This window comes from Bacillus crepusculi, from assembly GCF_014764715.1.
GTDB lineage: Bacteria > Bacillota > Bacilli > Bacillales > Bacillaceae > Bacillus.
This window is the reverse complement of sequence record NZ_JACXXE010000002.1, coordinates 173015-230685: the sequence shown is the minus strand read 5'-3', so window position 1 is coordinate 230685 and position 57671 is coordinate 173015. Positions and strand designations below refer to the sequence as shown.

General features: G+C 42.2%; 62 protein-coding genes (2 of these 62 running past the window's edge). 21 read left to right on the top strand and 41 right to left on the bottom strand.

The window, feature by feature from the left end; genetic code table 11:
* The 8 genes from IEE86_RS05130 to IEE86_RS05095 all read right to left on the bottom strand — a co-directional run.
* On the bottom strand, nt 1-521 hold the 5' portion of the coding sequence (locus IEE86_RS05130; protein WP_117732336.1) for a thymidine kinase. 82 nt of this gene lie to the left of the window's left edge; the window shows 521 of its 603 coding nt (coding positions 1-521); the start codon lies at nt 519-521; its stop codon lies off the left edge, out of view.
* 87 nt (nt 522-608) lie between these two features.
* Complete coding sequence (gene rpmE, locus IEE86_RS05125; protein ID WP_003215407.1) at nt 609-809, bottom strand: 50S ribosomal protein L31; 201 nt, start codon at nt 807-809, stop codon at nt 609-611.
* Nucleotides 810-939: 130 nt separating this feature from the next.
* Entirely contained in the window at nt 940-2223 is a 1284-nt protein-coding gene (gene rho, locus IEE86_RS05120; protein WP_191096250.1) for a transcription termination factor Rho, read from the bottom strand.
* 358 nt (nt 2224-2581) lie between these two features.
* Nucleotides 2582-3547 (bottom strand): class II fructose-bisphosphatase, encoded by a 966-nt coding sequence (gene glpX / locus IEE86_RS05115; protein ID WP_191096249.1) that lies wholly within the window; start codon nt 3545-3547, stop codon nt 2582-2584.
* A gap of 32 nt (nt 3548-3579) precedes the next feature.
* A complete protein-coding gene (locus IEE86_RS05110) occupies nt 3580-4869 on the bottom strand; it encodes a UDP-N-acetylglucosamine 1-carboxyvinyltransferase (protein WP_191096248.1) in 1290 nt (429 codons plus the stop codon).
* A gap of 247 nt (nt 4870-5116) precedes the next feature.
* Nucleotides 5117-5755 (bottom strand): fructose-6-phosphate aldolase, encoded by a 639-nt coding sequence (gene fsa / locus IEE86_RS05105; RefSeq protein WP_003215343.1) that lies wholly within the window; start codon nt 5753-5755, stop codon nt 5117-5119.
* 111 nt (nt 5756-5866) lie between these two features.
* Complete coding sequence (locus IEE86_RS05100; RefSeq protein ID WP_007497678.1) at nt 5867-6724, bottom strand: class II fructose-bisphosphate aldolase; 858 nt, start codon at nt 6722-6724, stop codon at nt 5867-5869.
* A 178-nt stretch (nt 6725-6902) separates the two neighbouring features.
* Nucleotides 6903-7277: a response regulator gene (locus IEE86_RS05095; RefSeq protein WP_003214681.1), complete on the bottom strand. Its 375-nt coding sequence runs from the start codon at nt 7275-7277 to the stop codon at nt 6903-6905.
* A 180-nt stretch (nt 7278-7457) separates the two neighbouring features.
* Here IEE86_RS05095 and IEE86_RS05090 point away from each other — a divergent pair, with 180 nt between their 5' ends.
* Nucleotides 7458-7988: a DUF2529 domain-containing protein gene (locus tag IEE86_RS05090; RefSeq protein ID WP_191096247.1), complete on the top strand. Its 531-nt coding sequence runs from the start codon at nt 7458-7460 to the stop codon at nt 7986-7988.
* 41 nt (nt 7989-8029) lie between these two features.
* Here the strand turns inward: IEE86_RS05090 and pyrG are convergent, their stop codons facing one another.
* Both pyrG and rpoE read right to left on the bottom strand, forming a co-directional pair.
* On the bottom strand, nt 8030-9637 hold the full coding sequence (gene pyrG, locus IEE86_RS05085; protein WP_191096246.1) for a glutamine hydrolyzing CTP synthase: 1608 nt from the start codon (nt 9635-9637) through the stop codon (nt 8030-8032).
* Nucleotides 9638-9876: 239 nt separating this feature from the next.
* On the bottom strand, nt 9877-10413 hold the full coding sequence (gene rpoE / locus IEE86_RS05080; RefSeq protein ID WP_191096245.1) for a DNA-directed RNA polymerase subunit delta: 537 nt from the start codon (nt 10411-10413) through the stop codon (nt 9877-9879).
* Nucleotides 10414-10786: 373 nt separating this feature from the next.
* On the opposite strand from rpoE, the gene IEE86_RS05075 reads away from it, so the two are divergent.
* Nucleotides 10787-11266, top strand: a complete 480-nt coding sequence (locus tag IEE86_RS05075; RefSeq protein ID WP_191096244.1) for a DUF2798 domain-containing protein — start codon at nt 10787-10789, stop codon at nt 11264-11266.
* A gap of 16 nt (nt 11267-11282) precedes the next feature.
* On the opposite strand, the gene IEE86_RS05070 is transcribed toward IEE86_RS05075, so the two are convergent.
* The 6 genes from IEE86_RS05070 to IEE86_RS05045 form a co-directional block, all read right to left on the bottom strand.
* Nucleotides 11283-11480: a hypothetical protein gene (locus IEE86_RS05070; RefSeq protein WP_191096243.1), complete on the bottom strand. Its 198-nt coding sequence runs from the start codon at nt 11478-11480 to the stop codon at nt 11283-11285.
* Between the two features lie 146 nt (nt 11481-11626).
* The gene (locus IEE86_RS05065) at nt 11627-12769 is read right to left on the bottom strand and encodes an acyl-CoA dehydrogenase (protein WP_191096242.1); all 1143 of its coding nucleotides are present in this window, start codon (nt 12767-12769) and stop codon (nt 11627-11629) included.
* A 16-nt stretch (nt 12770-12785) separates the two neighbouring features.
* On the bottom strand, nt 12786-13898 hold the full coding sequence (locus IEE86_RS05060) for an acyl-CoA dehydrogenase family protein (RefSeq protein WP_191096241.1): 1113 nt from the start codon (nt 13896-13898) through the stop codon (nt 12786-12788).
* A gap of 11 nt (nt 13899-13909) precedes the next feature.
* Nucleotides 13910-14773, bottom strand: coding sequence for a 3-hydroxybutyryl-CoA dehydrogenase (locus tag IEE86_RS05055; protein ID WP_191096240.1), 864 nt, complete (start codon nt 14771-14773; stop codon nt 13910-13912).
* 19 nt (nt 14774-14792) lie between these two features.
* Complete coding sequence (locus tag IEE86_RS05050) at nt 14793-15968, bottom strand: acetyl-CoA C-acetyltransferase (RefSeq protein ID WP_191096239.1); 1176 nt, start codon at nt 15966-15968, stop codon at nt 14793-14795.
* Between the two features lie 105 nt (nt 15969-16073).
* Complete coding sequence (locus IEE86_RS05045) at nt 16074-18185, bottom strand: (Fe-S)-binding protein (RefSeq protein ID WP_191096238.1); 2112 nt, start codon at nt 18183-18185, stop codon at nt 16074-16076.
* A 143-nt stretch (nt 18186-18328) separates the two neighbouring features.
* Between IEE86_RS05045 and cls (IEE86_RS05040) the strand changes: the two genes are divergently transcribed.
* The 3 genes from cls (IEE86_RS05040) to IEE86_RS05030 all read left to right on the top strand — a co-directional run bounded on the left by cls (IEE86_RS05040) (nt 18329) and on the right by IEE86_RS05030 (nt 20828).
* A complete protein-coding gene (gene cls, locus IEE86_RS05040; protein WP_191096237.1) occupies nt 18329-19525 on the top strand; it encodes a cardiolipin synthase in 1197 nt (398 codons plus the stop codon).
* A 12-nt stretch (nt 19526-19537) separates the two neighbouring features.
* Nucleotides 19538-20500, top strand: coding sequence for a UV DNA damage repair endonuclease UvsE (gene uvsE, locus IEE86_RS05035; protein ID WP_191096236.1), 963 nt, complete (start codon nt 19538-19540; stop codon nt 20498-20500).
* 73 nt (nt 20501-20573) lie between these two features.
* Complete coding sequence (locus tag IEE86_RS05030) at nt 20574-20828, top strand: general stress protein (protein WP_191096235.1); 255 nt, start codon at nt 20574-20576, stop codon at nt 20826-20828.
* A 30-nt stretch (nt 20829-20858) separates the two neighbouring features.
* Here the strand turns inward: IEE86_RS05030 and IEE86_RS05025 are convergent, their stop codons facing one another.
* The 3 genes from IEE86_RS05025 to cls (IEE86_RS05015) form a co-directional block, all read right to left on the bottom strand.
* Nucleotides 20859-21857, bottom strand: a complete 999-nt coding sequence (locus tag IEE86_RS05025; RefSeq protein ID WP_191096234.1) for a S66 family peptidase — start codon at nt 21855-21857, stop codon at nt 20859-20861.
* A gap of 72 nt (nt 21858-21929) precedes the next feature.
* Nucleotides 21930-23645: an ABC transporter ATP-binding protein gene (locus IEE86_RS05020; protein WP_191096233.1), complete on the bottom strand. Its 1716-nt coding sequence runs from the start codon at nt 23643-23645 to the stop codon at nt 21930-21932.
* A gap of 104 nt (nt 23646-23749) precedes the next feature.
* Nucleotides 23750-25252: a cardiolipin synthase gene (gene cls / locus IEE86_RS05015; RefSeq protein ID WP_318010251.1), complete on the bottom strand. Its 1503-nt coding sequence runs from the start codon at nt 25250-25252 to the stop codon at nt 23750-23752.
* A gap of 267 nt (nt 25253-25519) precedes the next feature.
* On the opposite strand from cls (IEE86_RS05015), the gene IEE86_RS05010 reads away from it, so the two are divergent.
* Together IEE86_RS05010 and IEE86_RS05005 are read left to right on the top strand one after the other, a co-directional pair.
* Nucleotides 25520-25804: a hypothetical protein gene (locus IEE86_RS05010; RefSeq protein ID WP_191096232.1), complete on the top strand. Its 285-nt coding sequence runs from the start codon at nt 25520-25522 to the stop codon at nt 25802-25804.
* A 184-nt stretch (nt 25805-25988) separates the two neighbouring features.
* Nucleotides 25989-27671 carry a hemopexin repeat-containing protein gene (locus tag IEE86_RS05005; protein WP_191096231.1) on the top strand — a complete coding sequence of 561 codons (1683 nt, stop codon included), beginning with the start codon at nt 25989-25991 and terminating at the stop codon, nt 27669-27671.
* A gap of 329 nt (nt 27672-28000) precedes the next feature.
* Here the strand turns inward: IEE86_RS05005 and argS are convergent, their stop codons facing one another.
* From argS to speE, 4 genes are all read right to left on the bottom strand, one after another.
* Nucleotides 28001-29674 (bottom strand): arginine--tRNA ligase, encoded by a 1674-nt coding sequence (argS, locus tag IEE86_RS05000; protein WP_191096230.1) that lies wholly within the window; start codon nt 29672-29674, stop codon nt 28001-28003.
* Nucleotides 29671-30093, bottom strand: a complete 423-nt coding sequence (locus IEE86_RS04995; protein WP_191096229.1) for a YwiB family protein — start codon at nt 30091-30093, stop codon at nt 29671-29673. Before IEE86_RS04995 ends, argS begins: the two co-directional genes overlap by 4 nt.
* Nucleotides 30094-30642: 549 nt before the next feature.
* Nucleotides 30643-31515: an agmatinase gene (gene speB / locus IEE86_RS04990; RefSeq protein WP_191096228.1), complete on the bottom strand. Its 873-nt coding sequence runs from the start codon at nt 31513-31515 to the stop codon at nt 30643-30645.
* A gap of 70 nt (nt 31516-31585) precedes the next feature.
* The gene (gene speE, locus IEE86_RS04985; protein WP_003214614.1) at nt 31586-32416 is read right to left on the bottom strand and encodes a spermidine synthase; all 831 of its coding nucleotides are present in this window, start codon (nt 32414-32416) and stop codon (nt 31586-31588) included.
* Nucleotides 32417-32641: 225 nt separating this feature from the next.
* On the opposite strand from speE, the gene IEE86_RS04980 reads away from it, so the two are divergent.
* Nucleotides 32642-34711, top strand: a complete 2070-nt coding sequence (locus tag IEE86_RS04980) for a transglycosylase domain-containing protein (RefSeq protein ID WP_191096227.1) — start codon at nt 32642-32644, stop codon at nt 34709-34711.
* Between the two features lie 125 nt (nt 34712-34836).
* Here the strand turns inward: IEE86_RS04980 and IEE86_RS04975 are convergent, their stop codons facing one another.
* Entirely contained in the window at nt 34837-35355 is a 519-nt protein-coding gene (locus IEE86_RS04975) for a YwhD family protein (protein WP_191096226.1), read from the bottom strand.
* Nucleotides 35356-35367: 12 nt separating this feature from the next.
* On the bottom strand, nt 35368-36024 hold the full coding sequence (locus IEE86_RS04970; RefSeq protein ID WP_224740833.1) for a site-2 protease family protein: 657 nt from the start codon (nt 36022-36024) through the stop codon (nt 35368-35370).
* Nucleotides 36025-36137: 113 nt separating this feature from the next.
* On the opposite strand from IEE86_RS04970, the gene IEE86_RS04965 reads away from it, so the two are divergent.
* Nucleotides 36138-36323, top strand: coding sequence for a 2-hydroxymuconate tautomerase (locus IEE86_RS04965; RefSeq protein WP_012011601.1), 186 nt, complete (start codon nt 36138-36140; stop codon nt 36321-36323).
* 59 nt (nt 36324-36382) lie between these two features.
* Here the strand turns inward: IEE86_RS04965 and IEE86_RS04960 are convergent, their stop codons facing one another.
* Nucleotides 36383-37195 (bottom strand): zinc-dependent metalloprotease, encoded by an 813-nt coding sequence (locus IEE86_RS04960; RefSeq protein WP_191096224.1) that lies wholly within the window; start codon nt 37193-37195, stop codon nt 36383-36385.
* 353 nt (nt 37196-37548) lie between these two features.
* Between IEE86_RS04960 and IEE86_RS04955 the strand changes: the two genes are divergently transcribed.
* The gene (locus tag IEE86_RS04955) at nt 37549-38877 is read left to right on the top strand and encodes an LLM class flavin-dependent oxidoreductase (protein ID WP_191096223.1); all 1329 of its coding nucleotides are present in this window, start codon (nt 37549-37551) and stop codon (nt 38875-38877) included.
* Between the two features lie 37 nt (nt 38878-38914).
* Here IEE86_RS04955 and IEE86_RS04950 read toward each other — a convergent pair whose 3' ends face one another.
* On the bottom strand, nt 38915-39799 hold the full coding sequence (locus IEE86_RS04950) for a LysR family transcriptional regulator (RefSeq protein ID WP_191096222.1): 885 nt from the start codon (nt 39797-39799) through the stop codon (nt 38915-38917).
* Between the two features lie 150 nt (nt 39800-39949).
* Between IEE86_RS04950 and ssuE the strand changes: the two genes are divergently transcribed.
* Genes ssuE through IEE86_RS04910 form a run of 8 tightly spaced genes read left to right on the top strand, consistent with a single transcriptional unit; the run spans nt 39950 to nt 45445 of the window.
* A complete protein-coding gene (gene ssuE / locus IEE86_RS04945; protein WP_191096221.1) occupies nt 39950-40501 on the top strand; it encodes an NADPH-dependent FMN reductase in 552 nt (183 codons plus the stop codon).
* Nucleotides 40485-41510 (top strand): LLM class flavin-dependent oxidoreductase, encoded by a 1026-nt coding sequence (locus tag IEE86_RS04940; protein WP_191096220.1) that lies wholly within the window; start codon nt 40485-40487, stop codon nt 41508-41510. Before ssuE ends, IEE86_RS04940 begins: the two co-directional genes overlap by 17 nt.
* Complete coding sequence (locus IEE86_RS04935) at nt 41510-41764, top strand: glutaredoxin family protein (protein WP_191096219.1); 255 nt, start codon at nt 41510-41512, stop codon at nt 41762-41764. Before IEE86_RS04940 ends, IEE86_RS04935 begins: the two co-directional genes overlap by 1 nt.
* A gap of 24 nt (nt 41765-41788) precedes the next feature.
* The gene (locus IEE86_RS04930) at nt 41789-42352 is read left to right on the top strand and encodes a GNAT family N-acetyltransferase (RefSeq protein ID WP_191096218.1); all 564 of its coding nucleotides are present in this window, start codon (nt 41789-41791) and stop codon (nt 42350-42352) included.
* Between the two features lie 13 nt (nt 42353-42365).
* Nucleotides 42366-43127, top strand: a complete 762-nt coding sequence (locus IEE86_RS04925; RefSeq protein WP_191096217.1) for an amino acid ABC transporter permease — start codon at nt 42366-42368, stop codon at nt 43125-43127.
* 17 nt (nt 43128-43144) lie between these two features.
* Nucleotides 43145-43978: a transporter substrate-binding domain-containing protein gene (locus IEE86_RS04920; RefSeq protein ID WP_191096216.1), complete on the top strand. Its 834-nt coding sequence runs from the start codon at nt 43145-43147 to the stop codon at nt 43976-43978.
* 16 nt (nt 43979-43994) lie between these two features.
* Nucleotides 43995-44705 (top strand): ABC transporter permease subunit, encoded by a 711-nt coding sequence (locus IEE86_RS04915; protein ID WP_191096215.1) that lies wholly within the window; start codon nt 43995-43997, stop codon nt 44703-44705.
* The gene (locus tag IEE86_RS04910) at nt 44702-45445 is read left to right on the top strand and encodes an amino acid ABC transporter ATP-binding protein (protein WP_191096214.1); all 744 of its coding nucleotides are present in this window, start codon (nt 44702-44704) and stop codon (nt 45443-45445) included. The genes IEE86_RS04915 and IEE86_RS04910 overlap by 4 nt, the downstream gene beginning before the upstream one ends.
* Before the next feature lie 93 nt (nt 45446-45538).
* Here the strand turns inward: IEE86_RS04910 and IEE86_RS04905 are convergent, their stop codons facing one another.
* The 3 genes from IEE86_RS04905 to IEE86_RS04895 all read right to left on the bottom strand — a co-directional run bounded on the left by IEE86_RS04905 (nt 45539) and on the right by IEE86_RS04895 (nt 47762).
* Nucleotides 45539-46039, bottom strand: a complete 501-nt coding sequence (locus tag IEE86_RS04905) for a YwgA family protein (RefSeq protein WP_191096213.1) — start codon at nt 46037-46039, stop codon at nt 45539-45541.
* A gap of 30 nt (nt 46040-46069) precedes the next feature.
* Nucleotides 46070-47371 (bottom strand): HD domain-containing protein, encoded by a 1302-nt coding sequence (locus IEE86_RS04900; protein WP_191096212.1) that lies wholly within the window; start codon nt 47369-47371, stop codon nt 46070-46072.
* A 169-nt stretch (nt 47372-47540) separates the two neighbouring features.
* Nucleotides 47541-47762: a YuzB family protein gene (locus IEE86_RS04895; protein WP_003215259.1), complete on the bottom strand. Its 222-nt coding sequence runs from the start codon at nt 47760-47762 to the stop codon at nt 47541-47543.
* Between the two features lie 240 nt (nt 47763-48002).
* On the opposite strand from IEE86_RS04895, the gene IEE86_RS04890 reads away from it, so the two are divergent.
* On the top strand, nt 48003-48803 hold the full coding sequence (locus IEE86_RS04890; protein WP_191096211.1) for an RsfA family transcriptional regulator: 801 nt from the start codon (nt 48003-48005) through the stop codon (nt 48801-48803).
* Between the two features lie 34 nt (nt 48804-48837).
* Here IEE86_RS04890 and IEE86_RS04885 read toward each other — a convergent pair whose 3' ends face one another.
* The gene (locus tag IEE86_RS04885) at nt 48838-49071 is read right to left on the bottom strand and encodes a DUF5970 family protein (protein ID WP_191096210.1); all 234 of its coding nucleotides are present in this window, start codon (nt 49069-49071) and stop codon (nt 48838-48840) included.
* Nucleotides 49072-49194: 123 nt separating this feature from the next.
* Here IEE86_RS04885 and IEE86_RS04880 point away from each other — a divergent pair, with 123 nt between their 5' ends.
* A complete protein-coding gene (locus IEE86_RS04880; RefSeq protein ID WP_191096209.1) occupies nt 49195-50019 on the top strand; it encodes a hypothetical protein in 825 nt (274 codons plus the stop codon).
* 155 nt (nt 50020-50174) lie between these two features.
* Here the strand turns inward: IEE86_RS04880 and IEE86_RS04875 are convergent, their stop codons facing one another.
* From IEE86_RS04875 to pta, 10 genes are all read right to left on the bottom strand, one after another.
* Nucleotides 50175-50660 (bottom strand): tetratricopeptide repeat protein, encoded by a 486-nt coding sequence (locus tag IEE86_RS04875; RefSeq protein ID WP_191096208.1) that lies wholly within the window; start codon nt 50658-50660, stop codon nt 50175-50177.
* A gap of 32 nt (nt 50661-50692) precedes the next feature.
* A complete protein-coding gene (gene lipL / locus IEE86_RS04870) occupies nt 50693-51538 on the bottom strand; it encodes an octanoyl-[GcvH]:protein N-octanoyltransferase (protein ID WP_191096207.1) in 846 nt (281 codons plus the stop codon).
* A gap of 236 nt (nt 51539-51774) precedes the next feature.
* A complete protein-coding gene (locus IEE86_RS04865) occupies nt 51775-52170 on the bottom strand; it encodes an SMI1/KNR4 family protein (RefSeq protein WP_191096206.1) in 396 nt (131 codons plus the stop codon).
* A 1-nt stretch (nt 52171) separates the two neighbouring features.
* Entirely contained in the window at nt 52172-52513 is a 342-nt protein-coding gene (locus tag IEE86_RS04860; protein WP_224740809.1) for a hypothetical protein, read from the bottom strand.
* 12 nt (nt 52514-52525) lie between these two features.
* Nucleotides 52526-52786, bottom strand: coding sequence for a hypothetical protein (locus tag IEE86_RS04855; RefSeq protein ID WP_191096205.1), 261 nt, complete (start codon nt 52784-52786; stop codon nt 52526-52528).
* Nucleotides 52787-53027: 241 nt separating this feature from the next.
* Entirely contained in the window at nt 53028-53360 is a 333-nt protein-coding gene (locus tag IEE86_RS04850; RefSeq protein ID WP_191096204.1) for a hypothetical protein, read from the bottom strand.
* Between the two features lie 22 nt (nt 53361-53382).
* Nucleotides 53383-55077: a T7SS effector LXG polymorphic toxin gene (locus IEE86_RS04845; RefSeq protein WP_191096203.1), complete on the bottom strand. Its 1695-nt coding sequence runs from the start codon at nt 55075-55077 to the stop codon at nt 53383-53385.
* 11 nt (nt 55078-55088) lie between these two features.
* Nucleotides 55089-55367, bottom strand: coding sequence for a YwqI/YxiC family protein (locus IEE86_RS04840; protein ID WP_191096202.1), 279 nt, complete (start codon nt 55365-55367; stop codon nt 55089-55091).
* Nucleotide 55368: 1 nt separating this feature from the next.
* On the bottom strand, nt 55369-55770 hold the full coding sequence (locus tag IEE86_RS04835) for a YwqH-like family protein (protein ID WP_191096527.1): 402 nt from the start codon (nt 55768-55770) through the stop codon (nt 55369-55371).
* A gap of 179 nt (nt 55771-55949) precedes the next feature.
* Nucleotides 55950-56921 (bottom strand): phosphate acetyltransferase, encoded by a 972-nt coding sequence (gene pta / locus IEE86_RS04830; RefSeq protein ID WP_191096201.1) that lies wholly within the window; start codon nt 56919-56921, stop codon nt 55950-55952.
* Nucleotides 56922-57160: 239 nt separating this feature from the next.
* On the opposite strand from pta, the gene hemQ reads away from it, so the two are divergent.
* Nucleotides 57161-57671 carry the 5' portion of a hydrogen peroxide-dependent heme synthase gene (gene hemQ, locus IEE86_RS04825; protein WP_191096200.1) on the top strand. 260 nt of this gene lie beyond the right edge of the window, so the window shows 511 of its 771 coding nt (coding positions 1-511); the start codon lies at nt 57161-57163; its stop codon lies off the right edge, out of view.

Here is a 57671-nt window from a genome sequence, read left to right as displayed (position 1 = left end):
CCTACTAGAATAATGGGATCATCATAGGATGCGGGTTTACCGTCGATCAAGCGTTGTGTTCTACTCGCTGGGGAGCCGCATACCGAACAAACGGCTTGAAGTTTTGTTACAAGCTCTGCACATGCCATTAAATGCGGAACAACACCAAATGGCTCTCCTCTGAAGTCTTGATCCAGGCCTGCAACAATGACTCGGTAGCCTTTATCAGCCAATTGAGTGACAATGTCAATGATTGTCTCATCAAAAAATTGCACCTCATCAATGCCAATGACATCGGTTCTTTCTGATATGTGCGTTATTATGTCTTTTGGTGAGGCTACTGCAATCCCATCTACTGATGAACCGTTATGTGACACAACTGAGCTTATGCTATATCGGTTATCAATTGCTGGTTTGAATATTTTTACTTCTTGTTTGGCAAAGGTGGCTCTTTTGGCTCTCCGAATCAATTCCTCCGACTTTCCAGAAAACATACTACCGCAGATGACTTCAAGCCAACCGCTTTGTTTCATCACATACATAAGGTCTTCTCCCCCGTTTTAAAGTTCCATCAATCCACGTAAAAAAACAGGCAAGAACGGATTCCTGCCTGTTTATTGTATCTATTATTACTTAAGACCGTATTTTTTGTTAAAGCGGTCAACACGTCCATCAGCAGAAGCGAATTTTTGACGGCCTGTATAGAAAGGATGGCACTCAGAGCAAATCTCGATGCGTACCTCTTCTTTTACTGATCCAGTTTCAAACTCATTTCCACAAGCGCATTTGACTGTAGCTTTTTTGTAGTTAGGATGAATTCCTGTTTTCATCTACTGTCATCTCCTTCCGCCCTGAATCCAATTCGGAAACAGAGTTAATATCTCAGAATAAATTCTGAAACGCACATGATAAAATTATAACAGTGTGAGTCTATGATTGCAAATGTATTTTTTCAGGAAGTTATCTTCTTGATGCAGACATATTTGCTTGTTTCCATTCTTGCGTTAAAATATCGAAAAATTCTTGGTTTGTCTTTGTTTTTTTCATTTTACGCATGAACTTCTCAACGAAGTCAGGTGTATCTGACATCGATTTTCTCATTGCCCATAGACGATCAAGATGCTCTTTTGGCACAAGCAGTTCTTCTTTTCTCGTACCAGAACGACGAATGTCGATTGCTGGGAAGATTCTTCTCTCTGCAAGAGAGCGGTCTAAATGGAGTTCCATGTTTCCAGTTCCTTTAAACTCCTCATAAATGACATCATCCATACGTGATCCAGTATCAACAAGCGCAGTAGCTAAAATCGTCAAGCTTCCGCCTTCTTCGATGTTACGCGCAGCACCAAAGAAGCGCTTTGGACGATGGAAAGCTGCTGGATCAATACCGCCTGAAAGCGTTCGGCCGCTTGGCGGAATCACAAGGTTGTATGCACGAGCAAGCCTTGTGATGCTGTCCATTAAGATGATGACATCTTTTTTATGTTCAACAAGACGCATGGCACGCTCTAATACTAGCTCTGCTACTTTAATGTGGTTTTCCGGTACTTCGTCAAAGGTAGAACTAACAACATCCCCTGCAACAGAACGTTCGATATCTGTTACTTCCTCTGGGCGTTCGTCAATCAACAGGACAATTAGCTCTGCCTCTGGATGATTTTCAGAAATGCTGTTGGCAATTTCTTTGAGCAGAATGGTTTTCCCTGCCTTAGGCGGCGCAACGATTAATCCACGCTGTCCAAACCCTACTGGCGCCATCATATCCATAATTCTAGTAGACAGATGATTAGGCTGTGTTTCAAGAATCATTTGGCGATCAGGAAATAGCGGTGTGAGTGCAGGAAAGTGAACACGTTCCTTAGCTGATTCTGGGTCGTCCCCATTTACCGCTTCTACATGAAGGAGGCCATAGTAGCGTTCATTCTCTTTAGGAGGTCGTACCTTTCCAGACACTTTATCTCCATTTCGTAAATCAAAGCGTCTGATTTGTGAAGCAGAAATGTAAATATCCTCAGAGCTAGGGGAGTAGTTAATCGGTCTTAAGAACCCAAATCCCTCAGACTGAATAATTTCAAGAACCCCTTCCATAAATAAGAGATCCTCTTGCTCAGCATTTGCCTTTAGAATGGCAAAGATTAATTCTTTTTTTGTTAGTTTGCTGTAATAAGAGATTTTGTAGCGTTTTGCTAACTCATACAGCTCTTTTAATTTCATATTTTCCAAAGATGAGATCGAAACATCTTTCAATATGGACACCACACTTTTCTAGTCAATGTATTTCATTGCATGACCATTGTATTTGATTAGCTTTTAATTCCTTTTTGTTGGAATGACCTCGCTCTCATGGTAACGCTCCCACTCGTTTTATCGTGAAAGATTGAAACAAAGTGGAATAGAGCTTTGTCAACATAGAGAAGGATAATGAGTATATCGTCATGATGCGGCAGTATTTAAACTTGTTGAAGCTTAAAAGAAGTAAATTCGCAGGAAATTTCGCAGCACTCTTTAGTTTTACCTCATTTGCAGGGAATATTCAACTTTAAAAAGAAAATGATATACATTTGACACCTATATGAAAAGCGGGTAATGAATACCCGCTTTCAGATTACGGACGAATGACAAGATTCGGTTTTTTCTTTAAGCTGTGTCTGCCATCAACGAATCGCACAGTACCCGATTTCGCACGCATGACAACACTATGTGTCGTTCCAACAGAGCCTTTGAATTGAACACCTTTTAATAGCTCGCCGTCTGTAACACCTGTCGCTGCAAAAATGGCGTCATCGCCTTTCACGAGGTCTTCCATTCTGAGGACTTTTCCAACATCCAATCCCATTTTCTCACAGCGTCTCAGCTCTTCTTCGCTTTGAGGAAGAAGCTTTCCATGGATTTCACCACCAAGTGCCTTTAACGCAACAGCAGAAAGAACACCCTCAGGCGCTCCACCTGAACCAAATAGAATATCAACACCTGTGTGATCAAATGCTGTATTAATGGCTCCTGCAACGTCACCATCATCGATTAGTTTAATTCTTGCTCCTGCTTCTCTCAGCTCAGCAATAATTTTCTCATGTCGACCTCTGTTTAAAATCGTCGCAACAAGATCTTCAATATCTTTGTTTTTTGCCTTTGCAACAGCGCGAAGATTATCAATGACAGGCGCTTCAATGTCGATGCAGCCTACCGCTTCTGGACCTACTGCGATCTTATCCATGTACATATCAGGTGCATTCAGCAGGTTGCCATGATCTGCAACCGCAATGACAGCTAGGGCATTCCAGCCGCCGCTTGCCACAATATTTGTTCCTTCTAATGGATCAACAGCGACATCCACGCGAGGTCCATATCCGTTCCCAAGCTTTTCCCCAATATAAAGCATTGGTGCTTCGTCCATTTCTCCCTCGCCGATGACGACTGTTCCTTTCATCGGAATGGTATCAAATACATCACGCATTGCACTTGTTGCAGCATCATCTGCTTCGTCTTTTAATCCTCTTCCCATCCAACGAGCAGATTTTAAAGCGGCTGCTTCTGTCACCCGTACTAGTTCCATCGATAAACTTCTTTCCATTTTTGTCCAAATCTCCTCTCACAGTCAAAGCCTTATGAATTTTGAAGTTCTTCTATTTCTTGGTCATTCAGCTTTTCACGCCAGATGGTTGCACCCAAGCCTTCAAGCTTCTCCTCAAGCAAACTATATCCTCTGTCTATATGTTCAAGCCCTGTGATTTCGGTCACACCGTCTGCCATTAATCCTGCAACCACAAGACAAGCACCTGCCCGCAGATCACTTGCTTTTACCTTTGCTCCTTGAAGCTGCGTTTGTCCGGTAATAATAGCAGATCTTCCTTCCACCTTCATGTTTGCACCCATTCGACGCAATTCGTCAATGTGCTTAAAGCGGGCTGAGTAGATTGTATCTGTCACCACACTCGTGCCTTTCGCCTTTGTTAAAAGCGCCGTCATCGGCTGCTGAAGGTCAGTTGGAAAGCCCGGATACACAAGTGTTTTGATATCGACAGGCTTGAGTCCTTCATTTCTGCCAACGATCAGCATCTGATCGTTGCTCGTTTCAATGGTGAACCCCATTTCTCTAAGTTTCGCCGTAATTGATTCTAAATGAGTTGGGATCACATTATCAAGTACAACTTCATCTCCCATCGCTGCACCAGCAATTAAAAACGTTCCTGCTTCTATGCGGTCAGGGATGATTGAATGCTTACAGCCATGCAGTGATTCTACACCTTCGATTCGAATCACATCAGTACCCGCACCTTTGATTTTGGCTCCCATGCTTGCAAGCAGTGTCGCTACATCAATAATTTCGGGTTCTTTTGCAGCATTTTCAATCACCGTTTTTCCTTCCGCCAGTACGGCTGCCAGCATGATATTGATGGTCGCACCTACACTGACAACATCAAGATAAATACGGGCTCCGACTAATTTTTCAGCGCGTAAATAAATCGCACCCTGCTCGTTTGTCACCTCAGCTCCAAGTGCTTCAAAGCCTTTGATATGCTGATCGATCGGTCTAGGTCCTAAGTGACATCCTCCTGGCAAACCAATGACAGCCTGCTTGAACCTGCCGAGCATGGCTCCCATTAAATAATAGGACGCACGCAGCTTCTTCACTTTCCCATTAGGAAGTGGCATGCTGATCATGGAAGTAGGATTGACAACCATTTCACCTTTTTCAAAAGTGACCTTGCCGCCAATTTCTTCTAACAAATCTCGCAATGTGTCAATATCTGAAATATGCGGTAGGCCTTCAATGGTTACTGGAGAATCAGCGAGAATCGTGGCAGGAATCAGTGCCACAGCACTATTTTTCGCACCACTAATATGTACGGTCCCGCGCAAAGGGTCACCGCCGGCAATGTTTAACTTTTCCATATTTGTCTCCCTTCTTAAAGAAGATCACTGTTGGAGTTATACTGTTTGTGGATGTCGCGCTTTAAAAGGTCTTGTCCAAAATTTAGCCAATATCAAGAGAAAGAATACAGGTTAAACGAAATTTGTCGGAAGAAAAATAATCGAAGCTTTGCGAGGCTGTGATGTTCTCTTCTTTGCACAAAACATTTCTTAGCGTGTTTAAGGAAAACTGCGGCAAACGGAAGACGATTCCGCCTGCCACAATCACTTATTTATTCCAGTCAGCTAAAAATTGCTCAATGCCTGCATCCGTTAATGGGTGTTTTGTCAGCTGCTTAATGACTTTCAGCGGCATTGTGCCGATATGAGCACCTCTAAGTGCAGCTTCTGTCACATGCTGCGGGTGACGAATGGATGCAGCAATGATTTGTGTATCTAATCCATGAACATCAAAAATGGTTTTCACTTCGCTGATGAGATCAAGACCATTTTGGCCAATGTCATCTAAGCGACCGAGGAATGGAGAGACATACGTCGCACCAGCTCTAGCTGCAAGCAATGCCTGGTTTGCACTGAAAATCAACGTAACGTTTGTTTTTATTCCAAGGTCTGTTAACGCTTTGACAGCTTTAAGACCATCTGTTGTCATTGGAATTTTAACCGTGATATTTGGCGCAATGGCAGCAAGCTCTTTTCCTTCTTCAATCATTTCTTCTGCTTTGAGAGAAATGACTTCCGCACTAACTGAACCTGATACGACGTCAGTGATTTCACGAAGGCGGTCGTGGAACGATACGTCCTTCTCTTTCGCTACTAAACTAGGGTTTGTTGTAACGCCTGCTAAAATGCCAAGCTCGTGCGCCTCTTTAATGTCTGCGATATTCGCTGTATCTACGAAAAATAACATAACTGTGCCACTCTCCTATCAATAAATTGTCTGAAATGTAAATTTGATTGCGCTTTCTCAAGATATGGAGAAAACCGCCTGTGACTCAGGCGGCTTTCGGTTCTCATCAAATTATGCTTGGTTAGAAGAACCAAATTCGCGCATTTTGCCGATAACAGTCGCTTTAATTGCGTCACGAGCTGGTCCAAGATATTTACGTGGATCATACTCTTCTGTTTTTGCAGCAAGTGTTTCGCGAACTGCTTTCGCAGAAGCAATTTGGTTTTCAGTGTTTACGTTAATTTTTGCTGTACCAAGTGAAATCGCACGCTTGATGTCAGCAGTTGGGATACCTGTTCCGCCATGAAGAACAAGTGGAAGACCTGTTGTTTTACCAATTTCTTCCATTTCAGCAAAACCAAGGTTTGGTTCACCTTTGTATGGACCATGTACTGAACCTAATGCAGGTGCAAGGCAGTCAATACCAGTACGTTCTACAAGCTCTTGGCACTCTTTTGGATCAGCATAAATAACGCCCTCAGCGATGACGTCGTCTTCTTGTCCACCAACAGTTCCAAGCTCAGCTTCTACAGATACACCATGGAAATGAGCAAGCTCAACTACTTTTGCAGTTGTTGCTACATTCTCATCAAATGGGTGGTGAGAAGCATCGATCATAACAGAAGTAAATCCTGCATGAATCGCTTTTGCACAAGATTCAAAGCTTGAACCGTGATCTAAATGAATCGCAACAGGAACTGTTACATTATATTCTTCGATTAACGCTTTTACCATTGCGACAACTGTTTTGAAGCCGCCCATGTAGCGTCCTGCTCCTTCAGATACTCCTAAGATCACTGGAGATTTCTCTTCTTCAGCAGCTTGTAAAATCGCTTGCGTGAATTCTAGGTTATTTAAGTTAAACTGTCCAACAGCGTAACCTTTTTCCTTTGCGTCTTTCAACATTTCTGTCATTGAAACTAAAGGCATGATGAAAAATCCTCCCTATGTAGCTAATTTGCTTACTAAAAAAAGCTCTCCACCCTAGCATGACCAGAATTTCTCGCCATATGTAAACTTTCAAAGTCAGATCGCTTTCTTCTTCTTATCTAGAATACCAATTATTCTACAAATCGGCAACAGAATGACTCGATTCAATCATTTCCATCTAGCCATTTGTTTCAAGCGGCAAGTATTCTTTGACTGCATCTCGGATTTCATCAATATCAAATGGTTTAGCGAAGTGCGTCAATGCACCGAGCTCTTTGGATTCTTGAATCATATCTAATTCGCCATAGGCTGTCATAATGATCACGCGGATGTCTTCGTCGATTAATTTCATCCGTTTTAAAATCTCAATCCCATCCATTCCAGGAATCTTCATATCAAGCAGCACAAGGTTCGGACGGTGATTTTTCACGATATCTAACGCTTGTAGACCATTAGCTGCTTGAAAGGTTTGATAGCCTTCTTTATGAAACACTTCATTCAGTAAGATTCTAATACCGTACTGATCATCGACAATTAAAATTTTCTCGTTCATCTCATACACCCCATTGCTTTCATTTTTCGCCATAAAAAGAGCAGTTGTTAAATAATTCTGTTTGATTTTCACATTTCCTTTATTTATAATAGTTTACTTTACGACATTTTCTGAGCATTTTTCCTAATATTCTCTTTATATTCTATTATAAAATGATCTGACTGAAGGAGGAAATGAGTCTTGTTAAAAATTTTCACAACCCAGTTATCAGGTATTTTTTCACGTATCGGAGAAAAGCAGGCAGAAGCGATTGAGGACGGTGCACGCCTTCTTGCTCAGTCCGTCGTCAGTGGACAGGCCGTTTATTTTCATGGAAAAAACGAGCTGGCTGCTGTAGCCTTAGAAGCATCGGAAAGCAAGGAGCCATTTCCTGGTGCGAAAGTACTGCCGCTCGATCAAACAGAGCGCAGCTTACTTCATCCAAGTGACAGGGTGCTGCTTTTTTATTCAGATCCAGAAGATCAGGAGATCCAATCCCTTGTAAAGGAACTGCACGCGCAAGGTACACCTATTGTTGGAGTTGGGCCTGCTCAAAAGGAGGCGTCAATGATTGAGGAGCATTGCGATGTCCACATTGATTTCCAGCTCAAGAAACCCCTTGTGCCCGCTGAGGATGGAACAAGATTCGGTTATCCTGCTTTAATGACATGCTTATATGTCTACCATGCGCTATCGTTTACTGTGAAAGAAATCGTTGAAGAATATGAATAAAAAAACTGCCGAGAAGATGATATTCTCGGCAGTTTTTTGTTTTATTTTGATTCAGATGCCTGAAGTGAAGCACCAACGAAATCTCTAAATAATGGCTGTGGTCTTGTCGGTCTTGAAACGAATTCTGGGTGGAATTGAGACGCAAGGAACCAAGGATGATCCTTCAGCTCGATAATTTCCACAAGACGTCCGTCTGGGCTTGTACCAGAGAAGACAAAGCCTGCTGCTTCCATTTGCTGTCTGTATTCGTTATTAAACTCATAACGATGACGGTGGCGTTCGTAGACCACTTCATCATTGTATGCAGCAAATGCTTTTGAGTCTTCATTTAATTTACATGGGTATAGACCAAGACGAAGTGTTCCGCCTAGATCATCTATATCCTTCTGTTCTGGAAGAAGGTCAATGATTGGGAATGCTGTTTCAGGATCGATTTCCGCTGAATGAGCGCCGTCAAGACCTAGTACATTTCTCGCATATTCGATAGACGCAACTTGCATTCCTAAGCAAATTCCGAAGAATGGCACTTTGTTTTCACGGGCATATTGTGTTGCAATGATTTTCCCTTCCACGCCGCGGTCTCCGAAGCCTCCAGGAACGATAATACCATCTACATCTTGAGCGAAATCAGCCATATTTTCTGCTGTGACTTCCTCTGCATTGATCCATTTGATTTGAACATCCGCATCAAATGCATAACCAGCATGACGAAGTGATTCAACGACAGAAATGTATGCATCTTGTAGCTCAACATATTTTCCAACAAGTCCAATCGTGACTTGTTTTGAAAGGTTCTGCACCTTGTCCACAAGAGCCGTCCACTCTGTCATATCCGCATCCTGGCAATCTAGTTTCATGTGTTCACATACAAGCTTATCTAATCCTTGTTTTTGTAAATCAAGTGGAATGGAGTAAAGCGTATCTGCATCCTGACATTCGATGACAGCTTTTGTATCAATATCACAGAATAGCGCAATTTTGTCCTTCATGTCTTGTGTCATTGGCATTTCTGTTCTGACAACAATGACGTTTGGCTGAATACCAAGGCTGCGAAGTTCTTTCACACTATGCTGTGTTGGTTTTGTTTTCAGTTCGCCCGCTGCACGAATGTAAGGAACGAGGGTACAATGAATGTACATGACATTTTCACGTCCAATGTCACTCTTCATTTGACGAATCGCTTCAAGGAATGGAAGGGATTCGATATCTCCTACTGTTCCGCCGATTTCTGTAATGACAACATCCGCACCCGTTTCTTTTCCTGCACGGTACACACGGTCTTTGATTTCATTTGTAATATGGGGAATAACCTGTACTGTACCGCCTAAATAGTCGCCGCGTCGCTCTTTCTTCAGAACAGTAGAGTAGATTTTACCCGTTGTGACGTTGCTGTACTTATTTAAGTTAATATCAATGAAACGCTCGTAGTGACCTAAGTCAAGGTCTGTTTCAGCACCGTCATCTGTCACAAATACTTCACCGTGCTGGTATGGGCTCATTGTCCCTGGGTCTACATTGATATATGGATCGAATTTTTGAATGGTGACATCCATTCCTCTATTTTTTAGAAGACGGCCTAACGATGCAGCCGTGATCCCTTTTCCAAGTGAGGAAACAACTCCTCCTGTTACAAAAATATACTTTGTCATTTCGTATGCTCCTCTCTTTTTTACCCTTGCATGACTAGACATGCACAGCTTCATCCTTTTTAGAGTGTATCCCTAAATCTCTTGAAAAATAAGAAAGCTCCCTTTCAAATAAATGAAAGGGAGCGTAAATGAACGTATCTTTACGTACTCTTTTTTAGAGAGCCCAAAATACATACTACATAGTTCGCTCTCGAAAGTCAAGACGGTTTTGTCCTGTTTTAAGGACCGGTTTGAAAGGGTTATTTCTCTTCCTCTTCGTCGCCTAAATCGTCTTCTTCAATCTCCGTCAAGCCGTCATCATCTTCGTCATCATCATCTTCATCGAAGTCTTCGATTTCTTCATCAACTTCTTCATCTAAGTCGAGATCATCGTCTTCTTCAACAAGATCAAGATCTTCATCAAGCTCTTCGATTTCTTCTTCGTCTTCAATCTCATCGAAGTCTTCTTCAACGACAGCAGCTTTTGTTTTTTTCTTTTTCGCTTTTGTTTTCACAGCTGGCTGAACTTCTTCTTCCATTTGATCAACTGGATACCAGCTGCGAAGTCCCCATCTCTGATCACCTAACGAAATAAAGCGGCCATCTATATTTAAATCTGTATAAAATTGGGCAAGTCGATCATCAAGATCAGATTTTTGTATCCCTTGTAAACGGATCATTTCATCTATTAACTCGGAAAACGTAATCGGTGTTTTGCTATCTCTGAAAATTTCATAAGCAAGTTCAACTAAAGACATGTGCTTGAGCTGTTCCTGTGAGTATTCTTTCAAACTCAAGGTCAGACACTTCCTTTCTATTACATGTATGTATCCATTCATCAGTGAAATAATAAGTATTTATCCCTTATTCTTACGACAAACCATACCTCTCATTATAAACAAATTAGGGGAGTTTATGCCACCTTTAATCATGTTAATTTGTGATTTTTTATCATGAGGAGCTTCTAGCGGTCCATCATTTGTGCCGAATTGGACTGATTCTTGTGTGAAGCACACATTTTGCATGCTTTTTTGTCTTCCCTTTTGGTGAAAAAAAAGCCACTTACTCTTCTTGAAAAAAGGGTATTTATTCCTTCACAAAATGTTCACTTACGACGAATTAAAACAAAAATCTATAATAAATAGACTAAATTTTGAGAGGTTGATCGAATTGACAATGACAAAAAAAGAAGATATACAATTTGGTGTCTTGATGTGTTTTTGTATGTTTTCAGTGATGTTCTTTTATAATCTATTTCTAAATGGACGGCTTGGACATATGACATGGTTAGAAGGTGTACTCAGCTATGTGATCGGTTTTGCCATCACTTTGTTGATTGAGATGTGTATTGTTGGGCCTTCAGCAAAAAAAGTAGCCAACCGTTTTGCCCAAAAAGGCAAGAAAATCTATTTTATTCTCACTCTTTCTATCTGCATCGTGTTTGGGATGGTGTGTCTCATGTCTTTGTGCGGATATGTAGTTCAAAGCATCAGCACAGGATTTCAAACACAATCGATTCTATCCGATTACTTAACGATTTTCGGTCATAATGTCATTTTGGCGCTCCCTTTGCAGCTTTTGATTATGGGACCACTTGTCCGTTATGTTTTTTTCAAATGGGTGAAATCAAAACAGACAGCAGCGATTTAGGCGAATGGATATGATGTTACAGCTGGATATTCTGGATTAATGAAACAACCACAGGTATGGTAAGTAAAGTGCCCGCAGACATGAATACAATTAATTTTCTGCGGCTGTTTTCTTTTTCTTCCTTCTTTTTTGGAGACTTTGAAAGCTCTGTGGAGACCATAATCCATATGATCATTGTTACGATTGCTAAAATGGTCGTGAATGTTGTGTTCACCTTAAGAACCTCCATATTTATATTTTTCCCAATTTTAACATAATAACCATCCTGATATGGATCAATATTGGAAATGACCACAAATTTGAGAGCTGCATGACGCACCAAAACAGACCACCTCACATCAGGTGGTCTTTACTTGTTTTCTACATATCTAGCAGTTTCCTTGAGATGACCAGCCGCTGAATTTCCTGTGTTCCTTCGTAAATTTGAGTGATTTTCGCATCACGCATGTATCGTTCGACTGGGTAATCCTTTGTATAGCCATATCCGCCGAAGATTTGAACCGCTTCTGTCGTCACCTGCATGGCTGTATTACCAGCAAAGAGCTTGGACATAGCCGATTCTTTCCCGTACGGAAGCCCTTTCGTTTCAAGCCATGCAGCCTGATAGGTGAGCAGTCTTGAGGCCTCAATCGCCGTCGCCATATCGGCTAATTTAAAAGCAATCCCTTGCTGCTGAATGATTGGTTTGCCAAATTGCTTGCGTTCCTTTGCATAATTCACCGCCGCATCAAGAGCGCCTTGGGCAATTCCAACAGCCTGTGCCGCAATACCGTTTCTACCGCCGTCGAGTGTCATCATCGCTATTTTAAACCCTTCGCCTTCTTGACCAAGCCGGTTCCTTTCGGGAATACGACAGTCTTCAAAGATGATTTCTGTCGTTGGCGATGAGCGTATGCCCAGCTTGCTTTCCTTTTTACCAATTGAGAAGCCAGGTGTCTCTTTTTCTACAATAAAAGCAGTTGTATTTCGAGATGCAGCTTCTTGGTCTGTCACGGCAAACACAATATAATAATCCGCAATACCTCCATTGGTAATAAAGATTTTCGCACCGTTCAAGATGTATTCACTGCCCTTTTTCACTGCGGTTGTCTTCATTCCGCCGGCATCAGAGCCGGAGCCGCTTTCAGTGAGTGCGTATGCGCCTATCTTCTGTCCCTCTGCAAGCGGCTTTAAATAGGTCTCCTTTTGTTCCTCTGTCCCGAATGTATAGATTGGCCACGAGGCGAGAGATGTGTGGGCAGACAGGGTAACGCCAGTAGAGGCGCACACTATTGAAAGCTCCTCAACAGCTATGACGTAGGCTAAATAGTCGCTACCGATCCCGCCAACTTCTTCCGGCCAAGGGATGCCCGTTAAACCGAGCTCCGCCATTTGACGAAAAATAGCTGGATCATAGGTTTCTGTCTCATCTCGCTCTGCTGCTGTTGGCTCCACTTCATTTTCCGCAAAATCTCTCACCATTTTTTGGATCATTTCATGTTCGTCACTTAATTTGAACTGCATCACGAGCCACCTCATTTCATATTAGCTGTTTACAAATGACCAGCCTTTGAATTTCACTTGTTCCTTCATAGATTTCACAAATTTTCGCATCACGAAAATAGCGTTCCGCATGATATCGATTCGTATAACCGTCCATGCCTAACAAATGGATGACTTCTGTACTGATCTCAACCGCTGTTCTTGAGGCAAATAGCTTTGCCATCGACGCTTCCTTTGTGACCGGGCGATTTGCCTCTTTATAAGCAGCGGCTTGATAGACGAGCAGCTTGGCCGCTTCAAGCTTCGCCGCTAAATCGCCTAGCCGAATGGTCGTTTCAAGACCTGCTGGATGTTGCTTTAAATAGGTCACTGCCTCCGTTAATGCAGCTTCTGCAATGCCAAGGCTTTGGGCCGCGATACCGATTCTCCCCGCATTCAAGCTAGACATGGCCATTCGGAAGCCCTCTCCTTCTGCACCGAGTAGCTGCTCCTTCGGGATTCGCACGCCATCAAAATGAAGCGTCACTGTTTTTGATCCGTGAAGTCCCATCTTCTTCTCATCTTTTCCAATCGTAAATCCCGGCGTATCTTTTTCGACAATGAACGCTGATATATTTTTTTTAGCAGAAGCAGGGTCTGTCACTGCAAATACAAGATACAGTTCTGCTTCCCCGCCGCTTGTGATAAAAATTTTCGTTCCATTTAATATATAGTGTTCGTCTACCTGCTCTGCCCTTAGCTGAATACTAGAAGCATCTGAGCCAGCGGTTGGTTCCGTCAGGCAAAAGGCTCCCAGCTTCTGCCCAGACGCAAGCAGCGGAACATAGGATTCTTTTTGCTCGGTCGTACCAAACGCCAAAATAGGCATTGTCACGACAGATGTATGAACGGACACAATGACACCGATGGTTGCACTCACTTTCGATAATTCATGAATCGCAATGATATAGGTCGTAAAATCTGCCTCTAACCCTTGATACACAGCTGGTATCGGAAGTCCTAGAAAGCCTTGCTTTCCCATCTTAGCTATCAGTGTTCTTGGAAACTGACCTTGTTCCATGGCTTCTACTTCAGGGAGTACATGCTGACGTGCAAATGCTGCCACTTGTTCTCTCCAAAGACGCTGTTGTTCCGTTAGCATAACATCCATCTTGACTCCCCCTATGAGTGGTCGTGGTATGTGTAAAAACCTCTCTTTGTCTTTCGGCCAAGCCAGCCTGCATTCACGTATTTTTTCAAAAGAGGACAAGGTCGATATTTGCTATCTCCAAGACCCTCGTGAAGGGTATTCATAATAAATAAACATGTATCCAGTCCAATTAGATCAGCAAGACGAAGCGGGCCCATTGGGTGATTCATCCCAAGTGTCATGATGCTGTCAATACTTTCTGCATCTGCTACGCCCTCATAAAGGGTATAAATGGCTTCATTGATCATCGGCATCAATATGCGATTTGATACAAAGCCCGGGAAGTCTTCCACTTCAATTGGGGTTTTGTTTAATGTCTTCGCTGCTTCAAAAACGAGTTTGTATGTTTCGTCATTCGTTTGCAATGCACGGATCACCTCAACCAGCTTCATCACAGGAACAGGATTCATGAAATGCATGCCAATCACCTGCTCTGGCCTTGTCGTAACGGCTGCTAATTCTGTGATGGAGAGGGAAGACGTATTGGTTGCAAATATCGTCTTCTCCTCAGCGAATTGATCGAGGGTTTTAAAGATTTGTTTTTTGACATTCATTTGTTCAGATGCCGCTTCAATCACTAAATGAACCTGCTGTACGTCCTTTAAATCTGTGGAAACGGCAAGCCGCTGCGTAATATCACGGACTGCCTGATGTGCCAGCTTTCCTTTTTCCGCTCGTTTCGTCAGCTGTTTGGTCATGGAGGAAATGGCTCGATGAATCTGCTCTTCTACTGCATCGTGGAGCAGGACTGTGTAGCCTGACTGAGCAAATACCTGGGCAATGCCAGATCCCATTTGACCAGCCCCAACGACCATGATGGTTTCTTCTGTACTCATGACAATAAGCGCCTCCCTTTTAATCCACCTTGATCATAATGGCATCCCCTTGACCGCCCCCACTGCATATCGCCGCGATACCAATACCTCCTCCCCTTTGTCTCAACGCATGAATTAAGGTCAGTATGATCCGTGTTCCACTTGCCCCAATTGGATGGCCTAGTGCGACTGCTCCTCCATTGATATTTAATTTCCGCCGGTCCAGCCCGATCATTTTCTCACAGGCTAGAGCTACCGCTGAAAAAGCCTCATTGATTTCAAACAAATCAATATCCTCTAGACGCTTTCCTGTTTTCTTTAAAACCATCTCGATTGCAAAGGCTGGTGTTTTCGGAAAGTCCTTCGCCTCTATTGCTACCTGTGTATGTCCAAGTATGACAGCCATTGGTTTTTCACCATGCTGCGTAGCATATGTGTCTTTCATGAGAAGAAGCGCACTTGCTCCGTCATTGACACCTGGTGCATTTCCAGCGGTAATTGTACCTGTCTGGTCAAACACAGGCATGAGCTTTGAGAGCCTTTCATATGATGTATCACGCCGCGGGGATTCATCTTCTGTGATGAGCTGATCCCCTTTTTTCGTCTTGACGGTCACTGGGGTGATTTCATGTTGAAAAAAGCCGTTTTTTTGAGCCTCGATGGCTCGTTCGTGACTTCTTAGTGCCCAAAGGTCCTGCTCTTCTCGCGTGATGCCAAGCTCGTTTGCTGCCCTGCTTCCATACTCACCCATATGAACACCTGTAAACGAACAGGTTAATCCATCTAAAATCATCGCATCTTGTACTGCACCATCTCCCATTTTGTAGCCCCATCGCGCTTTTTTTAGCAAATAAGGGGCGTGAGACATGGATTCCATACCACCCGCTACGATGACCTCAGCATCTCCCGCTCGAATGATTTGATCTGCTGTGCTCACGCTACGCATTCCTGATGCACAGACTTTATTGATGGTTTGCGCCGGGACAGACCATGGAAGATCAGCATATCTTGCAGCCTGCCTTGAAGGAATCTGACCTTGCCCTCCTTGCAGAACACTTCCCATGATGACCTCATCCACCTCATGAGAAGTTGAGGCTCTTTCCAGCGCAGCCTTGATCGCCATGCCGCCTAATTCTGCGGCAGTTAAGCCACTTAAAGAACCGCCTAGTTTTCCAAAAGGTGTTCTTGCTCCAGATACAATGACTGTCGTGCTCATGTATGTCCCCTCCAATTTGTTACCGCTTACATCATGATTCAGGCAGCTGATAAGACAGCGCCATGCTTAAGCCGATGAACATCGATATTCACCGGCCTGCCATCCTTACGAAGCCTGCGTTCCAGCCTCGCCAAACACGGATTTTTCAAGAAGTTCTGCCACGTCAAATGTGCCTACCTGCTCCTCTACTTCTTTCGCTTTCGTCCCATCTCCCAGCATGGTTAAACAATAAGGACATCCTGAGCTGATGATGGACGGCTGCACCTGTAACGCCTGCTCCGTTCGTGCTGTGTTAATCCGGGTACCTGTCTCTTCCTCCATCCACATTAAGCCCCCTCCTGCACCGCAGCACATACCGGTTTCACGATGACGCTCCATTTCTTTCAGCGTCACACCAGGAATGGCTTTTAAAATGTCTCTTGGCGGATCATACACCTCGTTATATCTGCCCAGATAGCAAGAATCGTGGAAGGTAATCACCTCGTTCACTTCATGTACAGGCGTTATTTTCCCTTCTTTCACTAGCTCTGCCAGTAATTCTGTATGATGATACACTTCTGCCTCAAGCCCGAAGTCTGGATATTCATTTTTAAATAAATTGTAGGCGTGTGGATCAATCGTGACGATCTTTGTGACGTCGTTTTTCTGGAATTCTTCAATGTTTTTTGCAGCGAGCTCTTGGAATAAAAATTCGTTTCCAAGTCTTCTTGGTGTATCCCCTGAGTTTTTCTCTTTATTGCCTAAGATGGCAAAGGAGACACCTGCTTCGTTGAGGAGCTTTGCAAAGGCAAGCGCAATCTTTTGGCTTCGATTGTCATACGCCCCCATTGACCCAACCCAGAATAAATACTCAAAGGTCTGATCTGCTTTTTTCAGCTCTTTCACTGTCGGCACATGCACATCTTCTCTAAGATCACGCCAATTTTCTCTTTCTTTTCGGTTCAATCCCCACGGGTTCCCTTGGCGCTCAATGCTTGTCATGGCTCGCTGTGCATCTGCGTCCATTTTCCCTTCAGTCAGCACAAGATATCTGCGCATATCAATAATTTTGTCAACATGTTCATTCATGACAGGACATTGATCTTCACAGTTTCGGCACGTTGTGCATGCCCAGATTTCTTCTTCTGTAATGACCTCACCAATGAGTGAAGGGTGATACATAGTGCTAGCAGCCGATTCTTCCGCTCCAGCGCCTCTCGCCTGCATCGCCAGCTGATTTCCTGTCGTCTGCTTAAAGACAAGCTGCGGGACCCAAGGGGTCTTTGATGTGATGGCGGCTCCTTTATTTGTTAAATGATCTCTTAATCTTAATATCAAATCCATTGGAGACAGCATCTTCCCTGTCCCTGTTGCCGGGCACATATTCGTGCAGCGCCCACATTCTACACAGGCGTAAAGATCAATCAGCTGAGACTGACGGAAATCTTCAATTTTCCCCACACCGAAGGTTTCTTGAGTCTCGTCTTCAAAATCAATTTTTTGCAGCTTTCCTGGCGGGTCTAATCTGCTGACAAAAACATTGACCGGACCTGCAATCAGATGAGCGTGCTTAGACTGCGGGACGTATACTAAGAACGTCAGTAAAATAAGAAGATGCACCCACCATGCGACATAAAAAACAATCGTTGCCGCAAGAGGCGAGAGCCAGCCCAGCAAGAATGCAATACCGGAAGCGATTGGCTCAGTTGGTGATAGAGAGTGTCCATGCCAGATAATATTCATGCCGTTTCCCAGTAAGACTGTCAGCATCAAGCCGCCAATAAACAGCAGCACAAGGCCTGATTTAAAGCCTCTTTTTAAACGGACAAGCTTCTCCACATATCTTCTATGGAAAGCCCAAACAACTGCTACTAAAATAAGAAGTGTGACCACCTCTTGGAAAAACGTAAAGACGCCATACAGTGGACCTAAAGGGAGCCCGCTGCCCGGAACAAGTCCCTTCATAATAAAATCAAGGGCTCCGAACTGGACAAGGATAAATCCGTAGAAAAACAGCACATGAATGATGCCACTCTTCTTGTCCTTTAACAGCTTCTTTTGCCCAAACACATTGATCCAAACACGCTCTAAGCGTTTCTTCATGTCTTGTTGAAACTCTTCTTTTTTACCAAGACGAATATATGCCGCTCGTGTTCGAATGAGATAAATAAACAAATACACAGCGTAAGCGGTCACCGCCGCAAATGCGATCAAGTTCATGATTAAAAGGCTATTCATCCTGCTCCCCCTTTCATTCCCCACAACCCACTTTGTTCCGTTTCCATGTTGTACCTCTATCATAAATAATGAATGAGTATTCAGTCAATATTTTTTACACATTTGGGTACACTATTGATATATGCAAAAAAGGAGGAAGCTTCATGATCGCATTGATTATCCTACTCGTATTCATTGCCATTGTTTTGCTCGTACTGTTAGACCTTTATATGGGAAAGAAATATTTTTCTACTCACGCTTTTGAACGATCTTTTGACCAAACAAGCGGTGATGCCGTTTTTTATCATGATGGCGAACCACTTTTTGATCAGTTGCTTAACGATATTCAGCAGGCCTCTTCTTCTATTCATATGATGTTCTTTATTGTAAAGAACGACAAGATTGGTCAAAGGGTTTTACAAGCGCTGAAAGCCAAAGCGGAACAAGGCGTTTCCGTCATTTTGCTCACAGATCGATTAGGCTCCTATTCGCTTGATCAAAAGTCGATTGACATGCTAGAAAGAAGCGGCATTCAATTTTATTTTCTCAATAAACCTCGTTTCCCTTTTTTGATTTATCGATTAAACATGAGAAACCATCGTAAAATCACGGTAATAGACGGAAGGATTGGCTATATTGGCGGGTTTAATATTGGCGATCAATATGTTGGGAAAAAGGGCCGTTTTGGCATTTGGAAGGATTTTCATTTACGCATGACCGGACAGGTTGTCGCAGATCTCCAGCACGTGTTTCTCAATGATTTATACCGTTCATCTGGCGTTCATCAGCTACAATATGAGGTTTTTCCCCCACTTGAACCGGGAACACTTCAATGCACAACACGCGCGACTGCTGGCTTTTCTTTAGAAGCCTTATTACTCCAAGATATTCAGCAGGCAAGGCAGCAGATCATCATCTGTACGCCTTATTTTATTCCATCAGCCCCTCTTCTCAAGGCACTGCTTGATGCACGAAAGCGAGGCGTCACAGTTGAAATCATTATCCCTATGAAGGCAGATCACCCACTTGTTAAAGAGGCTGGATTCCATTATTTGAAGGATTTAATTGCCGCCGGCTGCCTTGTGTATCGTTTTTATAAAGGGTTTTATCATGCGAAAGCCATTCTCATAGATCACAGCCGCTGCATGATCAGTACAGCGAATTTTGATAAACGCAGCTTGTTTTTAAACGAAGAAATAGAAGTAGCCATTGATGACGCCGTCTTTACGGCGCATGTGGAGGAAAAGATTCGTGAACATATTGAAGTGTCCGAGCGCGTGACAGAAGAGAAATTTCAGCAGCGCCCTTTTTTCACACGGCCGCTTGAATGGGTAGGCGCCATGTTTTCGTATTTTTTATAAAGGAGATGACATATGCGCTATCGATTTGGTTATGTGTCCAATGCTGTCACCCTGTGGGAAGCTTCTCCTGCCAAGTCGCTGACCTTCGCACGATACAGCAAGCTCTCAAAAGAAGACAGGAAAGAGGCTTTATTGCGAACAACGAAAGCCAATCTTGTGAATACGTTAAGAACGCTTTATTTTGCCATTGCTCATGATATTCCGCTTTACCGTTTTTCCAGCTCAATTGTTCCACTAGCAACCCATCCCGAGGTTCGCTGGGACTTTGTGACACCCTTTCGCAAGGAGTTCCTAGAGATTGGCGAGTTGGTGAAACGGCACAGGTTACGAGTGAGCTTTCACCCCAATCAATTCACCTTGTTTACAAGCCCAAAGCCTTCCATCACAGAGAATGCGGTGATGGATATGACGTATCATGTTCAAATGCTTGAGGCGATGAAGCTCGAAAAGGAAAGCTATATCAACATTCATGTGGGCGGTGCTTACGGTGATAAAGATTCGGCTCTTTACCGCTTTGATGAAAATATTAAACAGCTTCCGGCGCATATCAAGGCGAGAATGACGCTTGAGAATGATGACAAAACGTATACGTCGTTGGAAACGCTTGGTGTATGTGAAAAGCACGATATTCCATTTGTTTTTGATTACCATCATCACGTGGCAAATAAAGATGACAATGCAGCGCTTGAAGACATCCTCCCAAGAATGTTTGGCACTTGGACAAGCACTGGTATTCCGCCTAAAATCCATTTATCCTCACCTAAATCAGAAAAAGCGATACGCAGTCATGCGGATGGTGTAGATATGACCTTTGTCTTACCGCTTTTTCAAGCATTAAAACCATATGGACGTGATGTAGATTTTATGATTGAGGCGAAGTTAAAGGATCAGGCCCTGCTCCGTCTAGTCGAAGAACTGTCTGCGATAAGAGGCAATCGGCGAACAGGCGGGGGAACCATTGAGTGGAAATCATAGAGACAGGTTTATCCCTGTGCAAACAGGGGTAACAAAGCTATTGTGAGAAAGTAATGAACAGGAGGATATGAGGATGTCTCAAATCTATTCAATCCGAATCGCTGCGAAAGCGTTGAATTTACATAAGCTTATATCTCTATATGAAAAGTGCCAGCAGGCTCAGCATCGTTTATATGTGTATTCGAAAAAAACAATGTGCAGCATTAAAAATGTGGTAGAGCTTGAAGCCTTCAGGCTCACTCATTTAGAGTCAGACTACTTAATTGTGGTAGAAGGGAAAAAGGCACAAGACCTCCTTCAACCATTTGAAAAAGAGAAGGTTTCATAAAAAAAACGCAGCCGGGGGCTGCTTTTTTTCTTATATCCACGCTTCCGTTAACCAAACTTTCGTTGTGGTTGCATCTATTTTCACTTGTGTCCCTATTGGCATGGTGAGCATCGGGTGCGTATGAGCACAGTCAAAATTAGCGATGAGCGGTCTCTTTGTGTCTCCTAGCACCTCAAGTAAAATATCATGCGGCTCTTTGCCCGTTCCTTCATCATCAAACAGCTCATGTTTCCCTAGGAGGATACCTGATACTTGTTCAAACACACCATTTACCTTCAAAAGAGAGAAGTTTTTTTCTACAATCGAAGCGGTTTTCATGCAATCTTCAATGAGGAGGATGTCCCCCTTCTGAATAACAGGCATGAACTCACTCCCCCAAATGCCGTACATGGCATTAAGATTCCCGCCGATCAGTCTGCCTTTAGCCTGTCCCTCTATGAGGCACAGCCAATCGTTTGGTCGCTTTTCTTTGTCACGCGTCTTCTCTTCCCAATTGATCCGTTCATCTGTCCAAAAGGGCGGTTTTTCCACCTGATATGGAATGGCTTGCGGGTGCATCAGGATCTCCTCAAACGACTGATATGTATAGTTGACGAACGGTTCAAACTCCCCAAAGGATGGGACAAGTGCCGGCCCGTAAAAAACAGGCATCCCTGTTTTTTCATATGCTGCTAAAAGAATCGCTGTCGCATCTGAATAACCGATCATGACTTTCGGATGTTTATTCAGCAGGTCAAAATCAAGATAAGGCAGTAAACTATTCGAATTTGTCCCGCCAATCATCGACATCACGCAGGCCAAATCCTCTCTAGCCATCAGCTCATTCAGCTCATTTGCTCGTTCTCGAATCGTACCTGAACGGTAATGATCCTCTTTCCCTGTTAATGATCCTGGTTCCACAATGAATCCTTTATGCTCAAGCCACTTCTTCGCCCTCTGATACCTCAGAGGCGAGGTCGCAGATGCAGGACTTGAAGGTGAAAAAATACCGATCTTATCGCCCTTTTGTAATCGCCGAAGCCCCTTCATTCCATCAGCTCCTTCCTACACGAGTTTTAATTATCCTAACAAAAAAGGCCCTTTATCAAAAGGGCTTTTTCCTTAATGTCCAAACTGCGCTTCATGCAGTCTTCTGTATACGCCGCCCATTTGGATTAAGTCTTGGTGACGGCCTTGTTCTTGGATACCTTCCTCTGTCACAACGATGATACGGTCAGCATGTTTAATCGTCGCAAGCCGGTGGGCAATGACGAGTGTGGTCCGGCCGGCGGCCAGCTCACTCAGTGCATCCTGTATGGCTTTTTCTGTTTCTGTATCCAGTGCTGACGTGGCTTCATCTAAAATGAGAATAGAAGGATTTTTTAGGAACATCCGTGCAATCGACAGACGCTGCTTTTGACCGCCTGACAGCTTGACGCCGCGCTCGCCTATCACAGTATTTAATCCTTCTGGGAAACGCTGAACGAGTTCCTCTAAATGTGCACGTCGTACGGCCTCCCAAATCTCTGCATCACTCGCTTCTAGGTTGCCGTACGCAATATTTTCACGAATGGTGCCTGAGAATAAAAAGACATCCTGCTGCACAATGCCGATCTGCTGTCTTAAAGAAGACAGGGTCATGGTTTTTGTGCTCACTCCATCAATCGTGATCTCTCCTTCATCCACATCATAAAAACGAGGCAGCAAACTGCAAATGGTCGATTTCCCCGCTCCTGATGGCCCGACAAACGCAACAGTTTCTCCTTGTTTGATCTTCAAATGGATACCTTTTAACACATGACTGTGCTCATCATAGCCAAACGTCACGTTTCGGTATTCAATTTCACCCTTCAGTCCGTAAACATCACGAGCTCCTTCTGTATCCTTCACATCCGGCTCTGTTTCAAGTAAATCGACATAGCTTTTAAAACCGGCAATGCCTTTTGGGTACATTTCAATCACCGTGTTGATTTTATCAATCGGTCTGAATAAAACGTTTGTGATGAGAACAAAGGCGATAAAACCACCTGCCGTTAATTGACCTTGCAAAACAAACCATGTACCAGCCAGCAGGACAAACAGCGTCACAAGACGTGTGAGAATATAGCTGATCGAGCCATTGACGGACATGATTTTATAAGAAAGGAGCTTCGCCTTCCGAAAGCGGTTGTTGTTTTCAGCAAAGCGTTTTTTCTCGAAATGTTCATTTGCAAAGGCTTGAACAAGCCGAATGCCGCCGATATTATTCTCCACCCTTGCATGAAAGTCTCCAATATCATTGTTCAGCTGTGTAATCGCCTTCGTCATCTTCTTATTAAAATAAAGCGCAAGCCAGATGATAACAGGCATGATCAGGAAGGTTAAAATGGCTAGCTGCCAATTAATCATCAGCATAACAGCAAAGGCGCCAAGAATCGTCATAATCGCAATGAATAAGTCTTCAGGCCCGTGATGCGCTACCTCACCAATGTACATGAGATCATTCGTCATCCGTGACATGAGCTTTCCCGTTTTATTGTTATCAAAGAATTTAAATGAGAGGCGCTGAAAGTGATCAAATAGCTTTTTCCTCATATCTGTTTCAATATTGATACCAAGCATGTGCCCCCAGTATGACACGATAAATTGCATAACCGAGCTGAGTGCATAAATGACAAACAGAGCAAGTGCGGTCCAGCCAATGACCGTCCAGTTCCCTGTTGGCAATAATGTATCAATGAAGTAGTTCACAATAAGCGGAAAACCTAGTTCCATCAGTCCAACTGCGACAGCGCAAAAGAAATCTAAAAAGAACAGACCGCGATAGGGCCTGTAATAGGCGAAAAAGCGTTTTAGCATATGTAAAAAAACCTCATTTCCTCTATAATTGATAATCATTTTCAATTATAGAGGAATCCTCTTCAAAATACTAGATCAGGAAATGATTTCTCCAATGGAAAACCTCACAGCACACCAGAAAACAACCGGGCAAATGATTCCTTCAAGCGCTCTTTTAAGCCCCTTTTATAAAAATGAACCGGTCCCATTTGCTCACATTCTTTCATATCCTCCTCATAATGAGCCATCAATTGCTCAATTGGCTTTTTCGCGGCTGTAAAGACATTGACCTCGAAATTGAGCTGAAAGCTTCTCATATCCACATTGGCCGTACCAACAGAGGCAAGCTCTCCATCTGCAATCATGACCTTTTGATGCATAAAGCCTTTTTGATAGTGATACACCTTGATGCCTTCTTTCAGAAGCTCAGCAAAATAGGATCGTGTGGCGTATTGTGTGAGAAAGCCATCATTTGTCTCAGGTACCATCACCCGCACATCCACCCCTCTAGTGGCAGCGATTTTAAGCGCTGTACGAATGGACTCATTGGGGACAAAATAAGGTGTCGCTATCCAGATAAATTGCTTCGCATTTGAAATGAGTGCATCATATAAATCACTCATACTTTCCTTCATATCAGGTCCAGTGGGTACAACCTGAATGACATCCTCTCCTGTCACAGGGTGCGGCGTATGATACTTCGGATCATCAATTAACACCTCATCGGATACATACTCCCAGTCCAGCATGAACACGGAGTGAAGGGTTTGAACAGCCTCACCCTTTAGTATTGCATGCGTATCACGCCAAAAGCCGATGCTTTCATCTCCCCCTACATATTCCTTCCCAACATTTAACCCGCCGACAAACCCCGTTTCTCCATCAATAATCACGATTTTCCGGTGATTTCGGAAATTGAATTTTTGATTAAAGAATCCATATTTTAAAGGCAGAAACGGAGCGACTTTTACACCTGCTTGCTTCAATCGTTTAATATCCTTTCGAGAGAAGCGAATGCTACCTGCCGCATCATATATGAAGCGAACCTCTACCCCTTCTTTCACTTTTTCAATCAGAATCTCCATCATTTGGTGACCGAGGAAATCAGATTTAAACATGTAATATTCAATATGAATGAACGCTTTTGCCTTTTTCAACTCTTCAAAAATAAGAGGAAAGGTTTCCTCCCCATTCTTTAAAATATCCATATCACTATTTGTATTCACATGCATGCCTGTCGCTTTTTCTGTGTAATGAAAAAAAGCACGCTGATTCTCGGTTAAACGTGTTTCATCCGGCTTGCTCTCAAGCTCAGATATTCTACGTAACTTTTCACGGTTATACATTCTCTTTGATTTGAATAAATGGCCTTTTACGTAGAGCTGTCCTGAGAACAAATAGAACATATATCCGATGATCGGGAAAAAGATCAGCACATAGATCCATAACAATGTGTGCTGTGATGTCCGATTCTCTAGCATGAGCGAGACGATACTAAATAAAATAATGGCGATATAACTAACTACGTAAAGCTGAAAGCCCCACGCTGGCACCGGCCACCAAAACATCACATATGCCCCGAATATCATGAAATATAAAAATAAAAACTCTAGTCTCCTCTTTTTCACATTCTCCGCCCTCATTCTGTCTTTTTCTCTTCCATACCCTTTGCACAGCTTGTCTGAAACGCACGATTCACTGCTTTCTTCTAGCTTTTACAGACTGGAGTGTTTTGATTCTTTATAATCGGGGTCTATCAAGGATCAACAAAAAACAAATTCTGTTTTTCTCCGCATGACGACCTTTATTAAGTTGAGAAGAGACTTCTTAATGTTTGCATAAAAAGCAAAAGGGAGGAGATAAATAAGTGAAAGACGAGAAAGGATGTGTTCGAAATGTCTATTAGTTCCGGCGGATGGGAATTTCAAGACATGCAAGGTTGTAATTTACCCCAACCTGTAGCAACAGCATTTAGCAAGGCTTTTGAAGGTTTTGTAGGTGTTCAATATGTCCCAGTTTTATATGTGGCATCTCAGTTAGTTTCTGGAAATAACTATTGTATTATCTGTAAAACGACTGCTACTACTAATCCTCCAATGCAGGGTTGTAAAGTGGTCATTATATATGCTGATTTAGAAGGTAATGCCCATATCACTAATATACATGATGTTATTCATTAAACCGAAACTATGCTGTTTTGATTCAAAATAGAGGATGATTATTTAGTCTTAACCGTTATCACCTCATCTCAGATCGATTACTACTAAAATTCAACTCCTTCAAAGAATACAAGGCCCCTTCAATCAAAATGTTAAAGGGGCCTTTTTTGAGGGAGAATCAATTTATGAAAAGGGACTGACTGTATTGACAAAACATACATTAAAGCACTCGATTCACATGGAAACCGAATACAATTGTGGCGAACCTATCATACTCAAATTCGAGCTCCAAAACCTAATGGATTCAGATTGCGGTTTGTTGATATATGATAATCCTCTTGAGGGAGAAGTCTTAAATTTTATAGAAATTCGTAGAAAAGACTTTATCATTCCTTATGATGGACGTTTAGTGAAGCGTGCGGAACCTACTAAAGATTCTTACCGAATCATTCCAGCAGGGAAGACGATTGTTGAGAAACTCGATTTATCCACATCATTTCCAATCCATGAGCCTGGTATTTATACAGTTACCCTCTATACCAAGTTCCTTGATGTTATCTCCCCAGTGAATGGAGAAATCAAACTCCCTACCAATAAGGAATTTGAGATGTTAACCCTAGATCCGTTAACCACAGAATTTAAACTTCTAAGTCATATTAAGCCTAGACTTACATCTGGTGAAAAGGCACGTAAATGGGAGAAAGAACTTCTCCAGCAGAAGAAAACAACACTAATAGATAAAAATAAATCCTCAGTGATTACTATTAATCCCAAAGAAAATCAACCTGTGCCTCAAGGAATTGACCCAGATATCATGAAAGTCATCGAGGCAGATGCTAATGCTAGAGCCTGGATAAGCGCTACATTATTGGAGTTGTCCGAATGGAGTCAGGAAAATAAGAATGAACTCTACGTTGAATTGTTTGGAGCATATTCCCCAAATAATTATAAGGTGATTCAGGATCATTTTAACAAAATTAAAGAGGTTTTAGAGGGAATTCACTATTATGTGAAACCCGGAGCAGATTGTAAACCAAATTATTTTGCCTATACTTATTTTAATTCAAAGGTGGTGTATCTTTGCCCCCAATTTGATGCAGCACCTGCAACAGGGATAGACTCTAAATTCGGTGTCCTAATACACGAATGGAGCCATGCTGCTGCACAAACAAAAGACATCAGTTATGGACTAGATAACGCGAAGCAACTTGCTATCAGCAATCCAGCAGAAGCCATTCTTAATGCTGCCAACCATAAATATTTTGTTGAAATACTGGCTGACAACATGTTGACGGCTCCAATCGTTTGGCCTGACGGCAAAAAGGCGTATTTTTTTTGCGCTGGAGAATACTATCAATATGATATTAAAAAGGACAAGGTGGATTCTGGGTACCCGTTACCTATTGAACATAATTGGCCTGGGCTTTGGACGGACAGAATTGATGCTGCGGTGGTTTGGCCGAACAATAAAGTCTATTTTTTTAGAGACTCGGAGTATATGCGCTATGATATAGCCTCTAAAAAAGTGGACCCGGGATACCCGTTACCTATTAAAAATAATTGGCCTGGGCTTTGGACGGACAGAATCGACGCTGCGGTGGTTTTAACGAACGAAGTAGCTTTGTTCTTCAAGGATTATACGTACATGCGTTACGATATTAAAATGGATAAAGTAGATCCACCCACCCCATTTTCAACCATCAATGATTTTCCAGGATCTTGGTCTCATTCTATAAACGGAATGGTGATTTGGCCTACTAATAAAAAAGCATATATGTTTAAAGGTTGGAGATATTTGCGATATGATCTCAATAAGACAGAAGTAGATTCTGGATATCCCTTATTCATCAAGAACAATTGGCCTGGTCTGCCTGGTTATATCAGTTGATGTCTATATTTCAATGATATAGACATCTATAATATAGAGGTATTTAGGTGATCCATCATAAAGCCAAAAGCACTTGTACATCAGGTGTTTTTTCTATGCAAATTTTTTTTAAAAAAGTGATCCAACCCTCCATCCCCTTCGTTAAGTAGATGTAAAAAGAAAAGAGAGGAGGCAAAAACATGTTCTCTGATGTACTTAGCCAATTATTTGATTCTATTTCTAACATCATTAATACGCTTGGTTAATTTTCAAAACCCGCTTTCCTTAGAAGATAGCGGGTTTTTCATATAAAAAGCCCCGCTTCTACAATAGAGCGGGGGCTTTTTGTATTACATTTTTTCCGGTGCAGATACGCCAATTAGTTTTAATGCATTAGCGAGTGTAATTTGTGTCGCCTTCATCAGTGACAGACGTGCTGTTGTTTTGGTTTCGTTTTCTACATCAATGACCTTCTCGGCATTGTAGAAGCTGTGAAGGGCTGATGCAAGGTCATAAATATAGTTCGTCACGCGGTGCGGAATACGTTTTTCAGCGGCTTCTGCTACAACTTCTGGGAAGCTGCCAATGATTTTCAGCAGGTCGTATTCTTTTTCAGACTGGATGTGAGAGAAATCTGCTTTCTCAAGATTCGGCTCGAAGCCTTTTTCCTCGCCTTGACGCAGCATACTGCAAATTCTCGCATGCGCATATTGTGCATAGTACACAGGGTTTTCGTTAGACGTTGAAATCGCTAAGTCTAGGTCAAAGTCCATATGTGTCGCCGCACTTCTCATCGCAAAGAAATAACGAGTGGCATCTAAGCCTACTTCTTCAATCAGATCACGCATTGTCACTGCTTTTCCTGTACGCTTACTCATTTTCATCTTTTCACCGTTTTTATATAGGTGAACAAGCTGAATGATTTCTACTTCAAGCTTGTCAGCAGGATATCCGAGTGCTTGGATCGCCGCTTTCATTCGAGGGATATAGCCGTGATGGTCCGCTCCCCAAATGTTAATGAGCTGATCAAAGCCTCTGTCCAGCTTATCCTTATGATAGGCGATGTCTGGAAGCAAGTATGTGAAGCTGCCGTCTTTTTTAATCAGCACACGGTCCTTGTCATCGCCAAAATCAGTTGAACGCAGCCATGTTGCGCCATCTTCTTCAAAGATATAACCTTTAGCGCGAAGTGTTTCCAGCGCTTGTTCGATTTTTCCGTTTTCATATAAAGAGGTTTCAGAATACCACACATCAAATGGGACACGGAAATTCTCAAGGTCTACACGCAATTTCTCTAATTCGTATTTCAATCCGTACTCACGGAAGAACTTCATACGCTCTTCTTCTGGTTCATGCACGAAACGGTCACCAAATTCATCCGCAATCTTTTGCCCGATGCCTTTGATGTCTTCACCTCTGTAGCCGTCTTCAGGCATGTCTTTTTCAAGACCGAGCGCCTCAAAGTAACGTACCTCTACAGATAAAGCGAGGTTATTGATTTGATTCCCTGCATCGTTGATATAGTATTCACGGCTCACGTCGAACCCTGCTTTATCAAGGATATTGCAAAGAGAATCACCTACAGCTGCTCCGCGGGCATGTCCAAGGTGAAGGTCACCAGTTGGGTTGGCTGAGACGAATTCGACTTGCACCTTTTGACCGCCGCCTGTATTCGTTTCACCATATGCCTCTTTTGCCTCAAGGACAGCTGGGATGAGCTTTGTTAAATACTGATTGTTCATATAAAAGTTAATGAATCCTGGACCTGCGATATCCAGTTTTTCAATCGACGCTTTCCCTTTGTCAAATGCATTGACAATGTCCTCTGCAATTTGACGAGGTGCTTTTTTCGCAATGCGGGCAAGCTGCATCGCCATGTTGGTGGAATAATCACCGTGAGTTTTCTCTTTTGGCACTTCTAAAAGGACATCTGGCACCTGGTTTTCATCAGCAAGTCCTGCTTTGACGACTGCCGCAATGATTTCATCTTTTAATGCATCTTTGACCTGTTCTGCTATATTCATGAACGTAAATCCTCCTTATACGAAATCGATAATGTATGTAAATGCTTTTGATCTTCCCCTGTCAGCATATCGTACGTAATGTGCAGTAACCCATTGTCCACATCGAAATCAATGCCATGTGTGTGTACATCAAGCTGAAGTGTACCAAATGGCATCGTGTAATGTGTGACAGTCGTTTCTCCAATGAGAAAGCGCTGTTTCATTTGAATAGCACCTGATCTCATGACAAAAATTTCTTTTTCACTCATTTTCACAACGGTTTTTACTTGACCCATTTCATGTTCTTCATGGTAAGTGAGATACGTTTTGTCATTCTTCTGTTGGTACGTTCCAGTTGTTCGGAATTCGATCGTTTCAGCCGGTTCCGTCTCTGGTTTCATCACTGATTTTACATGAATTGAAATTTGGTTTTGTGTCATTTTGCACTTCCTTTGCTAAGACCCGTTTAACTAAAATAGTATACCATAATCACGATCGCCTATCATACCATCATTTCTCTTCTTCACGACGATTAAACCTCGTTTTTGGTCTTCAAATCTCTCTTTAGAAAAAAAGAAAAATGAAGCTAACCAATATCACGAGTGTAGCCTTTAATCCTAAGTCTTTTCTCTTCAGAAAATAAAAAAGAGCTTGTATGCCTGAACTTGCCAAAAATGCCTGAAAAAAATCAAATGGCACGATTTGTGCCTGCTTACATACCACCTGCATGAATAACGCAATGGCCGTCAGATAGAAAAAGCCTCGATCCTGAAATAGACCAACCATCTCTTCCTTTCTTCCTTTTTCGAAGCAAAAACGGGCGGCTCAGCTACGAGCTCTCGTTTCAGCGTGAGAAAGCCTGCCGCTCACACACATAAAGCGAGAAGCACCATCAATATAGAAGAGAGCATGAGCTGCCTCCTTTACTTTTTGATCCATGTAAAAAAAGAGCTTGTCTACATGAGATGACAAGCTCCTCTATCAACTTATTATTTCACAAACCCAAGCAGCATTTCACGTAAAAGCTTACTCGCTGTATTCGCTGTTTGGTCAGAATGATCATATACAGGCGCTACTTCAACAAGGTCTGCACCGACTACTTGTACATCAGATCCTGCAATCGCATGAATGGATGCAAGCAGCTCTTTTGACGTAATACCGCCAGCATCCACTGTGCCTGTACCAGGCGCATGAGCTGGATCTAGTACATCAATGTCGATCGTCACATACACTGGACGACCTTTCAGCTTTGGCAATACTTGCTTTAATGGTTCCAGTACTTCAAATGTAGAAATGTGCATCCCCGCTTCTTTTGCCCATTCAAATTCTTCTTTCATTCCAGAACGGATGCCGAAAGAGTATACATTTTCAGGTCCAATAAGTCCTGCAACTTTACGAATCGGTGTCGAGTGGGAAAGCGGCTCACCCTCATATTCCTCACGAAGATCCGTATGTGCGTCCATATGGATAATCGCCAAATCAGGATATTTCTTATGCATCGCACGGAAAACTGGCCAAGACACGAGATGCTCGCCGCCCATTCCTAATGGAAACTTCCCTTTTTCTAAAATACTGTCGACATACTCTTCAATTAAATCTAAGCTTTTCTGTGCATTTCCAAATGGGAGCGGGATGTCACCAGCATCAAAGAATGGTACCTCATGCAGTTCACGATCCAAATAAGGGCTATATTCCTCTAAACCAATGGATACCTCACGAATACGGTTCGGACCAAAACGTGAGCCTGGGCGGTAGCTAACTGTCCAGTCCATCGGCATACCGTATAAAATGACCTTTGCATCTTCCCATGTCGGATGACTTCCAATAAACACTTTTCCTGAATACGCCTCATCGAATCTCATGCAAAATTCCTCCTTTTACGCTTCAAAAAATGCGCAAAATCGTCATTTGCGCATGTCCATTTCGCTTCATTTATTTGATTAAGTCGCTCACAAATTTCGGCAGAACGAATGCCGCTTTGTGCAATTCTTTTGTGTAATATTTTGTGTCAATATCAAAGAAGCGGCTGTCTTCTACAGCAAGTGGATCATATTTTTTAGAACCGATGGTAAATGTCCAAAGACCACTTGGATACGTTGGGATATTCGCTGTGTAAAGCTTTGTAATCGGGAAAATTTCCTTTACATCACGCTGTACATTTGTAATCAATTCTGGAGTGAACCAAGGGTTGTCCGTTTGTGCAACAAAAATACCGTCTTCTTTTAGTGCTTTAGAAATTCCTGCGTAGAACCCTTTAGAGAACAGGTTCACAGCTGGCCCGACTGGCTCAGTTGAGTCAACCATGATGACGTCATATTCGTTGTCAGCTTCCGCAATGTGCATAAAGCCGTCGCCGACTTTGACATCTACACGAGGATCGTCTAGTTTCCCAGCAATTGAAGGAAGGAATTTCTTCGAGTATTCAATGACCTTACCGTCAATATCAACAAGTGTCGCTTTTTTCACACTTGGGTGCTTGAGAATCTCACGAATGACACCGCCGTCTCCTCCGCCTACGACAAGTACATTTTCCGGGTTTGGATGAGTGAAAAGAGGAACATGTGCCACCATTTCATGGTATACAAACTCATCTTTCTCAGATGTCATCACCATGCCGTCTAAAAACAGCATATTGCCAAACTCTTCTGTTTCCACCATTTCTAAATGCTGAAAGTCTGTTTGTTCTGTGTGAAGGGTTTTGTTCACCTTCAATGTAATGCCAAAATTCTTCGTCTGCTTCTCTGTATACCAAAGCTCGCTCATTGTCCATCTTCCTCTCATCCAATAATAAACAAACATCTATTGTTAGCGCCTTTTATCGGCTATGACTATATCGATTGTCCAAGAAAAAAGTATAGTGGATTCATATCAAATTGTAAAGAACCGCATGCGATATCTTCCCATTTCAAGCACGCTCATGCAATCGCTTGTTTAAAACGGTTTTCTTTGTTCCATACTGATAAAAAACCGTCAAAATGGGGGCTTTGCATGGACACAATCATGAGTAATAAAAAAATCCGCATGACCGTGAAAACGATTCGAGCCTGCTTTTTTATTGGCTTGCTCGCTTTTCTATTTGCAGGCACAGTCTTTTTGACGATTCTTTTACTCGCAAAGTGGCAAGGTGCCCCTTCTGTTCAAGTTCCCCAATCCACGACCATTTATGCAGCAGATGGATCAAAGCTTGGAGAGTCCAGCTTTGGGGAAAAGAGGTATTGGGTCCCGTTAAAGGATATGTCCCCTCATATCAGGCAGGCAGTTGTAGCTGTTGAGGATAAAACCTTTTATGAGCATCATGGCTTTGATGTGAAACGAATGGCAGGTGCTGCGGTGGCCGATATTCGTGCCATGGCAAAGGTACAAGGTGCCAGCACCATCACCCAGCAATATGCACGAAATCTGTATTTAGATCATGATAAAACGTGGAAGCGGAAGTGGAATGAGGCCTTTTACACGATTCGCTTAGAGCAAAACTATACGAAAGATGAGATTTTAGAAGGATACTTGAACACCATTTATTATGGTCATGGAGCGTACGGTGTGGAAGCGGCGTCCCGCCTGTATTTCGGGAAAAAAGCGAAGAATTTGACACTAGCCGAATCTGCTCTGCTTGCTGGTATCCCAAAGGGACCTTCCCTCTACTCTCCTTATGTGAATGAGGAGAAAGCGGGCGCAAGAAAGAATATGATCCTTAGGCAAATGCAAGAGGATGGCATGATTTCGAAAAAGGCAGCAGGTGATGCCGCGAAAGAAAAACTGTCCTATCGTCCTTTGCAGCAAAAGCAGCTGCAAGCAAAGCAGGCTCCGTATTTTTATGATGATGTCATTAGAGAATTGAAACAAAGCTTAGGGTTAACAGAGGAACAGATCGAAACCTATGGACTTCATGTCCAAACGACCCTAAATCCAGAATTACAAAAAATCGCAGAGAAGACGTTAAAAGCCACGATGAATGCCGAATCAGACATCCAAGTCGGCTTTACCGCTATCCATCCCCAAACAGGTCATGTACTTGCCCTCATTGGAGGAAGAGATTATGAGAAAAGTCCATTCAATCGGGTGACACAAGCAAAAAGACAGCCCGGTTCAACCATGAAACCTCTTCTCTATTACACTGCCTTGCAAAATGGTTTTACACCAGCAACTGTCATGCGCAGTGAGGAAACCGTTTTTGAGCTGGATGATCAAGGAAGCGGTGCGGCTTATTCACCAAGCAATTATCACGGCTATTACGCAAATGACGGTATAACGATGCTTCAAGCCCTGGCGCTATCTGATAATATTTATGCGGTCAAAACCCATTTATTTTTAGGCATGGAGCAGCTTGTACGTGCAGGTAAGACTTTTGGGATCAACGAAAAACTAGATCAAGTGCCCTCCCTTGCCCTAGGAACGTCTCCTGTCAAACCAATTGAAATGACCAATGCTTACGCTATGCTGGTCAATGGTGGAAAACGCGTCAAACCAACCTTTATTACGAAAGTAACAGACGCAAAAGGCAACGTGCTCTTTGAGGAAAAGCAAAAACGAGAGCAAGTCCTAGATGAAAAAGCAGCATTTGTCACCACCGACATGATGTCCGGTATGTTTAATGATCAATTAAACGGCTATACAAGTGTCACTGGACGTACCATTATCAAGGATCTTACGCGAACATACGGGGGGAAATCGGGGACGACAGGAGCCGACAGCTGGATGATCGGCTTCTCGCCCCAGCTCGTCACGGGTGTATGGACTGGCTATGATAAAGGGCGCACCATTGACTCGGTCGAAGAAACCGCCTATGCGAAAAAAATATGGGCTACCTTTATGGAGTCAGCTCTTTCGAAGCAGCCAGCCTCCTCCTTCATGCCGCCAGATGGCGTAAAAGGTGTGTATATCAATCCAAAAACCGGCGATCTCGCAGGCCCAGGATGTGAATCAAAGGTATTCACCTATTTTATAGAAGGAACGGAGCCGACAGGTATCTGCTATGGTCCTGAGGGGAAATCCTCTGAGCAAGAACCTGTTCAAGATCAAAAGCCAAAGAAATGGTGGGAAAAGTGGCTAAAACGCTAAAAAAGGACATGAAAAACCCCGAGACCTGCATCTCGGGATTCTCCATGTCCTAGCTTTAACACCAGTTTACTTAAAAAATGGCTGGAATTGGTCGCCAACCACCATTCTTCACAAAAATTTCACAATTATTCAGGGACAGCCAACCCTTCTTTTAATTCATCTGTAGATGCTTCCCATAATGCTTCATTATGACTCTTCAAAAAATCAGCAAGCACTTTTTTCGATACGTCATCCATATGACTAACGACGATTTTGCGCTTCATCGATTTATCCATTAAATTCACATGCTCTGGAAGTGACTTATATCCGCGGCGGATTGAGCGGTCGACAGTCATTTCACAGGCTGTCACCCCTGCATAATAAGGTCCATCTTCTCTACGGTCAATGGTCACCCATACGAGCCAATACGGCTTTCCGTTCGGCACCTCTTCTTTGCTTTTCAAAAATTTAATCCCTTTTTCCACGGCACTTCTTGCATGCATCGCACCAATATCAATGATCGCTTCCTTTTCCTCGACATCAATGATAACTGGCGAAATATTATCAAGGCTGAGGGCGCCTGCCCCAAAGCCTCCATGTCCATCAGTTGCATCTGTTTTTTTAATGATATTAAATCCGATTGGTTTCTTTTTTTTACCTTCCATTCATTAAACCTCCTAAAGCAGCGGCTTCAAAATAAGATTAAACAAGTGTATGATTTGATTTCTCATACCGATCAATGGACCAAACACAAACTGTCCGAGCGGTGTAATGACGAATATGAGGAAAATAATGATCCCGTATTGTTCAAATTGCGTCATTTTCGCACGGATGCCCGGACTGACAACGTCCTCAATAATACGATACCCATCCAGCGGCGGGAGTGGTAGTAAGTTAAATAGAAACAAAATGACGTTTAGGTTAATAAAGATTAAAAAGAAATTATCGACCCCTGGCTCAAAGCGCACGAGCGACTCCCCGCCAAATTTCTGAAGAAGCACATACACAAAAAAGCCTAGAAATGCTAAAACGAAGTTACTTAAAGGCCCAGCAATGGAGACACAAATCCCTGCCAACCGCGGGTTTTTAAAATGGTAACGATTCACCGGCACAGGTCTCGCCCAGCCAAACCCAGCGACAAAGATCAAAATCGTCCCGAATATATCCAGATGCTTTAATGGATTTAGCGTAAGTCTCCCTTGATTCTTAGCTGTCGGGTCTCCGAAACGATACGCAACATATGCATGCGCCAGCTCGTGCATCGTGAATGCCACAACAAGCGTAATGGCGACATATGGAATAAGTTCTAATGGATAAACAAGAAATTGGTCCAAAGGCATGAATCCCTCTTTCTTTCTATACAATGATTTACTTCATTCAGTATACTATAAGAAGTCCCTTAAACTAAAGGGAAGCGAAGCACTAATGGAAAAAGGAGGTTGCCATCATGCCGATTGTCACCGTTCAAATGCTTGAAGGAAGAACAGATGAGCAGAAAAGAGCTCTTGTAGAGAAAGTCACTGATGCCGTTGTTGAAACAACAGGTGCAGGTGCAGAAAAAGTCTCTGTCATTATTGAAGAAATGAAAAAAGAACACTATGCCGTAGCAGGAAAACGAATCAGCGATCTGTAAGCATATAAAAAGGACAAACACATCTGTATCTGTGTTTGTCCTTTTGTCTCTTAATCATCTTATCTGTACCACGCTTTATTACGGTTCACTTGACTTTTATGAGCCGCATCGAAGTAATCAACTGTGTAGGAATAATCATAATTCATTAAGCAGACAATTCCGCTGCCTTGAGGGTCATGCGGCAAGCCAAAGTTATGGCCGTATTCATGCGTAGCCGCTTTTGCTGTATTGGCTGTTCCTTGGTCAAGGTTGACAGCGAATGCACTTCCGCTCGGTGCACTATTGTAAACATAAGCGATTCCGCCAGCGTCAAAGTTTGGATTTGCTGTAAATCCTGTGACAAAGTCGTATCCTCTGCCATCAAAGCTGCGCTGAAGGTTGGAAAGAATTTGCGATGAATTTGATCCTGAAGACGTCCAAGACCCTACTGCTTGTACGACAAAGTCCACATCATGGTCGCGGTTAAATGTGACGTCCGCTTGCTCAATGATGCTGACAATCCGCGTCTGCCAATCACTATATTTCGCGCGATACTGCGCATCAGCAACTGCATAGACCGTCACCTTCTGACTGCCTGTACTTGCTTTTGTAGAAATGGAATCTCCTGTATTTGCTTTAAAGGTTCTAGATCCTACCTGTTTACCAGACTCATCTAAAATCTTTGTTGTGACATCTCGTTCAATTGGAGGTGCTGTCGTCAAATCTTTAAAATCGTTTGCCTTTGGCAACCCCTCACTAATATGGGTTTCGAACGGCGCATGACCATGATCATGCTCATGACCTGCACTCGCCACTGGTGCTGAAGCTGAACTTACCCCCGGTAACAAACTACCTACCAATAAAAATGACAAAAAGACTGAACGCTTTTTCATTCCTATCCCTCCTTTGTTTTTCACAAGGTTATATATTCACTGAAAATTCACCATTTTCCTTCTATTCAGTCAAAAACAGGGAAATAGATGCACAGGAAGAAAGTCGAATCACGTCATATTCACTAATTTTTCGGATATTTTGGCACACTTTTCATCGAAAAATAGCGCTTTTGGTCTGGGTCATTCGCTTAGGAATCGCACCTCTTTTTTCAAACTAGCCTCATAAAGAAACAAAGATTGATATTAGAAAAGATAAAGTCACACTTTACTGATACCAATTATACTTCTCTGCGATTCTACCTTATGATGAAGAACATATACACATTGACTTTAAAACGAAAGGGACGATTCGCATGTCTGGAAAAAAGCACATACAATTTGGATTAATGTTACATGGTCCAGGAGGCCACATGAATGCGTGGAAGGATGAATCGGTTCCAGCAGATGCGAGTGTCAATATTGATTATTATCAAGCGATCACAAAACAGGCAGAGACAGCGGGATTCCGTTTTGTCTTTGTTGCAGATGGCTTATATATTCATGAACATTCGATTCCTCATTTCTTGAACCGATTTGAGCCATTAACGATTTTATCTGCACTTGCCACAGTCACCAAACAGATCGGACTTGTAGGCACTGTGTCCACCTCCTACAGTGAACCCTTTACCATTGCCCGGCAATTTGCATCCTTAGACAAATTAAGTAAAGGCCGGGCGGGATGGAATGTTGTGACCTCCCCATTAGAAGGCTCAGCAGAAAATCACATCATTCGCTCACATCCAAGCCATTCACTTCGATATGAAATTGCCGAAGAATACTTACATGTGGTGAACGGGCTTTGGAGCTCATGGGAAGAAGATGCTTTTATAAGGGATCGAACAACAGGTGTTTTCTTCGATCGAGATAAATTGCACACATTAAACCATCGTGGCAAGCATTTCTCTGTCAAAGGTCCCTTAAATATCGAACGGTCTGATCAAGGGCAGCCTGTGATTTTCCAGGCAGGTGCATCAGAGGCAGGAAAGGATCTAGCCGCAAAAGAAGCGGACGCCGTATTTACAAATGCAGATTCACTTGAGAAGGCGAAAGCCTATTACCGCGACGTGAAAAATAGAGCCGCAGCGCTAGGTAGAAAACCATCTGACATCAAAATTTTCCCCGGTATCCACCCGATTACAGGGAGAACAGTCGAAGAAGCAGAAGAAAAATATCAAGCCATTCAGCATCTTGTCTCTATTGAAGAAGCCCTTCATTACCTTGGCAGGTTCTTTGATCACTTGGACTTCAGTCAATTTCCACTTGATGAGCCATTTCCTGATATAGGTGATGCCGGTTCAAATAGCTTTCAATCCACAACAGAGTCGATTAAAAAAATGGCGAAAGAACAAAGCTTGACCCTAAGAGAAGTCGCTCTACGAGTGACCACCCCCAAAAGTGCTTTTTTCGGAACTTACGAACAAGTGGCAGACCAACTGATCCAATGGATCGAAGAAGAGGCCGCAGATGGGTTTATTTTTGGCGCTCCGATTTTAGCAAGCGGTTTAACCGAATGGACGGAGCATGTCATCCCGATTTTGGAAGAAAGAGGCTATTACGACCCGAATTATCCAGCTCATACCCTTCGCGAAAATTTGGATCTGCCTTTAAAGAAAAATCTGTATCTCAAAGAAACTGTGAAATAGACATTGAAAAGGGGTTAGCTCAAAGGCTAACCCCTTTTCATGATGTTTGATGCAATTGATTTTCAATGAGATCAATGAACTGGAGTACGGCTCTTCCAGGCGTATCATTTGTTTTTCTCAATAGACCGACTGGCGGGGAAACGTGAATTCCCTTTATTTCTAATACCTTCGTGCCAGGGAGTGTAAAAGAATGAGCAGTTCGTGTAAAAAGAGACACTCCTAGTCCAGCCTGAACATAGTGTTTATGAGACATGCTGCTCGTAATCTCTAACTTATTGTAATTGGTCCCAATGACATCAACGATTTGTTGTTCAATTTGGATGCGGATGGGGCAATTGTGAGGCGTGAATAAAATGGTCTCGTTTTCTAAATCTGTCACCTCTACTACATCTTTTTCCGCCAATCGATGGGAAGACGGGACCAATAAAACGATATCATCTTGAAAAAGAGGTTTATAGCTATTCTCCATAGAGGCTTCCGGTGCCCCGCAAATCGCGAAATCAATCTCATCATGAGAAAGTAAGGAACTCAGCGTATTCGCATCCGCTACTTGCACAGAAAATTCAACATTCGGAAACCTTTCCTTGAATTCTGCAAGGAGAGCAGGAAACTCTAAACTGGCTGTAGGCTCAGAAACACCAATACGAATTAATCCAGCAATGCCCAGCTCTAAATCTTGGAGCGTTTTCGTCAGCTTTTCATACTCGTTTAATAACGAATTAGCTCTTTCATAAAATAACCGGCCCGATCCTGTTAACTTTAAGGTCTTTCCTCGTTCTAAGAGCTTCTCCCCAATTTCCTCTTCTAAATGTTTGATGTGCAAAGTAATAGTTGGCTGAGAATAATTCAGCGCTTCTGCTGCCTTTAAAAAATTCCCGTATTTAACGATTGTGGCAAAGGTGCGTATCGCTCGAATCTCCATAGAAACCCCTCTTTTCCCTGTATTTTAAATAACTGAATCATGTATTTATGATTACTAATTATACTTTTCTATTGGTTTGCCTTATTATAATTTATATTATCAACTATTCCAAGTTGTTTAGAAGGAATTATAAGAAATGGAGGAGACGAATTGACGAAAGTAACCATTATAGCAGGCGGACATTCTGTCCATTCTCGATTAACCGGTGTCCTGCATCATGCTCAACAAGATTTAGCTTTAAATGGAATTGATGTTCAGATCATTCAAGTCCACCAGCTCCCAAGCAGCGCCTTAATAAGAGCGGACTTCTCAAACGAAGACATTGTCAAGGCCATTGAACTTGTGAATGACAGCGATGGCGTGATTGTGTTAACGCCTGTCTACAAAGCGTCTTTTTCCGGTATTTTAAAAACGTTTTTAGATGTCCTTCCCCAGAAAGCATTTCAAGGGAAACCTGTCCTTCCTCTCGTTTTAGGAGGAACCTATGGTCACTTACTCGTCATTGAATATGCGCTGAAACCGATCATTCATCAACTCGGTGCAACGGTTGTTCAATCTGGCGTTTATGTCGTGGATCAACAGGTCACAAAGCAGGATTCAGATCGCTATGTGCTTGATTCAGATGCCACAGACAGATTAAACCTCGCACTATCTCAATATCAAAGTCTAATAGGAGGAACAGCCAATGTCGCTCACCCTTAGTATTCTTGATCAAAGCCTCGTCGGTGAGAACGAGAAAGCAGAGACGGGCATTCAGCATACCGTCAAACTGGCTGAAGCAGCGGATCAGCTAGGCTATCACAGGTTTTGGGTGTCTGAACATCACAATAATCCTCAAGTAGCGGGTTCTTCTCCTGAAGCCCTTGCCGGCTACCTTTTAGCAAAAACGAACAGCCTGCGAATTGGATCAGGCGGTGTCATGCTTCAGCATTACAGCCCGTTTAAGGTGGCCGAAACATTTCATGTACTGGCGTCATTAGCGCCTGGCAGAGTCGATTTAGGTGTTGGGAAAGCACCGGGAGGTCTGAATCAATCGACACAAGCACTTCAGGAAGATTATCAAGCGTCACGGAAAGACTTTTCTCAAAAATTAGTGGATCTCAAAACGTATCTTACTGAACAAGCAAATGAATTAAATGCTCAGCCAATTCCTAGTGTATCACCAGGCATGTTCCTTCTAGGCGGAAGTATTGAGAGTGCTGAATTTGCAGCAAAACTAGGAATCTCCTTTGTGTTTGCCTTCTTTATTAATGGAGATGAAACATTGTTAAAAGAAGCAAGGGAGACTTTCGAAAAACATCAAAAAGAGGATACTCACCAGCAATTTCTTCTCGCCATCACCGTTTCTGTAGCGGAAGATCACGAACAAGCCCTTTCGCACATCAAGCAAAAGGAAACAGTAAAGGTCTCCTTTTCCGATGGAAGAAAGCTTAATGTGACATCACTAGAAGATGCAGAAAAACTGGTAAAAGGAACGGAGAAGGAACACTACAATATTCACATTCAAAAAACCGGTTATACCGCTGGCACCAAAGAAACCGTCCATCACCGGCTGAATGAACTAGCCGAGACATACGATATCAATGAGTTCATCGTGCTATCTCCGATTGTAGACATTGATGCAAGAATAGCGTCTATCACATTATTAAAGGAAGCATTCGATCATGAACTAACAGCCAAAAAACAATTAAATCAAGAGGTGAACGTCTAATGTCAAACAAACAAAAAATCATTTTATGGAGCAAAAATGGATGCAGTTATTGTAAGGACATTCAGTCCTATTTCAACGAACAGCACATTTCTTATTCAATTATTGATGTAACAGAACATGATCATTACAGAAATATTTTAGAGAAAAAATATGGCGTCCGCTATGTGCCAGTTGTGGAGATCAGCCGAAATCCCCATGTGTATCAAGCATTGCTGAATCCAGATATCGATGCTTTACGAAAAGCGTTGATTTGACATTATTTTGATTGGAGGTTTGTCATGAGTCGAGATATTTTTCGCATCGCTACCGAAGAAGATGCGCCAGCTTTTCTAGAATTGCTGTCCAGTGCATTTAAACCGCTTGGAGAAATGGGCATCGATTGGCCGTCTACAAACGCCACACTTGAAATGGTCACAGAAAACATCACAAAATCCGTTGCTGTTGTGTTAGAACGAGACGGGCGGCTTATATCAACCATCACCATCCGTTTTCCTTGGGAGAGCACTCAGCCAGTCTCAGGATATCCCTTTGTTTGGTGGTTTGCGACAGCTCCTGATTTAGCAGGACAAGGGATCGGAAATAAGCTGCTCGATTATGTGGAAAACACCCTGCTCCGCGAGACATACAAGGCGCCAGCATACACACTGGGCACTTCTGGCCGAAAGCACCCTTGGCTTTTAGACATGTACGAACGAAAAGGCTATACAACATATATTGAACGTGAGACCGAAAATGGCGACTTAGGTGTATTGATGTATAAAGTGCTCATCCCAGAACGTTTTGATGAAGCCATACTAGGGACACCGCCAGCAGAGGAAAAAGTCGAAACGACTTCAACATAGGAGGTGATTCAACATGGGTGAATTTTTCAAATGGGAGTATGTGGTCACGCTCTTCCCTAAAGTATTATCAGCCCTTCCAACAACCTTGCTGATTGTTTTATTTGCCACATTGATTGGCAGCTTTCTTGGATTTATTATTGCTTATTTTCGCATTGAGCGCATTCCCGTCCTGCACCAGCTCAGTGCAATCTATGTCTCATTTATTCGCGGAACACCTATTCTTGTTCAGATGTTTATTGTCTTTTATGGTCTGCCAGGTTTGCTTGCGACAATTGGACTTGATATCTCCATGTGGAACAAATTGATCTTTCTTTATATTACATATGGACTCAATACAGCTGCCTATTTTTCAGAAATATTCCGATCCGCCCTATCGAGTGTCCCAGTATCTCAATATGAAGCCGCTGCCTCAATTGGGCTGACCAAATGGCAGATTTATAGAAGAACACTCATTCCTCAAGCAGGGAGAATCGCCCTCCCGAATATTGGCGTGGCCATCGTCAACTTATTACAGAATACCTCCCTCGCCTTTACATTAGGCGTAATGGACATTATAGGAAAGGTTCAAACATTAGGGGCGTTATACTACCGCGTATTAGAAGGATACTTTATTGCTGCCATTATTTTTATCTTCTTAAGTATGCTGTTAGAAAAAGCGTTTGACCTATTAGAAAAACGAATTCAAACACCGAGGACAAGAAAGCAGCGTCAGACAACATTGGTTCCCTTCAAAAGAGTTGAAGCGGCCTTCACTGTAGAAAAACGTACGAAGTAAAACGAGGAGGAATTCACATGAAAAATAACAAAAAACATCATCTCATTGGTCTGCTTACACTTGGTTCATTGCTTCTTGCAGCCTGCGGACAAACGGATCAATCGAATGAAGTCAAAGCAGAAGCAGAAAATAATAATTCCGATGCAAAAGAAATCATTGTTGGGACAGGGAACGCTTATCAGCCTTTCGTTTACTTAGATGAAAACGGCAAATTAACAGGATATGAGAAGGCTGTATTAGATGAAGTTGATCGGCTGCTACCGCAATATCGATTTAAATATGAATCCTTTGAGTTTAAAAATATTCTACCTGCTTTAGATGCCGGTAAAGTTGATCTCGCTGCCCATCAATATGAAATCAATGATGAGCGTCAGAAGAAATATCTATTTGGAAAAGTTGGCTACACAGATTATACAAGCTATGTGGTTGTAGATAAAGCATCCGGTCATGACTTTCAAAGCCTTGACGATTTGGCTGGACACAAAGTGCACACCTCTACAGGAAGTAATTTCGCTTATCTGCTAGAGCAATATAACCAAAAGCATGATCGGAAAATTGACATTGTCTACGGAGATGGCGGAAACGAAATTTTGGTCAAAAACCTGCAGAATGGCACGGTCGATGCTGCCTTGCTCACAAAGTATGACGTCAATAAACTAAACAAACAATTCAATGCCAACCTTGTGACGTCTGGAAAGCCTGTAAACGTATCTAAAACGTATTATCTCTATCAAAAAAACAATACGAAGCTTCAAAAGGACATTGATCAAGCCTTGCAGAAGCTGATTGATAACGGTAAGCTCGCTGAATTATCTAAGAAAATATTGGGCGGAGACTTTACTACATCATAAGAAAGGAGCGATCTGAGTGGATTTTGATGTTGCCTTTATGCTACAGGCCTTTCTAGCCGCACTTCATTATTTGCCGACAACTCTACTGTTAGGCTTTCTCCCGCTATTGTTTGGCTCTGTCTTTGGCTTTGGCATTGCACTTATCCGTTTTTATCAAGTGCCTGTACTGTCTCAATTGTTCAAATGGTTTGTCGCTATTTTTAAAGCAATCCCTGTTGTCCTAATCTTGCTTGTATCTTATCTTATTTTTTCTGATTCGCTCGATCACTTGGCTGCATCTCTTTCTCTTCAGATTCGTTTCAGTGATTTGGACAGACGATGGATTGCCATTTTCGCTCTTACTTTATATGCCATAAGCGGGTTATCTGAAATATTTCGAAGCGCTCTTGCATCTATCCCGAAGGGTCAATTCGATGCTGCTTTATCCGTTGGTTTCACCAGCAGGCAGGTCTTACGAAGGGTGATCATACCGCAAGTCTTTCCCATCGCCCTTCCACTTTTGAACAACATGCTGATCAGTTTAATCAAAGCCTCTTCTCTCGTCTCTATGGTGTCTGTGGTCGATATTTTAAACGGCGCTTTAATCAAAGCCAATGGGAACTATCGTTATCTTGAAGCCTACATCGCCGTTGCTCTGATTTACTGGGCACTGTGTGCCTCTATCGAAGCCATTACAGCCGGATACGAGAAATATGGACACAAAAACAAAAGGAGACGATTGGCATGATTGACATCAAACAGGTGCATAAAGCGTTCGGTAAAAACCAGATTCTGAGAGGAATTGATTTAACGGTAAAAAGAGGCGAAGTGGTCGTCATTTTAGGTCCGAGCGGTTCTGGGAAATCAACCTTTCTACGATGCTTGAATTTTCTTGAGCGTGCGGATCAAGGAGAAATCAGCATTGATCACACGACCGTCAAGTTCAATCAAGCAAAGCCTAAAGACATCCTCGCACTTCGCAGAAAAACTGCCATGGTCTTTCAGCAATACGATCTATTTCTTCATAAGACGGCACTTGAGAATGTCATGGAAGGCTTAGTCATTGCCCGTAAACAACCGAAAGATCAAGCCTATGACACAGCTCTCCAATTAATCACAAAGGTCGGATTACTAGAGAAAAAGGATGCCTATCCGCATCAATTATCTGGCGGACAGCAGCAGCGAGTTGGCATTGCACGTGCACTTGCACTGAATCCAGAAGTCATTTTGTTCGACGAGCCGACCTCCGCATTAGATCCAGAACTTGTAGGAGAAACGCTTGATGTCATTAAACAGGTAGCACAAACCGGGGTCACCATGATCATCGTCACGCACGAGATGAGCTTTGCCTATGATATTGCCGACAGGGTGATTTTCATGGAGGATGGGGTCATTGTCGAATCAGGTACGCCGGAAGAAGTCTTTGAACAGACGAAAGAAGAACGTACAAAACAATTTTTAGCGAGATTTTCTTATCACCATTCATAAAAAAACAAGTCGACCCATGAGATCGACTTGTTTCTGCGCAAAATAAAAACCAGTCTGTTCTAGCCATTAGCCATCACACACTGGTTCTTCTCGTTAGTTCAATTCCTTCAACTGATCAATATAAGCAAGAGCCGCCTCAAATTCTTCGTCCGTATAGCGCTGCTTGCTTTTAATGGTGAAGACCTTTTCCTTTACCTCATCTTTTGGCAGGTCATCAAAGTATAAAATCGTTGAGACAAGCTCCAGAAAACGAGACGATTGCTCGTTCATCTTCTGCGTCAGCACTTTGAGGTCAGGCATGTCCACTTCACACTGATCGAGAAACTCTTTCCCATTGTCCGTCAGCGAATAGCGATATTGATAGTATCCGCCCTTTTTTTCCTTCATTTCGTCCAAGAATCCCAGGTTGCACAGCTCTTCAATTCTGAGCGTCAGTTCCTCCGAATAGGGGCCATAAAAATGAAAATCGTATTTCTCATAAAAAGGCAAATCTAGCTTTTTGGCTATGTAAATCATCTTTTGCAGCTTCTTCCGTCCAACGATTTCCCCTGATTCAGAGAATACCTTCATCAACTTTGCATGCTCTTTCAACAAATTCCCGACATCTCCTTTTTCAGTACTTCCTTATCCCAATCCAAGCAGCTTCATGATCGCCTTCTTTTCTTCAGCTTTTTCCGACATATCTACAATTAAGTCCATCGGGAAATAAAGTTTATGATCGGTTCTTCGTTTACCGGAAATGGCGTCAACAATATCTGACTGTCTCGACAGCTCTTTAATATGACCACTTTGCGTTAAAAGGTGTATTGGCAGCCTCTCTTCTTCTTCCCCTGGTCTGTAGAAGTCATAAGGTAAGTCAGAGGAAGAGTCGACCACTAAATAATAGTCAGGATCAATTCCTGCCTCCTTGAACAAGGCGGTCAGCTTGAAATATTTCGTCATCTCTTCATTCGGATTAAACTCTGTATATTGGAACAATCGGCGGTTCATAAAACGGCGGCACAAATCTGCCAGCACGTGATCTCCTTCATCTTCCCACGCCTGAAAATAAAATAAGACAATGGATTCATCTAGCTTAATATAGTCCTCTGTGGTGACATTCCCCTCAAAGATCGAATAAAAATGAACAGGGGCATGTGTAAACATATAGCCAGTTTCATGCAGCTCTTTTGCACGATGAAGGATTTTCGTTAAAATAACCTCCGCACTGCGTGTCACTGGATGGAAATAGACCTGCCAGTACATTTGATAGCGGCTCATAATATAATCCTCAACCGCATGCATCCCGCTCTGCTTCATCACAATCTGATCTTCTCTCGGACGCATCACACGCAAAATACGTTCCATATCAAAGTGACCATAGCTGACGCCTGTATAGTAGGCATCACGCTGCAAATAGTCCATACGGTCGGCATCAATTTGACTTGAGATCAAACTGACCACCTGTTTGTTTTGATACGTTTTGGCAATGACTTCTGCGACATGCTTCGGGAAATCATCACTGACCCGGCGAAGCACTTCATTGACTTCCGTTTGCCCTAAAATGATATCTCTTGTAAACGATTCATGATCTAAGTGGAAGACCTTTTCAAAGGAATGAGAAAACGGGCCATGTCCAAGGTCATGAAGCAAAGCGGCACTCAGCACAAGCTCGCGCTCCCCTTCATCCCATTCTGGTCGCCCTTTAAACACATCATCCACAATCCGTCTCACAATCTCGTATACACCGAGTGAATGATTAAACCGGCTGTGCTCTGCCCCATGAAACGTCAAGTAAGTGGTTCCTAGCTGTTTAATTCGTCTCAGGCGCTGAAACTCTCTTGTTCCTATTAAATCCCATATTAATGCGTCCCGTACATGAACATACCGGTGCACAGGATCTTTAAATACCTTTTCTTCAGATAATTTCCCTTTTGGATACGCCATCGTTTCGTCCCTCTTTTTTAAGACGTGTTTCTATTATATCGGGTAAATTTCCCCGAAAACATCCTTGAATTTGCTGGTGAATGTGTTCTCAAAGATTGCATGGACGTAAAAAGCCCGACCTGACAGGGACGGACCTCTTTTTAGGTCGACTGAACACATTCAGTGACATTTATTTGACTTTTTTTTGAACCTTTTCGAGTAACTCATCTTCTGTTGGTGCGGATAATGGGCGATTGTTCACAAACGCAAAAGCCTTTTTTCGTCCTGGACCACAATAGGATTGACAGCCAATCTCAATTTTTGCATCAGGGTCAACCGATTTGAGTCGAGGCAATAATGTCTTTAGGTTCGTCGCATCACAATCGTCACATACGCGAAACTCATTAGCCATGGTCTTACGCTTCCTTTCAATGATGAACTTCATTTTATATGAAACAGTTGGACAACCAAGAGTGAATAATATACCACCCAACATTGTACATCGAAGCGGCTGGACTTGCAAGACGCATTGAAAGCCCGGTATGTGTTCACATAAAAGCTAGTATTTTCCACTATCCTTTTAGCAAACTTGTATAAACCTTCTTGAACTTGGCTAATCTAATACCATCAAATCATATGGGGGTTTAAACACATGTCAAAACAAAGACAAGATGCTTGGTCAGAGGAAGACGATCTCCTTCTGGCAGAAACCGTCTTACGCCATGTTAGAGAGGGTAGCACACAGCTGAATGCATTTGAAGAAGTAGGAGACAAGCTGAACCGCACCTCAGCGGCATGCGGTTTTAGATGGAATGCTGTCGTGAGGCATCAATATGAAAAAGCCTTGGCCCTTGCCAAAAAACAGCGTAAACAACGTATGCGTGCACTCGGCAATGGACAGCCTGCGAAAAAACGTTTGCTCTATCAACCGCAAGTTGAAGAAACGATCACACAGGAAGAATTTTCTGAGGAGCTGGAACCAGCAAAGGAAGAAACGTTTGCGCCAGCGGCTGAAACAGCAGAACAGCTTCAGTTTGTCGATAAAAGCTACAATGAAGAGTTAGCTAGTTTATCACATTTATTGTCACAGGCTTCACACGGTGTCGAGAAAAAACCAGAAGCCAATCCGTTTAGACAGCGTCAGGAATTAACCATTGAAGACATCATTGATTTCTTACGCCGCTATGAAGGCGATGGACAGCAATCCTCTGCCTTACGTATGGAAAACAACCGGTTAAAACGAGAAAACAACGAGCTATCACATAAAGTCTCGCAGCTAGAAGCTGAAGTGAAAAAGCTTGAAAAGGATCAGCTCACGATTCAAGAAGATTATGAAACACTCGTCAAAATCATGAACCGTGCAAGAAAACTAGTTTTATTTGAGGATGACGACACTGCCGCACCAACCTTTAAAATGGACCGTAACGGCAACCTCGAAAAAATGGCAGAATAACAAAAAGTGCTCCCCACCTGCGGGAAGCACTTTTTTATATATCCAAAAATAGCATCACACTAAAAAGGACATTGATCAAAAAGACGAACATAAAGATATACCTGACCTGTCTCACCTGAAAATCACCAAAGATAAAAAGATACAGCCCTGCGATGCCAAGTGTCAGTACAGGCTGAAGAAACGGCACCAAAAGTGAAATGCCGTAGCCGGCTCCTACGATGACAGGAAGCCATAGTAAATAGAGGTAACTGCCGTTTTTGGATTTCATTGCAATTTCTCCTTTTTAAAAAATCTACAACTAATAAACATAAAATGAATTTATATACTATATTAACTTCTTAAAGCATATACCGATATACATATATATGAATTAAAAGGGAGTTGTTGATAATTGAGGAAATTTTTATTTGGATTAGTGATCACTATATTATTAAGCACTATATCCTTTAACGCACAGGCAGCAGATGAGCCGATTGAATTAAAAAGAAGTAATGCTTTTAGCATTCCGGATGAATCTAAAACAACTATTAAAAATACAGATGATCACCGAATCTATAAAGTCTACCTTGGCATGAATAAGACAGAAAAACTAACCCTTCGTTCTCCTAAAACATTTGATGTCAAAATTACTAATCCTAATAGTGAAGTCATTTCACAAAGTAGAGGAATAGGAAAAAGTACAATCAATGAAGAAGGAACAGCTCAAATTGAGTTCCCTACCGTTACGGAAGGAGATTATTTAATTTACATTAAACCTTCTGATGATGATAAAAATCAATTTCCATATGAATTAAATGTTACTGTAGGAATGCCCGTTCTGTATTCACCAGTTATGGAAAAAAGGATTACTCTTAATCAAACTTCTATTACGTCATTTAAAAAAACTAGCTCGCTACAAAACTTTGACCTATCGAATGACAGTTCAATTCCGAATAATAGCTACATAACAGAAGTTAGAACTGATGGTCCTGACATCGGTCGAAATTCATTAAGCATATATACATTAAAACGAAGTATACGCCCAAATTCTAGCATGACTTGGATTAACACAACATACCCTGATTTCAAAGTTTATCCAGCTGGTTATCCAAATGGAGCATGGGTTCCTGTTAAACAGAAGTATTCTTTCCAAGTCTCTGCATCAACATTTAATCAACCCGGAACATACACTTTTGATCCTAACATTTATATTGTCTATAAAGTTGAATTAAAATAATAAAGATAGATCGACAAAATGACTTGATTGTTTTGTCGATCTACAACATTTCCAAAAACATACATTTCTCCTGATGACAGGAAGCCATAGTAAATAGAGGTAACTGCCGTTTTTGGATTTCACCGGAATCCTTCCTTTCTATATGACTCACCAGATTATTTCCACAATGTATCTAACTGATTTGAATAAAAATCAATGGCCTTTCGATAACTCAAAATAGTAGGATCCTTTGTCGTTTCAGTTAAACAGTTCAGTAATATCTCCATCGCTTTGCTATGTTCATTCAAATTATACAAAGTCATGGCATAGAACGTTTGAATGGCTTTGTTATTCGGATAAGCTTCCAGCCCGTTTAGGAATACCTGTTTTGACTTTTCATATTCACCTAAGGTTCTGTATGTACTTCCTAACCCTAGTAAAGCATCTTCCAGTTCCTCTGAAGACAGCCCTAACTCGATGGCCTTTTCATAAAAAAAGACAGCTTGCCTTTCCTCTCCTAACAAATCATAATTCCAAGCACATTGATAATGAATAGAGGCATCGTCTGGATACTCTTCTACAAGACGGGTGAGCATGTCATTGGATTCTTGAAGATGTCCACTTTCTCGAAGTTCAATGGCTTTCAGAAGTTTCTTTTCCATTACGTCACCCCTATTTTTTAAGATGGATGTGTTTACGAGAACACTTTCTCATTTCGCTCAATCATCCGCGTCATGTTTTTCTCAAACTCTAGCTGTTCCTCAGTGGTCATTCCTGAAGCTGTCAGTTGATCACTCAGCTTTTGGAGTTCTTCTAGTAAAAGACGCATGAGAAGCGCACAGTCAATTGGTTCTCCAGTTAATTCTGATAGGGATGCCATCGTCTCAGGCTGTATATCGGGAAACACTGCCTTGACCTCTTGTCGTTTGTCCTTTAAGGCGGCGTTATAAAAACGACGGATCAAATCGGCACGCTCACGCCCGCTTCCATCTGCACACAAATAGATTTGCACAGCGACCCCTCCGCGTAATCTGCGCTGAGAAATGCCGGCAAATTTCTTTCCATTGATGCTTAAATCATAGCTACCTGGACAGTAAGAGCCCACAATTTCATAGGCTTCAATCTCCACCTCATACATCGACAGCATCCGGCGGATCAATTCCACCATTGCATCATATCCTCGGTCAATATCAATGCCTTTCTTTTGTTCCGCAAAAATTAAAGACACATTCAGTACGCCTTCATCCAGCACCACAGCAAGACCGCCTGAATTGCGTACAATGACGCGATACCCCTCCTCCTCAAGAAGTTTCACACCATCTTGAAGAAATGGAAGCCTTGTATCCTGAATCCCAAGAACGATCGTATTGTGGTGCACCCAAGAACGCGCTGTCGCTGGTGAAAGGCCCTTCCCCACCGACGCGCAAAGCGTATCATCCATTGCAAAGGATTGCTTCGGGTCCACATAAAGACCAAGGCTCGATTGATCTATGATTCGCCATGTCGGCTGTGTCAGTAACTCAATAGGTTCATTTTTCATCTCCTGCATATCCTCTCGTTCATAAACTGTGTTTATTATAACATGGAGGGAGAATGAGAGAGAAAAAAGCTCTATGACAAGGAACGTCACAGAGCTTTTCAACTGGATGCTTTGGTTTTCTTGTTCTTCCTTTTCGCGATGAAATAAACAGCTGCAATCAAAACGACAGGAACCCCAACCACGAGGCATGCAGCGATCATTGTGTTCCACGGCAAATCGATCATCTCCTTAATAGACTAAACTTCTATGAAACAGCCCTCACTTACCCAACTCAACAAGTCTTCAGCCACCAACTCCGCATGCTGAGGGTCTATCACACCAGCATCGACAATCCACACTTTTTTCTCCTCTTCTGCCTGCCGCATAAGAAATACTTGCCCGCCGCCATCGTCGCCAATGGCTACATAGCCGCTTGCATAATGATGAACTTCCCACGTTGCATTGCGTTCCACTATGTCCCCAGTTCCGTATAGAAGCAGGTCGCCTCCAATGGAACATCCATTTGTCTGTTTTAGCAAAGCCTTATAAGCACGGGGCAGCACCATGTTTAGCTGGGATTCTGCCTTTTTGATGTGTATGTCACTTGCTGGTTTATTCACGTGAAGATTTGGGTTTTGAGGTAAATTGAGCATTTTAAGAGCCTCCTCTAGTAGCTGATTTTTTCATCACCCTTTTATACAAACGAAGGAGCATTTTTAAAAGAAAATAGTAAATGAGCACATCGAGTATAAAACCCCACAATAGAAATTCAAAAGTATGATGTCCGTGCAGAACTAGCCAATCAATAGGGAAACCGCGATAATCAGCATCTGAGTAAGAAACTCCTCTCATCAAAGCTGTTCCTATAACAATAAGAATACTGATACTTAATAGCCAATTGGATGTTTTTTTGCTTTTGTTTTGTTTATGTTCCATAGGTATTCCTTTCTCTGTTTTGCTGCCCAATACAAGACTTGATTCCAGTACTACAGACAACCGTCCTATCTATTATTTAAGCAAACTCTCTGCTTTATGTAATTCATCTAGAAAGGGGTTTAGATAGTCATTATAACTATCCAAATAAGCTCTTACCCCGCCAATGATCACAATTTTTTGGAGATCTTCATTGTTCTGAATGATCCTTTGTGCATTTTTATATCTTTTGTATATTAATTGGAGAACACCTTGATTGATTTCTTGTGAATATTCTTTTTCTAGGATGTTGATGATCGTTTGGATTTGTTTCGTTAGTTGTTGTTTTTTGTTCATTTAATGCTCCTATTTTCAAGGTTTTATTTAAATCATTCAATGGTACTTTACTGTTAATAATATTTATTGAGCTTTGATGATACACATGCGCTATCATTTTTCAGCCCAAACTGCCCCAGTTAGGAACCTACAGAAACCGGTTTTGCCAACGATCAACTTGAAACATATTTCACTAACTCATAAATAATAAAAAGGCCCTCTTACCGAAGGCTTTGATTTTAAAATTCTAAGATGTCAATTGTTACTCATCTGCCAATTCCCATACTATTTGACCATCTACCAAAATCTTATTTGGTGGATCATCATAAAGAGATATCTCAACTAAAGAGCTTTTCTCTTGAATTAACCAATCGTATACACCGCCACTGTTTTCATTAGGATGAGAAAGAATATCATTTACTTGGAAAGCAGCAGCAATATATTCTGTAAAATTAATATCATCTTCATCTAACATATTATTTGTTTCAAAAACTGTATCTAGTTTTCCTAAGATTTTCAATCCACTATTCCATTCCAAAATCATATCTTTTTTTTCATACTTTATTAATGTTCCAATCAAAGAATCATAACCCATTTTTTACCTCCGATTCATCATTTTAAGGCCTCGCTGGTACGATGTGAGCACCATCTTTCCCATAATGTATCATTCCCTTAGTAGTCTCTTCATACTTTCCAGTATCAATATTATAGTATTTTCCTATCGCTTGGCCAAAGTCTATCCTTTCTTTATTCTTACCCAATTCCTTGCCTGTCCCTGCATATTTATCCAGCAATTCTTGTGCCTTTTTATTATCTCCGTAAAAAATGCTTTTCTTTTTTCCGTTTGCTACTTCTTGCTTGTAATTTGGTGTTTCTGGAATATGTTTTTCTTGAGCTCCTGATTTTACTTTTGCAGGGAAACCATTTACTTCACGGTAAGGTCCTTTAGGTACGGATTGTTTACCGTAAGCAGGTGTTTTAACCCTCTTCACATTCTTCCCTTGCTCCAACCTAAAAACATATTTCCCAACCTTCACTATTTTCGTGATTGGGATGATAGAGGCTGCGGATAAGGCTTGGTCTGTGCTGCTGATGTTTCTGCTGGTTTCTGGGTCTTTGCCAGTAACGGCTCGGAAGCCGTCGTAGATGCCGCTGTATTCTAGGATGATGTTTTCAGTGATTGAGACGACTTCACCGTCTAATATGCGTTTAGCGTTGCCATGGCTGCGGCTTTCTGGAATTTTGTCGACTTCTTCTATTCTTACTTCGCCGTTTGCGATATACGTTCGAATGATTTGTTTATTAGCGTAAACGGTATATCTCCCGCCAATAAAATCAATATTCGACGGGTCCGTGACGACTTCATCTGCGATGTCGAATTCTTTTAACCTTTTAATGCCTTTTACGTTGAATAGTTTACCATTTATGACCCTGATGTCTCTATGAATCTTGTTTTTCCCGTTCACGGCTTCCCTTTGCAATGGCGTAAGCGATGGATCGTTTACTGTGATTTGTTTACTGATGTTTTTATGGGTGTCATTCCGAACCACCGTATCCACATTCGCCTGTTCTTTCTCTCTCAATTTCTCCAGCATGATCATCATCGGATTGTCTTTCGGGTTGTCTATTTTGTCATTCAATCCGCTGATCGTGCTGCTTACTTTTTCTTCTTTTGTATCTTTGAAAATAGATCCCTTTTGATAGCTGGTGATCTCGATTTTTGGACCGGTGAACATGGTGCTTAAAGTGTTGATGTATTGCTTCATTGTTTGCAATGCACTTGTTGTTTCATTCATAGCACTTGTTTGTTCTCTGTCAAAGGCATGGAGCAGTCCAATGGTTCTGGATGTCTCAAGCCACGCTTTTTGATAGCTCTGTTGAAAAGCAGACTCGTCTACATGAGGCAAGTGAACGATATGACTGACCCTGCCGATCGCCTGGCTTACATCTGATACGATGTCAGAAATCGCTCGCTCCGCTTTTTTTAAACCTGAATCAAGTTCGTGTTCGATAAATGTTTGTGAAATAAAACCGTGTTGATTTGATTCAAGGGCATGAAGTGCCTGCTTTGTTTTTTTGAGCGCAGAACTGTATTCCTCAATGACAACCTGAAAGAATTGCAAGAAAGGAATATGGCATTCTGTATAAAATGCTCGAATGGCTTGCCCTGCCTCTCCCTTTAGTGCATCATCAAGTGAGATGATGTGGTCGATTTGTTTTTCTAGTGAGCTGATGTTTTGTGATTGCTGCTTTAACGAATTCAGTGTTTGATCAATTCCATTGATTAGCGCAAAGGCGTCAAGGGTTTTCATTGCGTTCTCCTTTATTTTCTTTTACTGCTAGAAGCAAGCGCCTTGTCTGTTTCAATCATGGTGTTCACCGCTTGTTCTGTTTGTACAAGCTGTTTCTGAAGTATCTCTATATAGGATGTACTTAGTGCATTCAATTGCTGGTTGATCTTTTCTATCTGTTCTGTGGTGGAGAGCTCATTTTTCCCTTTGATGGTTTTTGGTAGTGTTAAATGGACATGAGCGCCTGCTTGTTTTACATGTTTTAATGCTTTTTTCGCCTCACTGGCGTCTATTTTGATTTCTCTACTCATGTTATTTCCCTCTTTTTTCTTCCAGTTGTTTCTGCTTTTCTTTCTCTATTTTTCTTTCAACCGAATGAATTTCATGTTCTAACGAATGGATATCTGCTGTCAGGTCACTGATTTTTTCATCGATTCGATTCAATAGATTGGTTAGCTGTGCACCCTTTATCTCTTGACTGGCGGAGGCCATCTCATCCCGAAGGCCATCAAATGTATCTGCCAGACTTCCAAACCATGTATGTGATGTCAGATCGGGATGAGTGATTTTTTTGCTGGCATCTGATAGGGCCGCTTTTGCCCCTTTTACTTCTGTTCGGCACATGCTCAGTTCTGTGATTTGTTCTTTTTTTATGGATATGTCTGCCTTTAACGAATACAAGGCCGTTTTATATCCGATGATGATTCCAGATATCGTCAACACCCCTATTCCTCAAATAGTCCTCCGTTATATTACCATTTCCTAGAACAAGAGGCATATGATTGAAAATGAATTTAATAAAAAATGAATCGTATGTATTGGGTTTTAATACCTAATTCACATAAAAAAGCTAGCTTCGTTTTGACACGAAGCTAGCTTCTTGGATGATTATATTATAGTGCTTGAGCTGCTGTGATGAGCGCAAGGTTGTAAACGTCTTCAGCATTACAGCCTCTTGATAGATCGTTTACTGGCTGGTTTAAGCCTTGCAGGATTGGACCTACAGCTTCAAAGTTACCTAAGCGCTGTGCAATTTTGTAGCCGATGTTTCCAGCTTCGAGGCTAGGGAAAACAAATACGCTAGCGTCTCCCTTGATCACGGAATCTGGTGCTTTTTTCGCTGCTACTGAAGGAACGAATGCTGCATCGAATTGGAATTCTCCATCAAGTACAAGCTCAGGTGCCTTTTCTTTTGCAATGCGAACCGCTTCAGATACTTTGTCTGTTTCGTCTGATTTTGCTGAGCCTTTAGTTGAGAAGCTAAGCATCGCCACACGTGGTTCAATGTCAAACATTTTTGCTGTGTTTGCACTTTCGATTGCAATTTCAGCTAAATCTTGGCTGTCTGGTGCAATGTTGATGGCACAATCAGCAAACACATATTGCTCTTCGCCACGAGCCATGATGAAGACGCCAGATGTTTTCTTTACGCCTTCTTTTGTTTTAATGATTTGAAGTGCTGGGCGCACTGTGTCAGCAGTTGAATGTGCCGCACCGCTCACAAGTCCGTCTGCCAGACCTTTATACACAAGCATTGTACCGAAATAGTTTTCATCTAGTAATGCTTTTCTTGCTTGCTCTTCTGTTGCTTTGCCTTTACGTCTTTCTACGAAAGCTTGTACAAGCTCTTCAAAACCTTCATATGTATGAGGATCATACACGTCAACACCATCAAGTGTAAGACCTAATTCTTTTGCTTTTGCTTCAACTTCTTGTTTTTTACCTACAACAATCGGTTGCAATACTTTGCCATCTGCTAGCTTTTGAACGGCTGTAAGAATGCGTTCGTCCATTCCCTCAGGAAAAACGATCTTTACTCCTTTACCTGCAACCTTTTCCTGAACTGTTGAAAAAATATCTGCCACTTCAATACCCTCCTTGATTTTACAAAAAAAGCGTTCTCTTTTAAGCATACTCTTCTTCTACATAAATTCAAACTACCAACTTACATTATAGCGCTTACAAATTAAATTCTTATTTTTCAAACTAATTTAACCAATTTCCATAAAAACCGTTTCTTCGTTCAAGTTTTGATCACATCTTCATGTGGACAAACTATGTTATAGTTGGAACAGATGGAAAACTGTAAATAGGAGTGAAAGAAATGAGCGAACAACATACAACAAATGAAGCAGCTCAAACATTAGACGGCTGGTATGCGCTGCATGATTTTAGAACAATTGACTGGACAGCTTGGAAGATGCTCACAAGCGATGAGCGTCAAGCCATTATTCATGAGTTTACAGGTCTAATGGAAAAATGGAAAACAGCTGAACACGATAAGGCTGGAAGCCAAACAATCTATAGTATTGTCGGCCAAAAAGCAGATATTATGCTCATGATTTTACGTCCGACAATGGAAGAACTGAATGAAATCGAGCTTGAATTCAACAAATCACGACTAGCAGAATTTACGATTCCAGCCTATTCGTACGTGTCAGTTGTTGAACTCAGCAACTACTTAGCAGGAGGCGGCGATGGCGGTGATCCTTACGAAAACCCACATGTACGCGCGCGTCTATACCCAGAGCTTCCTTCTTCTAAATACGTGTGCTTCTATCCAATGGATAAAAGACGTTCTGGCAATGACAACTGGTACATGCTCTCAATGGATG

Coding starts and splice junctions, on each gene's coding strand:
- rpmE (WP_003215407.1), bottom strand. CDS start 809: ATGAAAACAGGAATTCATCCTAACTACAAAAAAGCTACAGTCAAATGC.
- glpX (WP_191096249.1), bottom strand. CDS start 3,547: ATGGAAAGAAGTTTATCGATGGAACTAGTACGGGTGACAGAAGCAGCC.
- IEE86_RS05110 (WP_191096248.1), bottom strand. CDS start 4,869: ATGGAAAAGTTAAACATTGCCGGCGGTGACCCTTTGCGCGGGACCGTA.
- fsa (WP_003215343.1), bottom strand. CDS start 5,755: ATGTTATTTTTCGTAGATACAGCGAATATCGCAGACATTAAAGAGGCG.
- IEE86_RS05100 (WP_007497678.1), bottom strand. CDS start 6,724: ATGCCTTTAGTTTCAATGACAGAAATGTTGAAAGACGCAAAGGAAAAA.
- IEE86_RS05095 (WP_003214681.1), bottom strand. CDS start 7,277: ATGAACGAGAAAATTTTAATTGTCGATGATCAGTACGGTATTAGAATC.
- pyrG (WP_191096246.1), bottom strand. CDS start 9,637: ATGACAAAGTATATTTTTGTAACAGGAGGAGTTGTTTCCTCACTTGGA.
- IEE86_RS05065 (WP_191096242.1), bottom strand. CDS start 12,769: ATGCAGTTCAAATTAAGTGACGAACATGAAATGATCCAAAAAATGGTG.
- IEE86_RS05060 (WP_191096241.1), bottom strand. CDS start 13,898: ATGGATGTTATGCTAACGGAACAACAGCGTCTTTGGAGAGAACAAGTG.
- IEE86_RS05055 (WP_191096240.1), bottom strand. CDS start 14,773: ATGAGTACAGAAGAAACCATCATGGTCGTTGGGGCTGGTCAAATGGGA.
- IEE86_RS05050 (WP_191096239.1), bottom strand. CDS start 15,968: ATGAGCACGACAGTCATTGTATCTGGAGCAAGAACACCTTTTGGAAAA.
- IEE86_RS05045 (WP_191096238.1), bottom strand. CDS start 18,185: ATGAATAGCCTTTTAATCATGAACTTGATCGCATTTGCGGCGGTGACC.
- cls (WP_191096237.1), top strand. CDS start 18,329: ATGATCGCATTGATTATCCTACTCGTATTCATTGCCATTGTTTTGCTC.
- uvsE (WP_191096236.1), top strand. CDS start 19,538: ATGCGCTATCGATTTGGTTATGTGTCCAATGCTGTCACCCTGTGGGAA.
- IEE86_RS05030 (WP_191096235.1), top strand. CDS start 20,574: ATGTCTCAAATCTATTCAATCCGAATCGCTGCGAAAGCGTTGAATTTA.
- IEE86_RS05025 (WP_191096234.1), bottom strand. CDS start 21,857: ATGAAGGGGCTTCGGCGATTACAAAAGGGCGATAAGATCGGTATTTTT.
- IEE86_RS05020 (WP_191096233.1), bottom strand. CDS start 23,645: ATGCTAAAACGCTTTTTCGCCTATTACAGGCCCTATCGCGGTCTGTTC.
- IEE86_RS05010 (WP_191096232.1), top strand. CDS start 25,520: ATGTCTATTAGTTCCGGCGGATGGGAATTTCAAGACATGCAAGGTTGT.
- argS (WP_191096230.1), bottom strand. CDS start 29,674: ATGAATATAGCAGAACAGGTCAAAGATGCATTAAAAGATGAAATCATT.
- IEE86_RS04995 (WP_191096229.1), bottom strand. CDS start 30,093: ATGACACAAAACCAAATTTCAATTCATGTAAAATCAGTGATGAAACCA.
- speB (WP_191096228.1), bottom strand. CDS start 31,515: ATGAGATTCGATGAGGCGTATTCAGGAAAAGTGTTTATTGGAAGTCAT.
- speE (WP_003214614.1), bottom strand. CDS start 32,416: ATGAGCGAGCTTTGGTATACAGAGAAGCAGACGAAGAATTTTGGCATT.
- IEE86_RS04980 (WP_191096227.1), top strand. CDS start 32,642: ATGGACACAATCATGAGTAATAAAAAAATCCGCATGACCGTGAAAACG.
- IEE86_RS04975 (WP_191096226.1), bottom strand. CDS start 35,355: ATGGAAGGTAAAAAAAAGAAACCAATCGGATTTAATATCATTAAAAAA.
- IEE86_RS04965 (WP_012011601.1), top strand. CDS start 36,138: ATGCCGATTGTCACCGTTCAAATGCTTGAAGGAAGAACAGATGAGCAG.
- IEE86_RS04960 (WP_191096224.1), bottom strand. CDS start 37,195: ATGAAAAAGCGTTCAGTCTTTTTGTCATTTTTATTGGTAGGTAGTTTG.
- IEE86_RS04955 (WP_191096223.1), top strand. CDS start 37,549: ATGTCTGGAAAAAAGCACATACAATTTGGATTAATGTTACATGGTCCA.
- IEE86_RS04950 (WP_191096222.1), bottom strand. CDS start 39,799: ATGGAGATTCGAGCGATACGCACCTTTGCCACAATCGTTAAATACGGG.
- IEE86_RS04940 (WP_191096220.1), top strand. CDS start 40,485: ATGTCGCTCACCCTTAGTATTCTTGATCAAAGCCTCGTCGGTGAGAAC.
- IEE86_RS04935 (WP_191096219.1), top strand. CDS start 41,510: ATGTCAAACAAACAAAAAATCATTTTATGGAGCAAAAATGGATGCAGT.
- IEE86_RS04930 (WP_191096218.1), top strand. CDS start 41,789: ATGAGTCGAGATATTTTTCGCATCGCTACCGAAGAAGATGCGCCAGCT.
- IEE86_RS04925 (WP_191096217.1), top strand. CDS start 42,366: ATGGGTGAATTTTTCAAATGGGAGTATGTGGTCACGCTCTTCCCTAAA.
- IEE86_RS04920 (WP_191096216.1), top strand. CDS start 43,145: ATGAAAAATAACAAAAAACATCATCTCATTGGTCTGCTTACACTTGGT.
- IEE86_RS04910 (WP_191096214.1), top strand. CDS start 44,702: ATGATTGACATCAAACAGGTGCATAAAGCGTTCGGTAAAAACCAGATT.
- IEE86_RS04900 (WP_191096212.1), bottom strand. CDS start 47,371: ATGGCGTATCCAAAAGGGAAATTATCTGAAGAAAAGGTATTTAAAGAT.
- IEE86_RS04895 (WP_003215259.1), bottom strand. CDS start 47,762: ATGGCTAATGAGTTTCGCGTATGTGACGATTGTGATGCGACGAACCTA.
- IEE86_RS04890 (WP_191096211.1), top strand. CDS start 48,003: ATGTCAAAACAAAGACAAGATGCTTGGTCAGAGGAAGACGATCTCCTT.
- IEE86_RS04885 (WP_191096210.1), bottom strand. CDS start 49,071: ATGAAATCCAAAAACGGCAGTTACCTCTATTTACTATGGCTTCCTGTC.
- IEE86_RS04875 (WP_191096208.1), bottom strand. CDS start 50,660: ATGGAAAAGAAACTTCTGAAAGCCATTGAACTTCGAGAAAGTGGACAT.
- lipL (WP_191096207.1), bottom strand. CDS start 51,538: ATGAAAAATGAACCTATTGAGTTACTGACACAGCCGACATGGCGAATC.
- IEE86_RS04865 (WP_191096206.1), bottom strand. CDS start 52,170: ATGCTCAATTTACCTCAAAACCCAAATCTTCACGTGAATAAACCAGCA.
- IEE86_RS04855 (WP_191096205.1), bottom strand. CDS start 52,786: ATGAACAAAAAACAACAACTAACGAAACAAATCCAAACGATCATCAAC.
- IEE86_RS04850 (WP_191096204.1), bottom strand. CDS start 53,360: ATGGGTTATGATTCTTTGATTGGAACATTAATAAAGTATGAAAAAAAA.
- IEE86_RS04845 (WP_191096203.1), bottom strand. CDS start 55,077: ATGAAAACCCTTGACGCCTTTGCGCTAATCAATGGAATTGATCAAACA.
- IEE86_RS04840 (WP_191096202.1), bottom strand. CDS start 55,367: ATGAGTAGAGAAATCAAAATAGACGCCAGTGAGGCGAAAAAAGCATTA.